Origin of the sequence: Streptomyces sp. NPDC024017, assembly GCF_040638895.1 — a bacterium.
Taxonomy (GTDB): Bacteria; Actinomycetota; Actinomycetes; order Streptomycetales; family Streptomycetaceae; genus Streptomyces.
The window spans coordinates 277,942-332,298 of sequence record NZ_JBEZYZ010000009.1 but is presented as its reverse complement, the minus strand read 5'-3'; the positions used below and the strand labels follow the sequence as shown (position 1 = coordinate 332,298).

The following is a 54,357-nucleotide window of genomic DNA, read 5'->3' as shown; positions in this document are numbered from 1 at the left end:
TCGAGCGGTGGCTGGCCTGGGACCCGATGCGCTTCCAGCGGGTCCAGGAGTACGGCATCCACTCCACGATGTCCGTACCGCTCCAGGCCCGGGGCACGACCCTCGGGGTGGCGGTCTTCACCCGTTTCAGGCGCCCCGAGGCGTTCACCGACGACGACGTGCTGCTGGCCGAGGAGGTCACGGCCCGGGCCGCCGTCTGCATCGACAACGCGCGCCGCTACTCCCGCGAGCGCGAGACGACCCTCACCCTGCAGCGCAGCCTGCTGCCCCGCACATTGCCGCTCACGGCGGCGGTCGAGGCGGCCTCCCGCTATCTGCCGGCCACCCGCTCCGGCGTGGGCGGCGACTGGTTCGACGTGATCCCGCTGTCCGGGATGCGGGTCGCCATGGTCGTCGGCGACGTCGTCGGCCACGGCATCCAGGCCTCGGCCACCATGGGCCGGCTGCGCACCGCCGTCCGCACCCTCGCCGACATCGACCTCGCCCCCGACGAACTGCTCACCCACCTCGACGACCTGGTCGTCCGGCTGTCCCAGGAGTCCGGCGGGGACAACGGCACCGGCGAGATGGGCGCGACCTGCCTGTACGCGGTGTACGACCCGGTGTCGCGGCGCTGCAACCTGGCCCGGGCCGGGCATCCGCTGCCCCTGCTGGTGCCGCCGGACGGCCCGGCACAGCAGCTCGACCTGCCCTCGGGCCCGCCGCTGGGCGTCGGGGGGCTGCCGTTCGAGAGCGCCGAGGTCGAGCTGCGGGAGGGCAGCGTCCTGGCGTTCCACACGGACGGGCTGCTCGTGAGCCGCGAGCGGGACGTCGACGCGAGCAGCCGGATGCTCCGCGAGGCCCTGTCGGCGCCCTCCGACTCCCTGGACGAGATCTGCGACCGCGTGCTGCACACCCTGCTCCCGCCCGCCGGTTCCAGTGACGACGTGGCCCTGCTGCTGGCCCGCACCCGCGGCCTGCCGTCCACCCAGGTCGCCACCTGGGACATCCCCGCCGACCCGGCACTGGTGGCCCCCATCCGCAAGCAGGTCGTCGACCAGCTCGAACGCTGGCAGCTGATCGAGGCCACGTTCACCGCCGAGCTGGTCGTGAGCGAGCTGGTCACCAACGCCATCCGCTACGGCGCCCAGCCCATCCGGCTGCGGCTGATCCATGACGCGGCCACCCTGATCTGCGAGGTCTCCGACACCAGCCACACGGCGCCGCACCTGCGCCGGGCCAAGACCTGGGACGAGGGCGGCCGCGGTCTGCTGCTGGTCGCCCAGCTCACCCAGCGGTGGGGCAGCAGGCACACCGCCGACGGCAAGACGATCTGGGCGGAGCTGGCCCTGCTCGACGACGAGATCTGAGGGCACCGGGCCGGGCCGGCGGCCGTGCGGCCGGCGCCGGGGCAGGAGCTCCTGACGGCGCTCGGCGCGGGCAGCGGTCCCCGAACCGTACCCAGCAGGGCCGTTGAGAGTCTCTTACCTGCGCCTGCTTTCATGGGCGGCCACGACCTGCCCGCGCTCCGGAGGACCCCGCCCTGAACACCCCGCTCGCCGAAGTCGTGTCCGTTGCGCTGCTGGCCGCCGTACTCGTGTGGGCCGTCGCCCGCCCGAAGGGCCTGCCCGAGGCCGTGCTGGCGGTGCCTGCCGCCGGGCTCGCCCTCGCCCTCGGAGTGATCTCACCGGACCACGCCTGGGAGGAGATCCAGCGGCTGGGGCCCGTGGTCGGCTTCCTCGCGGCCGTGCTGGTGCTCGCCCACTTCTGCGACGTCGAGGGGCTGTTCACGGCGTGCGGGGCGTGGATGGCCCGCTGGGCGGCGGGGCGCCCCGCGCGGCTGCTGACCGCGGTGTTCGCGCTGGCGTCCGTCATCACGGCCGTGCTCAGTCTGGACGCCACCGTCGTCCTGCTGACTCCGGTGGTGCTCGCCACCGCCACCCGCATGGGCGTGCAGGCCCGGCCGCACCTGTACGCGTGCGCCCATCTGTCGAACACCGCCTCGCTGCTGCTGCCGGTCTCCAACCTGACCAATCTGCTGGCCTTCACGGCGAGCGGGCTGAGCTTCACCCGCTTCGCCGCACTGATGGCGCTGCCGTGGCTGGTCGCCATCGCCGCCGAGTACTTGGTGTTCCGGCGCTTCTTCGACGACGAACTGGCGGCGCCTCTCCCCTCCCCCGAGCCCGTGCCGCGTCCCGAGCCGCTCCCGCTGTTCGCCCTCGTCACGGTCGGCTGCACGCTCGCCGGGTTCGTCGTGGCCTCCGCCGTGGGGATCGAGCCGGCGTGGGCCGCGCTGGCCGGTGCGCTGGTGCTGGCCGGGCGGGCGCTGGTGCGCCGGCGGGCCACGCCGCTGACCGTGGTGCGGTCGGCGGGCCCGGCCTTCCTGGCGTTCGTGCTCGCGCTCGGCGTCGTCGTGCGCGCGGTCGTCGACCATGGGCTCGCCGACGCGCTGCAGCGTGTCCTGCCCGACGGATCGGGCCTGCTCACGCTGCTGGGCGTGGCCGCGGTGGCCGCCGTTCTGGCCAACCTCATCAACAATCTGCCCGCGGTGCTGGTGCTGCTGCCCCTGACCGCCGGGGCCGGTCCCGGCGCCGTGCTGGCGGTGCTGCTCGGTGTGAACATCGGCCCCAACCTGACCTACGCCGGATCGCTGGCGACCCTGCTGTGGCGGCGGATCGTGCAGCAGCACGGGCACCGGGTGGGGCTCGGGGAGTTCACGCGGCTCGGGCTGCTCGCCGTGCCGGCGGCGCTGGTGCCGGCCGTGGCGGCCCTGTGGCTGTCGCTGACCGTCGTGGGGGCCTGAGCGCACGCCCGGGTCAGCGGCGGCCGCCTCCGCCGTGGCCATAGCCGCCGTAGCCGTAGCCGGGGTAGCCGTGTCCCGGGTTGCCGTACTGACCGTCCGCGTCGCAGTAGTAGCCGTAGCGGTAGCAGGACGAGTCGGTGGCGGCCGGGCTGCTCGGCGTCGGCTGCGGGGCCGAGGAGGTCGCGGACGGCGTCGGTGCGGGCCCCGGCGTCTTCGACGGTGTGGGAGTCGGGGTCGGCTCGGGCGTGGTACGCGGGGCCGGAGCGGCGGCGTTCCAGTTGACGGCCTCCATCTGGAGGTCGGCCTTGGAGGTGTCGATCACCCAGCGCTGGACCTTGTCGTCCGCCCGGGCCTTGACCACCAGGGCTCCCGAGCCGTCGGTCGCGGCCGGGGCCAGGGCGAGGTCCTGGTCCCAGCGGGGCACCAGGGCGCCCTGGAGGGTGAAGTCGTAGCGGATGTACTTCGGGTCCGGCCGGGACGCGCCCTCGCAGGGGGCCAGCCGCACCGAGTAGCCGAGCCGCGAGTCCAGGCACAGGTCGGGGGCGGCGCCGTTGCGCAGCAGTCCGTCGGTCTCGTACGTCCACTGCTGGGCGGCATCCGCGGAGCAGGTCGTGAGTTCGGCCTCCCCGCCCTCGACGGCCTTCTTGCCGTCGATGCCCACGCACAGGTCCGAGGCGACGTTGTGCAGCCGGCCGCTGAGGGCGCCCTTCTCGGCGTCGCCCGCCCCGGCCGAGGACGGGTCGCCGTTCGCCTCGCCCGCCTCGGAGTCGGGGGCCTCCTCGGCGGACCGGTCGGCGCCGGACGGGGCGCCGTCGCCGGAGTCGCCGATGGACCACAGGACCAGCGGCAGGACGACGAGGCCGCTGACGGTCAGGATGCCCGCGGTGAGGTTGCGCCGCCGGGCGGCACGGCGGGACGCCTTGTGGGCGGATCTACGGGCGGCGGTTCTCGGGCCTTCGGTCCGGGGACCCGGGGATGCGGTGGCGGTCGAGGCGGAGAGGCCCGCGGGGTTCGGAACCGAAGCCTCGGCGGTGTTCCTGGCCGCGTCCGCGCCCTCGGCCGCGGGAGCGGGCGGCACGGCGACCGGCCCGCCCGGATCGGTGAACGACTCCCCGACGGTGCCGGCCAGGGCAACCGGGTCCGGATAGGCCTCACGTCCCTGACCGGCCGGATCGGGAAACGCCTCACGCGCCGTGCCCACCGGGTCCGGGAAGACTTCACGCGCCGTCCCGCCCGGGCCGGGGAAGACCTCGCGCGCCCCACCAAGCGGATCCGGGAACACTTCACGCGCCACGTCCACCGGATCCGGGAAGGCCTCGCGCGCCATGGCGACCGGGTCCGGGAAGGCCTCGGGCGTCACACCGGCCGGGGTCCTGGCGGTGCCGGCCGCACCGGTCGCTCGCCGGGGCAGCCCGTGACCGCGCTCCGCGGCACCGGTCCCGCGGCCGCCTCCGCCGGGCTCCCCGGCGTCACTCACCCGGCTCTGGGCGTACCCCCGCCCGCCCCAGCCCAGCACCCCCTCCGACAGGGCGGCGCCGAGGCCGTGGTTGAACTGGTCGAGCTGGTCGGCGGCGGCGCTGCAGTGCCCGCAGCCCTCGATATGCGCGCGTAGATCCTGGTCGATGTCGACGCCCCCGCGTCGGTACGTCACGTCGAGCAGGCGCAGATAGCGGCGGCACTCCTCGTCGGGGGCGAGTTCGCGGTGCAGCTGGAGGCACTCCTCGCGCAGCCGGTCCCGGGCCCGGTCCAGCTCGACGCGCGCGCCCTCCTCGTCCAGGCCGAGCAACCCGGCCGGGGAGGTGAGCGGTTCGGCCTCGACCTCGACGTGCCACAGCAGGCACCGCGCGGACTGGGGCAGCCGCTGGAAGGCCCCGGACAGCAGGCGCCGACGCGGCGACGGCAGCAGTCGGGCGGCGGGCCGCTCCCCCTCGCCGGTCCCGGCGAGCAGCTCCGGGTGGAGCATGTCCCGTCTGTGGTCACCGGCCCACTCGGCCGCGATGCGCCGCACGGTGACGAGCAGATGGGGCCGCCATGCGGAGGTCGGGCCGTTCTGCCGGAGGGTTTCGCCGAAAAGCCGGGTGAAAGCCGCAGTGGTGAGCATTCCCGCGGAGCGCGGGCCGTCGGTGCACAGCCGGGCGTAGGCGAAGGCCGCCTCCCAGTGCCGGTCCAGCAGTTCACCGACGGGGTGAAGTGCGGGTGTCGCCCCGGTCCACTTCCTGAGCTCCGCGCTCAGTTGCTCGTCCGTCGCGCCGAACCTGCGGGCCGAGGCCGGAGAATTCGACGGGCCTGCGTCTTTCACGGCTGCATTCCTCTCAAGGACACGCGGAATATAGTCCATACCAAGGGGTATGCCGGCACGGCGGCCTCGCGCATACGAAGAAAGGCGTGATGTGGGCACGCCGCCACGGCACACCTTTGCACAGGTCAGGGACAGGGAACAAGGGATCCGGCGGTTTCGTGCATTGCGTGCGCTGCCAGCGCTTTTTGACAAAATGTCAATCAGCGGAACGAAAGGCATTTCCGTGCTGTCTGCCCCCTTTATCGGCTCACATTTACCCGCCTCCGGTAGCCGCCCGGAAACCATTGCCCCACCGCCTGCACAGCAGCTCACACCGTCGACGGCCTTCTCCGCGCCGGCCTTTCGGGGCCTCCCGCGGAACCAATAGCGGGGCTCAGCCCGGCGAACCGCCGTGCATCGTGCGGTACGCCCCGGGCGGCGCCCCGTAGCGCTCGCGAAAGGCGCGGTTGAAGTGGAACGGGCTGACGAATCCCGAGGCCGCGGCGACGCGTTCCACGGGCAGGTCGGTGCTATACAGCAGCCGCGCGGCATGGCGCAGCCGCGCCTCGCGCAGGGCACGCATGGGCGACTGACCGAGCTGCCGGCTGAACAGATGGGCGAAGCGGGACGGTGACAGCGCGACGCTCCCGGCGAGCGAGCGGACGGTGTGCGGGGCGCCCGGGTCGGCGTCGATCAGTTCCTGGGCACGGCGGATCCGTGCGTCGAGGCCGGGCCGGGGCGTCGCCGACCGGGCCCCGGCGGTGGTGAGGAGGACGATCTCCTCCAGTGCGCACAGGGCCAGTTCGCGGGCGGCGCTGCCGTGCGCCACGGCGACCTGCCCGTCCGGGGGTGACGCGTCGGGCGGTGCCTCGGTGCCGGTCCAGCGCGCGTCGGCGTGCATCCGCCGGAACGCCGTCCCGACGCGGCCGTGCACCCCGGCAGGGGCGGAGGTGACCACGTACATCCCGTCGCCCGCGTCGTACGGCCGAAGCCACGCGGCCCAGGACGGACGGGCCTGGCAGTGCGCCCACCAGAACCTCCAGTGCCGGGCGCCGGGCTCGACGGCGTAGCCGTGCGGGACGCCGGGGGCGAGCACGACCAGGTCGCCCGCACCGGCCGGGGTCTGCGCACCGCCCTGCCAGAGCCGTCCCCGGCCCGCGGTGGTCCAGGTGAAGAGCCAGCTCGCGGATCCGTGCGGCCGGTTGACGCCGTAGCCGGGCGGCTGGTCGAAGTGGCCGAGCACGACGAGCCCCGGCGGTGGAGCGGGATCCCCGGCGTTCCCGGCGTTCCCGGTGTTCCCGGTCTTCCCGGCCTCCCCGCGCTCAGCAGTGTCGGGCAATCCGTCAGCACGCACGGGCATCCTCCTCGACGACTGGGCGGCCTAGCGTTTTGGACCGAGGACACCTGACCGAGGAGTGCGTTCATGACAGTCACGGGCAAGGGCGCCGTCGGCGCTTCCATCCTGGACCCCGCCGGGCTCCGGCGGTACCGGGAGGGGTTCGAGGAGGACGGTTTCACGGTGGTGCGCGGGCTCTTCGGGGCCGACGAGATCGACCGGCTGTGCGGCGAGTTCGCGGCGCTGCGGGCGGCGGGTCCGGTACCCGGGCACTTCGAGCCGCGCGCGGCGGACGCGCCGGGCGCCGATCCGTTGCATGTCTGGCCCCGGGTGATGCACCCACACGAGATCAACGGCCTCGCGCGTGAGGTCCTGCTGGACGCCCGGTTGCGGACGGTTCTGGAGGTGCTCCTCGGGGAGGAGGTGCTGGCCGCGCAGAGCATGTTCTACTTCAAGCCGCCGGGGGCCCGGGGGCAGGCGCTGCACCAGGACAACTTCTATCTGCGGGTGGAGCCGGGCACGTGTGTGGCGGCGTGGGTGGCCTGCGATGTGATCGACCGGGAGAACGGCGGGCTGGAGGTCGTGCCGGGCACGCATCTCATGGACCTGTTCTGCCCGGAGCTCGCCGACTCGGACGTGTCCTTCGCCCGGGAGTACGTTCCGCCGCCGGCGGGGCTGACGCCGGTGCCGGTGGACATGGCGCCGGGGGACGTCCTGTTCTTCAACGGGAGCCTGGTGCACGGGTCGCAGCCGAACCGGGCGGCCGAGCGGTTCCGTCGGTCGTTCATCGGGCACTACGTGGGGCGGTCGGCGGAGCGGATCGGGCGGTACTACCGGACGCTGGCGATGAGCGGGGCGAGGGTGGAGCTGGCGGAGAGCGAGGGGGCGGGGCCCTGCGGAACGGAGTTCGCCCCGCAGGGGCCGCACTGAGCCGCGAGTGATGCGTTCAGTGCCCGGCGACGGGATGGGGACCGTACGGGCGCTGAAGTTCCTCCAGCTCCTTGTCGCTCAGCCGGATCTCCACGGCGGCCACCGCGTCCTCCAGGTGTCCGGGCTTGGACGCGCCGACGATCGGGGCGGTCACCGTGGGCTGGTGGAGGAGCCAGGCGAGGGCGACCTGCGCACGGGGGACGCCCCGCTCGCCGGCGATGCGGGTGACCGCCTCGACGATGGTGCGGTCGCCCTCCTGGTACAGGGTGCTGCCGAAGGTGTCGGTGGAGCTGCGCCCGGTCGTGGTGTCCCAGTCCCGGGTGAGCCGGCCGCGGGCGAGCGGGCTCCAGGGCAGGACGCCGACGCCCTGGTCCGCGCACAGGGGCAGCATCTCGCGCTCCTCCTCGCGGTAGATCAGGTTGTAGTGGTTCTGCATCGAGACGAAACGCGTCCAGCCGTTGAGCCGCGCGGTGTACTGCATCTTGGAGAACTGCCAGGCGTACATCGAACTGGCCCCGATGTAGCGGACCTTGCCCGCCTTGACGACGTCGTGCAGGGCCTCCATCGTCTCCTCGACCGGGGTGTGCGGGTCGAAGCGGTGGATCTGGTAGAGGTCGACGTAGTCGGTGCCGAGGCGGGCGAGGCTCTGGTCGAGCTCGGTCATGATCGCCTTGCGGGACAGTCCGCCGCCGTTCGGCCCGGGCCGCATCCGGCCGTGCACCTTCGTCGCGAGGACGATCTCGTCGCGGCGGGCGAAGTCGCGCAGGGCACGGCCGACGATCTCCTCACTGGTGCCGTCGGAGTAGACGTTCGCCGTGTCGAAGAAGTTGATCCCCGCCTCGACCGCCTGCCGGATCAGCGGGCGCGAGGCCTCCTCGTCGAGGGTCCACTCGTGCGCGCCGCGGTCGGGCAGACCGTAGGTCATGCACCCCAGACAGATCCGCGAGACGTCCAGGCCCGTCGAACCGAGCTTCACGTACTGCATCGTTGCTGCTCCTGCCTTCGGGAGGGTTTCCACGGCGAGCGTACGTGTTCGTGTGTGCTCGAAGACGCGGCCGGTCAGGGCGTCTGACGGGCCGTCATCGCTGCTGTCCCCTGGTGGGGCCGACGGCCGGCCGCGCCCGACCGTCAGCCGCGTGCGATCAGGTCCAGGGCCCGTTCCCACCCGAACTCCGGCCGCCCGCCGTCCTCCCCCGGCTCTCCCGTGTACGGCTCGCCGAACCGCACGCCCATCCCGCCGAGCCGTTCGAGGCTGTCCCGGTAGGCGGGGTGGGCGGCCAGCGCGTCGGCCACGCACGGCAGGACGGCGATCGGCACGCCGAGGCCCGCGACCTCGCACAGGGTGCCCAGGGCGAGGGTGTCGGCGATGCCGGCCGCCCACTTGTTGACGGTGTTGAAGGTGGCGGGCGCGACCACCACGGCGTCGGGCGCCGGGAACGGGCGCGGCGCGCCGGGGGTACGCCAGGCGGAGCGGATCGGGCGGCCCGTCTGGGCCTCGACGGCGGCGGTGTCGAAGAAGCCGGTCATGGCGACGGGTGTCGCGATGACGCCCACCTCCCAGTCCCGTTCCTGCGCGGCGGTGATCAGCTTGCTGACGTCGGCGGCGATGCCGGCGGCGCAGACGACGACGTAGAGGAAGGGCTTCCGGGCGGCGGCCTGTTCGGTCATCCCGGAAACCCTAAGCGACTCCCCCGGGTTCACCGGAGGGGGAACGTGTCTCCGCGTTCGGCCTCCGGCCGTGGACCGTGGATACGGCGCTCCTTCTCCTCGATCGGGACGTCGTTGATGCTCGCCTCGCGCCGGGTCATCAGGCCGTGCTCGTCGAACTCCCACAGTTCGTTGCCGTAGGAGCGCCACCACTGCCCCTCGAAGTCGCGGCACTCGTACTGGAAGCGGACGGCGATGCGGTTGCCGTCGAAGGCCCACAGGTCCTTGCGCAGCGCGTACTCCTGCTCGCGCTCCCATTTGCGGGTCAGGAGCTCGGCGATCTCGGCGCGGCCGGTGACGAAGGTGTCGCGGTTGCGCCAGACGGAATCCGGCGAGTAGGCGAGGGCGACCTTGTGCGGGTCGCGGGTGTTCCACGCGTCCTCGGCGGCCTGGACCTTCTGTGCGGCGGTCTCGCGGGTGAAGGGCGGCAGCGGCGGGCGGTCGGACATGGATCCTCCCTGTCAGCAAGGGAGAACGAGCGTTCTCCACAGGGCTGCTACCGTAGGAGAACGCTCGTTCTCGCGTCAAGGAGGGTCGTACATGGACAGCGCGGAGGCCCGGGAGCGGGCGCTGGACGCCGCCGAGGAGCTGTTCTACGGGCGGGGTGTGCAGTCCGTCGGCATGGACGACGTCCGCGGCACCTCCGGGGTCTCGCTCAAGCGGCTCTACCAGCTGTTCCCGGCGAAGGAGCAACTGGTGGAGGCGTATCTGGAGCGGCGCGACACGCGCTGGCGAGGGCAGCTGGCCGAGTACGTCGAGCGGCACGAGGAGCCGGAGCAGCGGCTCCTGGCCGTGTTCGACTGGCTGGGGATGTGGTTCGGCGAGCCGGGCTTCCGCGGCTGCGCGTGGCTCAACGCGTACGGCGAGCTGGGCGCCACCTCGGCGCGGGTGGCGGCCCAGGTGCGCGCGCACAAGCGGGCGTTCCGGGAATACCTCGGCGCGCTCGTGGCGGCGGCGGGGCTGCCCGGCGCGCTGGCCGGGCAACTGTTCCTGCTGGCCGAGGGTGCCATGGTCACGGCGGGCGTCACCAGGAGCACCGAGCCCGCGGCCGAGGCACGCGAGGCGGCCCGGCGGCTTCTGGACGCCGCGTGAGAGCCGGGGTCAGCTCACCGTCTCGGACACGGTGATGGCACTGACCGGGCAGGCGCGGGCCGCCTCCCGCAGCAGCGGGCCGCCGCTGTCCTCCCCGCCGGGCAGCAGGGTGCTGTAGCCGTCGTCGTCCTGGGTGAACACCCCCGGGGCGGTCAGGGCGCACTGGCCCGCCCCGATGCAGACGTCCTTGTCGATGCCGATGTGCATGTGCGGAAGCCTTTACCAGGTCACGGGGAGTTCCAGCATCCCCTGGATGGTGTCGCCCGGCTTGAAGGGGATCTCCTCGGCCGGAGCGGCCAGGCGCAGGGTGGGCAGCCGGTCGAAGAGGCTGTGCAGGGCGATCTCCAGCTCGGCGCGGGCGAGGTTCTGGCCGAGACACTGGTGGATGCCGAAGCCGAACGCGACGTGGTGACGGGCCGGGCGGCTCCAGTCGAGGGTGTCCGGCTCGGGGTAGACGCTCTCGTCGCGGTTGATGACGGAGGTCGCGAAGACCACCCCCTCACCCTTGCGGATCGTCGTCCCGGCCACCTCGATGTCCTCGACGGCGAGGCGCAGCATGCCGTCCGCGATCGACAGCATCCGCATCAGCTCCTCCACTGCGGCCGGCAGCAGTCGCGGGTCCGCGCGCAGCTCGGCGAGCCGCTCGGGGTGCTGGAGCAGGGTGAAGGTGCCGAGCGAGATCATGTTGGCGGTCGTCTCGTGGCCCGCGACCAGCAGGATGAGGGCCATGGCGATCAGGCCCTCGCGGTCGAGGTCGCCCTCGCGCAGCTGCCGCTGGACCAGGTCGTCCAGCAGTCCGGTGCCGGGGTCGCGCTGCTTGCGGTCGATCAGCTCACCGAAGTACGACTCCAGCCGGTCGCGGGCGTCGAGGACGTCGGCGGTCTCCGGGCCGCGCAGCAGCCTCCGCGACTGGGTCTCGAAGAAGTCGTGGTCGGCATAGGGGACGCCGAGCAGGGCGCAGATCACCATGGACGGCACGGGCAGCGCGAAGGCGCTCACCAGGTCCGCGGCAGGGCCGTGGGCGATCATCGCGTCGAGCCGTTCGTCCACGATCTGCTGGATCCGTGGCCGGAGTTCGACGGCCCGCTTGAGAGTGAAGTCCCCGACGACCATCCGCCGCTGGGCCCGGTGCTCGGGGTCGTCGACGCCGAGCAGGGCCGTTCTGCGGTTGCGGATCCCGGCGAAGCGCTTGGTGGGGGTGGGGAAGCCGGGCCGGTCGCGGTTGGACGACAGACGCGGGTCGGCCAGCAGGGCGCGGGCGGTGGCGTGCCCGCTGACCAGCCAGGCCTCACGGCCGTCGAAGAGGGTGATGCGGGTCAGGGGGCGTTCGGTGCGCAGCGCGTCGTAGGCGGCGGGCGGGTGGTAGGGGCAGGTCCGGCTCTGGGGGAAGACGACGGGTGCGGTCGTGTCCGTCATGAAGACCTCGCAGACGAGTAGAGCGTCGTGCCGATCTTCATTAGATGCCCCAGGCATCTATAGGGCGACGCGAAGTTCGGCCAGATCGCCGGTGGCGGCAACTTGGCCGGGGAATGCCGTCCTCCCGTTCGAACGCCGGGGGCGGTGGCCCGTGTTGCGGGCTCGGCGTCCTTGCCCGGGCGCGGGTGCGGCGACGCCGATGCGAAAACCGGTTGTCGGTACGGCGGGACAGCCTCCAGGATCCAGCCATGACTGCGTTCACCGTTCTCCTGCCGCTGTCCGTCGCCGCTTCTGCCGCGCGCCGCCAGCAGCGGTCCGGCCGCCGGGGAGGTCCGACGCCGCCGCGGTCATGACGGCCGCGCTCGTCGCGGGGCTGCTCGCCGGGTACGGCATCGCCGTCCCCGTGGGCGCCGTCGGGACCTACCTCGTCTCCCTCACCGCCCGCACCTCCCTGCGCACCGGTGTCAGCGCGGCGCTCGGCGTCGCCACCGCCGACGGGCTCTACGCCCTCGCGGCCACCCTCGGGGGCACGGCCCTGGCGTCCGCGCTGCGGCCGGTGCTCGGGCCGCTGCGGTGGGTCTGCGTGCTGGTGCTGCTCGCGTTGGCGGCATGGGGCGCGCTCGCCGCCGTGCGTGAGTACCGCGGCCACCGGCTCGCGACCCGGAGTGCCCCCGCTCCCCCGAACCCCGCCCGGGCCTACCTGGGCCTGCTGGGCATCACCCTGCTCAACCCGACGACCGTCATCTATTTCGCGGCCCTCGTGCTCGGTTCCCAGGCCACGGGCCCGGCCGGTCCGCTGGAGCAGGGCGTGTTCGTGGTGGCCGCCTTCGCCGCCTCCGCGAGCTGGCAGGTGCTGCTGGCCGGGAGCGGAGCGCTGCTGGGCCGGGCGCTGACCGGCCATCGAGGGCGGCTGGCGACGGCACTGGTGGCGAGCGGGGTGATGACGGATCTGGCCGTGCGGATGGCGCTCGCGCCGGGGTGAGTCCACGTCCGGCCGGATCCGGCCGGATGCGGATGATTCCCGGGGGCGCGGATGTTGCAATCAGGTGGCGATCAGCCGCGGACGCGACGATGGGACGGATGTCATGCCTCTCGAAGGCGAGTACGAACCCAGCCCGACGCAGTGGGTGCGCAAGCAAGTGGAACTGTACGAGAGCTCCGGCGGTACGGAGGGGACGACGCTGCAGGGCTCGAAGATGCCGGTCGTCATCCTGACTTCACGGGGTGCCAGGAGCGGGAAGCTGCGCAAGACACCGGTGATGCGGGTGGAGCACGAGGGGCGATACGCCGCGGTGGCTTCCCTCGGCGGGTCGCCGAAGCACCCAGTCTGGTACTTCAACCTCCTGGCGGACCCGCATGCGGAGCTCCAGGACGGTCCGGTGAAGCAGGACATGACCGCCCGTGAGGTCACGGGCGAGGAGAAGGCGGCGTGGTGGGAGCGAGCCGTCGCGGCCTACCCGGCGTACGCCGACTACCAGAAGAAGACGGACCGGGAGATTCCGGTGTTCGTACTGGAGCCCGCCGAGGGCGGCTGAGACAGGGGTCGGCTGCCCGGTGCGGGCAGCCGGCCGAAAAACTTCGTCCTCGTGTGTGTGAACCGGCCGCGAGGGGGCACGCGAGGTTCAGGCCCCGCCGCGTTCCCCCGTCGCGGCGGGGCTTTCTGCTGCCTCGCGGGCGGGGCGGTCGGTCACGTCGAGGAAGATCTGGTGGGCCTCGGGCACCGTCCGGGCGATGGATCGCTTGATGCGGACGGCGACCTCCTCGACCCGCTCGCTGTCCAGGCCGGGCACCAGGTCGACGCGGGCGGCCACCAGGGCCGTGTCCAGCCCGGTCTTCATCGTGAACAGCGCTTCCACACTGTCGATCTCGGGCTGGGCCCGCAGCAGCGCCTGGATCCGGCCGCTCGACTCCGGGTCGGCCGCCTCACCGATCAGCTGGTCGCGGGCGTCGCGGCCCAGCCGGAAAGCCACGTAGACCAGCAGCGCGCCGATCGCGAGCGAGGCGGACGCCTCCCACACCACCTGGCCGGTGACCATGTGCAGCGCCATGCCCACCATGGCCAGGGTGACGCCGAGCACCGCGGTGCCGTCCTCGGCGACGACCGTCCGCAGAGCCGGATCGCGCAGCCCGGCACCCGCGCCGCCCTGCCGGCGCACCTGGTACAGCGCCCGCAACAGCGAACCGCCCTCCGCGAGGAGGGCGATTCCGAGCACGATCAGGCCGGCCACATAGCCGCTGAGTTTCTCCTCCGAACCGCTCGCCAGGGCCTCGAAGCCCTGGAAGAACGAGAAGCAGCCGCCCATCACGAAGATCCCGACGGCCGCGAGGAGCGACCAGAAGAACCGCTCCTTGCCGTAGCCGAAGGGATGACGCCGGTCGGCGGGGCGACGGCTGCGGCGCAGTGCCGCGAGCAGGAACACCTCGTTCATACTGTCGGCCACCGAGTGGGCCGCCTCGGACAGCAGGGCGGGTGATCCCGCCGCCAGGCCGCCGATGGCCTTGGCCACCGCTATCACCAGATTGGCCGCGAGCGCCACCAGCACGGTGACGCGTGTCCTGCGATCACTTCCTTCATCACTCACCCACGCCGATTGCCCCGGTCGGCGGTGCTCACACCGTGCCGTCCGCGGAAAACGGGGAACGCGTTCACCAGGGCCCATGTACGGCAAGGAGGTCACCCCCATGAGCCGCGACGACGGCGACGACGGCAACACCGGCTACGGAAGGAGGGCGTTCAAACGGTCCAAGGCGCATTTCGCGGACCGGATCACCGCGGACGGCCGGGACGGCTGGCCGGTGGAGGCCGGCCGCTACCGTCTGGTCGTCAGCCGTGCCTGCCCGTGGGCGAGCCGGTCGCTGGTCTCCCGGCGGCTGCTCGGCCTGGAGGACGCCCTGTCCCTGGCCGTCGCCGACCCGATCCAGGACGACCGCAGCTGGCGCTTCACGCTGGACGAGGACGGCCGCGACCCGGTCCTCGGCATCCGCTTTCTCGGCGAGGCCTACGACCGCCGCGAGAGCGACTACCCCGGCGGTGTCAGCGTGCCGGCGATCGTGGACGTGCCCAGCGGGCAGCTGGTGACCAACGACTACCAGCAGCTCACCCTCGACCTCGCGACCGAGTGGACGGCCCTGCACCGGGACGGCGCGCCCGACCTGTACCCGGACGCACTGCGCGACGAGATCGACGAGGTGATGGCGGACGTCTACGAGGACGTCAACAACGGCGTCTACCGGGCGGGTTTCGCCACCGGGCAGGAGGAGTACGAGGCGGCCTGCGCGGGCGTGTTCCGGCGGCTGGAGCTGCTCGCGGGGCGGCTGGAGCGGCAGCGGTACCTGGTCGGCGACACGATCACCGAGGCGGACATCCGGCTGTTCACCACGCTGGTGCGTTTCGATGCGGTCTATCACGGCCACTTCAAGTGCAACCGCTGGAAGCTGACGGAGAACCAGGTGCTGTGGGCGTACGTCCGCGACCTGTTCCAGACGCCCGGGTTCGGCGACACCGTCGACTTCGACCACATCAAGCGCCACTACTACCAGGTGCACACCGGCATCAACCCGACCCGCGTCGTCCCCCTGGGCCCGGACCTGTCCGGCTGGCCGACCCCGCACCACCGCGAGGAGCTGGGCGGGCGGCCGTTCGGTGACGGCACACCGCCCGGGCCGGTCCGCGCCGAGGAGCGGATACCGGCGGCGCACACCAACTGACCACGTTTCCCCCCACAGCGATCAAGGAGTCCCCCGTGGCAAAGAAGAAGAAGATGTCCCTCGCGTACCAGCCCCTCGGGTTCGTGCTCGGCTGGTCGGGCGGCTGGCTGGCCGGGCTCGCCTTCCGCAAGACGTGGATGGCGATCCGGCACGAGGAGGACGCGCCCGACGCGCTGGACAAGGACCGCGGCTGGGGCGAAGTCCTGCTGGCCGCCGCGATCCAGGGCGCCATCTTCGCGGTGGTGCGCAGCGCCGTGGACCGCGCGGGCGCCAAGGCGATCGAGCGTTCGACCGGCACCTGGCCGGCCGGCGAGAAGGGCGGCCGGGACTGACAGCGACGCGGCCCCGCCCGGCATTGTGCCGGGCGGGGCCGCGCTGTGCGCTCAGCCGTCCCGCTGGATCGTCTTCGTGACGGGCGGGACTCGGGACGGCGGGCCGGCCGCGCTGGGCCCGCCGGACGCCGCGCTCAGCCCTGCTTGGGTGCCGTCGGCGCGGTGCGGCGCAGAGTGAAGGAGTGGCCCGCCGGATCGGCGTAGCCGCGCTCCTCCAGGGGGCCCGAGGGCTCCTTGGCCTCCAGGGGGCGGCCGCCGAGGCTGATGACGCGGCGCTCGACCGCGTCGAGGTCGTCCACCACGAACTCCAGGTGGGCCTGCAGGGAGTTCTCGGGTCGCGGCCAGCTGGGCGGGGTGGCGTTGACGTCCCGGCGCAGTGCGATCCGGAAGCCGTCGGCGCTCTTGATCTCCACCCGGTTGGCGGTGGCGTCCGACTCCTCCCCCTCCAGCAGTTCCTTGTAGAACACGGCGAGCTTCTCGGGCTCGGCGCAGTCGAGTACGAGGACCCCCGCTTTCACCAGTGCCATGTCTCCTCCGCAGGATTCCGGTCGCGGGGCGGTCGTGCCCCGGGGACCCGTACCTTGCGGATATCCCGGTCCGGCGGATTCAGTCGGTCTTCAACCACCGTCCGTCGCGCATGAGTTCGCGGCCGTCGAGTTCGTCGGCCTCCCGCCAGGCCTGCACCCGCCGCGGCACGACGCGGAAGTAGAGGTACGGCGTGGCGAGCCGGCGGGGGTCGAACCCGGTCTTGGCGGCGAAGAGTTCGGCGTCCTGCTCGGTCAGCTCGCCGGGCTGGACGGTCTCGACGGTGCCCTCGACGAGGACGACGTCACGCGTCGGCCCGATGCCCACCCGGGCCCGGCCGGACGCGGCCAGGTTCCGTCCGGTGGGGCTGGAGGCGGGCGTGGCGAACAGCAGGTACGAGCCGTTCCAGAGGAAGGACAGCGGGACGAGGTACGGCGTCCCGGACGCGCCGTCGGCCGTGGCGACCCAGGCGTCCACGTCGTGGTCCAGTCGGTGCAGGGTGTCCTTCTTGCGCTGCTCAGCGCTGCGTACGGGTGCGGACGTCATCTTGGTGCGCCTCCTGATGAGTCGTCGGACGGGACTCGGACCAGTGTGGCGTCCCGGGGCGTGGCAGGCCCGGCGGACGGGCCGGGCGGAGCCCGGCCGGACGTCCGGCCGGGCATCACGGTGGCGCTACACGGCGAACTCGACCGGCAGGCTGTCCAGCCGGGACTCCCACGTGGAGGCGGTCGAGGTGAGCTCATCCGGGGACACGGCCAGGGTCAGGCCCGGGAGGCGGTGCAGCAGGACGTCCACCGCGACCTCGATGATGGACTGGCCGATGCTCTGCCCGGGGCACTCGTGCGGACCCGAACTGAACGCCAGGTGGGCCTGGTTGCCCTGGACCGAGACACCCGTGTCCGGCCGGACGTCGGGGTCGGTGTTGCCCGCCGCGAGGCCCAGCACCAGCAGGTCGCCCTCCTGGATCTGGTGACCGCCGAGTTCGAGGTCGCCGGCGGCGAACCGGCCCGGCAGCACGGCCAGCGGCGGGCAGTTCCACATGACCTCCTCCACCACGGCGGAGATGTTCAGCTGGCCGCTGATCAGTCCGGAGAGCCGGGCGGTGTCGGTGAGGAGCATCTGGAGCACCCGGGCCAGCAGGTTGCTGGTCGTGGTGTGCGCGGCGATCAGCACCAGACGCAGGTGGCTGACCACCTCGTCCTCGTCGAGACCGGCCGCGTGACCCAGCAGGGCGGTGGTGAAGTCGCCGCCCGGCTCGGCGCGCTTGCGCTCGGCCAGTTCGGCGAGGATCCCCATGATGCGCTCGTTGTGCGCGAGGGCGTCCTCACCGCCCTTGAAGATCTGGGCGCAGGACTCGACCAGGTCGCGCCCCTCCGCCTCGGGGAGCCCGAGGATGCGGGAGAGCACGAGCATCGGCAGGTACTCGGCGTAGTCCGACACGAGGTCGGCGCGTCCGGTGTCGGCGAAGGCGTTGATCTGCTTGTTCGCGAAGTGGGTCGCGTGGCGCCGGATGCCGCGGCCCGCCGCCGCCTGGAGGCCGTCGGTCACGGCCGCGCGCAGCCTGCGGTGCGGTTCGCCGTCCTGGGAGACGCAGTCCGGCCGCCAGCCGATCATCGGGATCAGCGGCGAGGTCTCGTCGACGCGCCCGTCGGCCCAGTCCCGCCAGATCCTCGCGTCCCGGCTGAACTGGCGGGGGTTGTCGAGCACCCGCCGGTTGTCGCGGTAGCCGAGGACCAGCCAGGCGGGCACGTCGCCTTCGAGCAGGACCGGCGCGACCGAGCCGTGCTCCTTGCGCAGCCGCTCGTAGATGCCCATCGGGTCGGTCGCGGCGTCCGGGCCGTACAGCCGGGTCAGGTCGGCCCCGTGGTGGGCGACGGGGCAGCCCCGCATGGCCTGGAGGCTGGATTCGGTCGAGTCGTTCATCGGGGCTCCAGGGCCACGGCCGAGCGTTCCTTCAGATGGTGGATCAGGGCGACGAGGACGTCCCGGCTGGCGGCCCGGTCGCGGGCGTCGAAGGCCACGACCGGGGTGTGCTCGGGGATGTCCAGGGCGTCCCGGATCTCCTCGACCGGGTAGTTCCGGGAGTCGGGGAAGACGTTCAGCGCGACGACGAAGGGGACTTCCTGCCGCTCCATCTCCTCGATCGCCCGGAAGCTGGATTCCAGGCGGCGCGTGTCCACCAGGACGATCGCGCCGAGGGCCCCCTTGAACAGTCCGTTCCACAGGAACCAGAACCGCTCCTGCCCAGGTGTGCCGAACAGGTACAGCACCAGACTCTCGTTGATGCCGATCTTGCCGAAGTCCAGGCTGACGGTGGTCTGCGTCTTGTCGGCGACCCCGATGAGCCGGTCGACGTCGGCACTGGCCTGGGTGAGGGTCTCCTCGGTGGTGAGCGGCTTGATGTCGCTGACCGACCGGACCATGGTGGTCTTCCCCGTGCCGAACCCGCCGGCGATCATCACCTTCACCGAGCGGGTGTCCCCGGCCGAGCCTCCGGGTTGGTCAAAGCCTTTCAAGTCCACTGAGTACCTCCTCAAGGAGCGCGAGGTCGGGCCCGCGGCCGGCGTCGTGTGCCGGGATGGGGTTACGGGCTTCGACGCGACCTGCGTCCAGCAGGTCCGACAGCAGCACCGCGAGAATGTTGAAGGGGAGCCCGAGATGGGCGCCGAGCTCGGCGACCGACAGCGGGTCGCGGCAGCGGCGGAGGATGTCCTCGTGCTCGTGCTGCATGCCCGGTAACGGGGCGGCGCGGGCGACCACCAGGGTCGCCACGTCGAGGCTCGACGCCGAACCGCCCGGTCCGCTGCGCCCTCCGGTGAGGACGTAGTAGCGCTCGAGACCGGACGGGTCCGACGGCCTGCGGGGAGCACTCATCCAGAGTGCTCCTCCAGGCGCGGAGTGGTGCCGAGGAGCTCACCCATCCTGCGGGCCAGGTCTCTCATCTGGTGCCCGAGCAGGCCCTGGTCGAGGCCTTCCCTCGCGAGGACACCCAGGTACGTCTCCACACCCGCCCGGACGACGAAGAGGTGCCCGCCGTCCACCTCGATCATCGCGAGGCGCAGCTGCCCGGCGTATTTGGGGAACTGCTCGGCGACCGGCTGGGCCAGTGCCTGAAGGCCGGCCACCACGGCCGCGAAGCGGTCGACGTCGTCGGGGTCTTCGGCGCCGTAGGAGGTGATGGCCTTGCCGTCGCTGGAGGCCACGAGGGCGAAACGGATCTCCTGGATGCTCTCGACGAGATCGCGGAGCGCCCAGCTCACATCTGTTCCTTGCTGCGTCATGGGACTAGTCGCTCTCTTCGGTGCGGTGCTCGATGTACTCGCGTCCGGCGAGGGTGTCGCGGTCGCCGGCCGCCTCGGAGGCCTCCGCCGCGTCGCGTCCGGCGGTGGCGAAGGCGGCGAGACCCGAGAAGGACGCGTCCGGCGGGACGGCGGCGACGGTGTTCCGGTCGGTCCGCTCGGCCGGCCTGGGCGCCTCCGTCTCGTTGCGCTTGCTGCGGCGCCGGGGCAGTCCGCCGGGCGTGGTCTGCCCGGTCTCGGCCTGTCCGGCCTGTGGTCCGGGCGCGGTGACGGACTCGCCGGCCGGGGCGGCCGCGGCGGTGCGAACCTCCGGAGCGGGTGCGGCCGGTGCGGTCGCGGCCATGGGCAGCGGGCTGAAGTACTTGTGCGGGACCACGACCACCACGGAGGTGCCCAGCCACGGCGAGTCCGCGAAGGTGACGCGTATGCCGTAGCGGCGGGCGAGGGCGCCGACGACGCGCAGGCCGATGTTGGCGTCCTCGGTGATGCCGCCGAGGCCCGCGCCGGGCGCGGTGCCCGCGAGGGCGTGCTCGGCCTCGCGCTTCTTCTCCTCGCTCAGGCCCTTGCCGGAGTCCTGGATCTCGATGCCGACGCCGTTGGGGACCTCCTTGCCGGAGATGAGCACCGGCTCGGTGGGCGGCGAGTAGCGGGCCGCGTTGTCCAGGAGGTGGGCCAGGATCAGCGTGAGGTGGTCGACGAGGCCACCGTCGACGCCGAGTTCGGGCAGGTGGCGCACCTGGATCCGGTGGAAGTCCTTGATCCGGCCGATGCCGCCGCGCACCACGCTCAGCAGCCGCTGCGGCTCCTGCCACTGCCGGCCGGGCCGGTCCGAGCCGCCGAGCACGCCGATGCTCGCGGCGAGCGAGTCGGCGGGGCCGAGCTCCTGGTCGAGCTCCATCAGGCCCCGGGCGACGGCCGGGAGCCGGCCGTGTTCGCCCTGCATCTCGTGCAGACGGCCGCGGAGCTTGCTGGTCAGGACGTGGATGCGGTTGCCGATGCTGATCACGGCCTGCTCGGCGGAGGTGGAGCGGTCGAACTCCGCCTCCAGGCCGATCAGGGAGGTGCGCAGCAGCTTGCGCAGTTCGGCCTGGAGGTCCGAACTGACCTTGGCGCACTGGTTGACGGTGGGCAGCAGGTCGTCGATGGCGTCGCCGGCGCGCAGCTTCTCCATCGCGTCGGGCAGCTGCTCGTCGGCGAGCCGGGCGACCGCGGCGAGCTGGTGGGAGAGCTGCTCCTGCCAGACCGCGGCCTGGTCGGCGAGCTGGGCCTCGTAGGAGGTGGCCTGGTCGGTCAGCCGTTCCTCGTAGGCCCGGGACTGGTCGGCGAGCTGCGTCTCGTACGTGGCGCTCTGGTCGGCCAGGCGTCGCTCGTACGTCGCGTTCTGCTCGTTGAGCTGGGATTCCAGCGTGGCGCGTTCGGCGGCGAACTTGCGTTCCAGGCCCGCGACATGCTGCTGCCACTGCTGGTTGTGCTCGGCCTGCGTGGTGCGGAAGGAGCCCTCCGCCCGGTGCAGTTGTGCCCGGGTGCGCAGCAGCAGCCGTACGCACACGGCACCGGCCGCCGTCGCCGCTACTCCGGCAACGGCCACGGTTAGTCGCTCCGAGCTCATGAACGTGGCGGCAACGGTCCCGCCTCCCAAGCCCAGCGGCATCAACCACCAGCTGTACCAGGCGACAGGGGCCCGCGCCGCCGGTGGCGGAGTGGCGAGTTCCATCTGCATCCTTCGAGGCAACACGATCGAACGGGGGGGGTGTGGATCGCACTCATGAGTACGCACTGCGAATCGACTGGACGCGATCGCGTCAACTCGCAGCGCCGATCGGAACCTTATCGGGTTTGGACCCGAGAGGATCAACCGCGCCCCCCGCCGGACGTGAGGGTTCCGTCACGCTCCGAAAGAAGGCAACAGGTCGACAAATGTCTTTGCTGTCCTCGGAATTGGCCGTCCGTCAGGTCGCACGGCAGGTCGCGTCCCGGGCCGTCCGCGGAGGTCGCGGAGGTCAGCGCGCGGTCTGGAACGTGCGGCGGTAGGCCTGCGGGGAGACCCCGATCGCCGCGTGCAGATGCTGACGCAGGGACGCGCCGGTCGCGAAGCCGACCCGGCCGGCGATCTGATCCACCGTCAGGTCGCTGGACTCCAGCAGGTGCCGGGCCCGGACCACGCGCTGCTGGATCAGCCAGCGGCCGGGACTGAGACCCACCTCGTCGTGGAAGCGGCGGGCGAAGGTGCGCAGGCTCATCCGGGCGTGGCCGGCGAGGTCGGCGAGCGTGAGCGGTTCGCCGAGGCGCTCCAGGGCCCAGGCGCGGGTGGCCGCGGTGCTCGCGGCGCCCTGCTCGGGCACGGGCTGCTCGATGTACTGGGCCTGGCCGCCGTCCCGGAAGGGCGGGACGACGCAGCGGCGGGCGACGCTGTTGGCCAGGTGGCTTCCGTGGTCCTTGCGGACGAGGTGCAGACAGACGTCCACGCCCGAGGCGGCCCCGGCGGAGGTCAGGAACGGGTGGTCGTCGACGAACAGCACGTCCGGGTCGAGGTCGACGCGCGGGAACATGCGCCGGAAGTGGTCGGCGACCTGCCAGTGGGTGGTCGCCCGGCGCCCGTCGAGGAGACCGGCGGCGGCGAGGACGAAGGCGCCTGTACAGATGGAGACGATACGGGTGCCGGGGCGGATGAGCGCGAGGGCGGCCAGGACGTCGTCGGACACCTCGTCGGTCAGGTGGGAGGGCGCGACGGGCGCGATCACCACCGTGCCGGCCGTGGCCAGGGCCTCGGGGCCGTGCTCCACGGTGACGCCGAAGTCCGCGTTGGTGCGCACCGGGCCGCCGTCGACCGAGCAGGTGAGGACCTCGTAGCGGTCGTCGGCCGCGCCGAGGATCCGGCTGGGGATCCCCAGCTCGAAGGGGTACACCCCGTGCAGGGCCAGGACCACCACTCGCTCGCGTCGCATGGCACGATCCTATCGAAGGTTGGCAATCATGCCATTGGCGGGCGGTGTGCGGACCGGCACGCTGGTTGACCATGAGCACACAGAACACGATGCGAGCCATCGGCCAGGACGTCCTGGGCGGCCCCGAGGTCCTGAAGGAAGTGGAGATCGAGCGCCCCGTACCGAAGCCCAACGAGGTACTGGTCCGGGTGCGGGCCGCCGGGGTCAACCCGACCGACTGGAAGCACCGCGCGACCGGCGGATTCCTGGGCGAGCCGCCCTTCGTCCTCGGCTGGGACGTCTCCGGGGTGGTGGAGGCGGTCGGCATCGGCGTCGCGGCCTTCGCGCCCGGTGACGAGGTCTTCGGCATGCTGCCGTACCCCTACGGGCACGGCTCGCACGCCGAGTACGTCATCGCCCCCGTCCGCGCCCTCGCCCGCAAGCCGGCCGGCGTCGACCACACCCAGACGGGCGCGCTTCCGCTGGTCTCGCTCACCGCCTGGCAGGCGCTGACCGAGCACGCGGACCTCCAGCCCGGGCAGCGGGTGCTGATCCACGCCGCGGCGGGCGGGGTCGGGCATGTCGCGGTCCAGATCGCCAAGGCGCGCGGTGCGTACGTGATCGGCACCGCGAGCGCGGGCAAGCACGAGTTCCTGCGCGGGATCGGTGTGGACGAGGCGGTGGACTACCGGGAGACGGACTTCACCGAGGCCGTGAAGGACGCCGACGTCGTCCTGGACACGATCGGTGGCGACAACGCCCTGCGCTCACTGCGCGTGCTGCGCCCCGGCGGGGTCCTGGTCTCGATCCTCCCGGGTGGCTCGGACGACCTCTACGAGGAGGCCGAGCGGCTCGGTGTGCGGGCGCTGCGGATGCTGGTGGACGCCGACCGCAGCGGCATGGAGGCGATCGCGGAACTGGTCGAGGCGGGGAAGCTGCGCGCCACGATCGCCGGGACCTTCCCGCTGGCCGAGGCCGCCGAGGCGCACGCCCTCGGCGACACCGGGCGTACGACGGGGAAGCTGGTGCTGCTGAACGACTGAGCGTGACCCCGACCGTCTGCTGGCCGGGGCGGCGTACGCCCCGGGCCGCCCGCGGGCACGAGCACCGGTCTGTCGGCCGGGGCGTATGCCCCGGGCCGCCATCGGGCACGAGCACCCCGGCCGGCCGACGAGCAGGCGCCGAGCTGGCCGGTCCGGCTCGGCAGGGCGAACGCGATGGAGCCGGGAGGAAAACAGCAGCCGATAACCAGCAGGCCCCGCCCCGCCGAGCGAGCGCCGGCCGCACCCGAATGGTCCCGGCGGGTCCCGCCCCGCACAGCCCAGCCCAGCGAGCACCGGCCGCAGCCCGGCCATCCGGCGGCCACGCCGCCGTCGGCGGGACGTCGCGGCGCTCACCGCCCGCCCGAACGCCGCAGCTCCGCTCCCCCGCCGGCCCGGACGGTCGTGACCGTGCGGGCCGGTGGTGTCAGAACGTGAGGACCGGCTTGATCGTCTTGCCGGACTTCATGTCCTGGACCGCCCGGTCGATGTCCCCGAAGGGGTACGTGCTGATCAGGCGGTGCAGCGGGAGCCGGCCGTCCTTCACCAGGCGGACCAGGGCCGGGATCATGGTCTGGGTCTCGCTGTCGCCGAGGGTGAGGCCGACGATGCGCTTGCCGCCGAGGAGGCCGTTGACGTCCAGGGCGACCTCGGTGCCGAAGGGCGGGGCGCCGACGACGACCAGGGTGCCGCGGGCGGCGAGGGCGTCGACGCCCTGCCGCAGGACGCCGACATGGCCGGTGGTCTCCACGACACCGTCCGCGCCCTGACCGCCGGTGATCCCGGCGAGGGCCTCCGCCAGATCCGCCCGGCTCGTGTCGACGGTGTGCGTGGCGCCCAGCTCCGTCGCCAGGGCCAGGCGTTCGGCGACCCGGTCGACGGCGACGATCCTGGTGGCCGGGGTGAGGGCGGCCGCCATCACGGCCGACAGGCCGACCGCTCCGGCGCCCAGGACGACGACCGTGCCGCCGGTCTCCGGCTTCAGGACGTTCCACACCGCACCCACACCGGTCTGTACGCCGCAGCCCAGCGGGGCGATCGACTCCAGCGGCACGTCCGGGTCGACCTTGACGAGGCTGCGCTCGTCGGCCAGGGCCAGCTCGGCGAAGGAGGACTGGCCGAAGAAGTGGCCGCCCAGGGCCTCGCCGCCCCTGCTGATGGTGCTGGTCCCGTCGGCCCGGCGCCCGCCGATCAGGTTCAGCGGCAGCCAGGTCGCACAGTACGCGGGGTGCCCGCCGCGGCAGTTGCGGCAGTCGCCGCAGGAGGTGAAGGAGAGCAGGACGTGATCGCCCGGCGCGACTCCGGTGACGGCGGAGCCGACGGACTCGACGACGCCCGCGCCCTCGTGGCCCAGAACCCCGGGCAGTGGGAAGGGCAGTCCGCCGCTCGCCACCCCGAGGTCGGTGTGGCACAGGCCGGTGGCGGCCATGCGGACCAGCGCCTCGTGCGGGCCGGGTGCGTCGAGGTCGACGTCGGAGAGGGTGAAGGGCGCGCCGCCGGACTCGACGACCGCGGCAAGGGTGGTGGTGGGCATCGCGATGACTCCTTGACGGTGTCTCAGTCGAGCGAGACGACGACGGACTTGACCTTGCTGTAACCGGCGAGGGCCTCTGGCCCGTACTCGCGGCCGAAGCCGGAGTCCTTCACCCCGCCGAAGGGCACCGCGGGGTCGAGCATCGCCCAGTCGTTGATCCAGACGATGCCGGCCTGGAGCCTGCCGGCGACCCGGTGGGCGCGGGCGAGGTGGCTGGTCTGGATGCCCGAGGCCAGGCCGTAGGGGGTGGAGTTGGCGAGGGCGACGGCCTCGTCCTCGTCGTCGAAGGGCTGCACGGTGAGGACCGGGCCGAAGATCTCTTCCTGGATCACCCGGGAGTCGTTCGCCAGGTCGGCGATGACGGTGGGCTTGTAGTAGTAGCCGCCGTCCAGGTCGAGCCGCTCGCCGCCGCAGACGATGCGGGCGCCCTCCTTGCGGGCCAGGGCGACGTACTCCTCGACCTTCTTCAGGTGCTTCTCCGCCGCCATGGGGCCGATGACCGTGGCCGGGTCGCGGGGGTCGCCGATCGGCACGCCGGGCACGGCCTCGGCGAGGATGCCGAGCAGCGTCGGATACACCGAGCGGGCCACCAGCAGGCGCGGGCCGCCCATGCAGAACTGGCCGGTGTTGAAGACAAAGCCCTTGATGACCGCACCGACCGCCTTCTCCAGGTCGGCGTCCTCGAAGACGATGTGGGCGGCGTTCCCGCCGAGTTCCATGGTGACGGGCTTGAGCGCCTCGCCGGCGACGCTCGCCACGTGCCGGCCGATCGCGGTGGAACCGGTGAAGGCGACCTTGTCGACACCGCGGTGCCGCAGCAGCGCCTCGCCCGCCACCGGGCCGCTGCCGGTCACGACGTTGACCACGCCGTCGGGGACACCGGCCTCCTGGAGCAGCCGGGCCATGTACAGGGCGCTCAGCGGGGTCTCGTCGGCGGGCTTGTGGACGACCGTGTTGCCTGCCGCCAGCGCCGGTGCGAGCTTCGATCCGGCCAGGATGAGCGGGAAGTTGAACGGGGTGATCGCGGCGACCACGCCGAGGGGCTCGCGCTTGGTGTAGGCGAGGGCGTTGATCGGGATGTCGCGCAGCGCGCCGTCCTGGCTCTGGGCGAGCTGGGCGTAGTACTCGTAGTCGTTGGCCGCGTTGGTGACGTCGACCGCGCCGCACAGCGTGATCGGCTTTCCGACGTCGAGGCTCTCCAGTGCGGCGAGCTCGTCGGCGTTCTCCCGGATCAGCTGGGCGACGCGGTACAGCACCCGGCCGCGTTCGCGGCCGCTCAGGCCGGACCAGGCACCGTCGTCGAAGGCCTCGCGGGCGGCGTGTACGGCCGCGTCGACGTCGGCGGGGCCCGCCTCGGCGACGGTGGTGACGACCCTGCCCCGGGACGGGTCGATCACCTCGGTGCGCGCCCCGTCGGCGGCCTCGCGCCATCGGCCCCCGACGAACAGCTGCCCGGGTGTGCTCTCGAAGGTGGTCATCGCCGCTCCTCAGCGTCGTCGCCAAGATTTCAACAAACAGGATTCCTGTCTTTGCGCAGTCTCTTTACAGACAGGTTTCCTGTCAATGGTCTAGCCTGCCCTCATGCTCGACACACAGGTGGCCAAGGCACCCCCTTCCCTGCTTTACATGGTGAAGCAGGTGGAGCTCGTCGTGCGCTCCCATCTGGACGAGCTGGTCAGACCGTCCGGGATCACCGCTCTGCAGTACACGGCGCTGACCGTGCTGGAACGGCACGACGGACTGTCCGCGGCCCAGCTGGCGCGCGACTCCTTCGTCACCGCCCAGTCCATCGCGGACCTGGTCCGCTCCCTGGAGGGTCGCGGACTGCTGCGCCGGGAGCGCAACCCCCGCAACCGCCGGGAGCTGCTGATCCTGCTCACCGACTCCGGCCGCGAGCTGCTGGCCCGGCACGCCGGGCCCGTCCGGGAGCTGGAGGAGCGGATGGTGCGCGACCTCACCGCACACCAGACCGAGCAGTTCCGCCAGGCACTCACCAAGGCCTGGCACACCCTGTCGTAGCCCGCCGGGCCTTCGCGACGCGCCCCCGGAATGACACCCGCGCACGCCCCGGCGTGAACCTCGGCCAACTCGGCCGGAATTCAAAGACATATGTCAATCGAACATGCTCAAATTCACTCGTTGGGGGGTAACTTGCAGAGCGGGGAACGGCGTTGAGGCCGCGCCCCCTCCCCCACGCACGGAGCAGGCTGGAGGCGATCTCGTCGTGCGGCAGGAACCTGCACCGCTCACCCGGCATCTGCGCGTCCGCCAGGAACGGGGGCACACGGTGCTGGAGTTCCGCGGCGAGATCGACCTCGCCGCGGCCACGGAGATCGCCCCGCACCTGGACCGGGAGACGAACCGCCCCGCCGCCCGGATCGTGATCGACCTCAGCGGGGTCGACTTCTTCGACTGCTCCGGCCTGCGGCTGCTGTACCGGGCCCGCAGCCGGGTGCTCGACCGGCGGGGGTATGTGCTCCTCGTCTGCGCGCACCCGCTCACGCTGCGCGTCCTGCGGATCACCGGCCTGTCCCGGCTGCTGCCTCCGCAGCCGACGCTGGACGCCGCGCTGGAGCAGCCGGAGGCGACGTCCCGCCCGTGACGGGTTTGCGCCCTGCGTGCTTCCACCGCGGTCGTCCCATCCTCAACTCGGCGGTCTGTCAGGAGATGTGGCGGGCATCCGGACTGTAGGAAGGAGGGCCGTCGCATGACGACTCCCGTCAAGCGCCTCCCCAGGCGCATGCCCGGCTGGGCGAAGGTGGTGGCCGCGCTCGTGCTGGTGCTCGTCGTGTTCTTCGCCGGGCTCCGGCTGAGTGTGATCCCGGGCCTGAAGGACCTGTTCGGCACCGACACCCATGACCGGTCCGGGCCCGCACTGCTGAAGTCCATCCAGGACATCAGCCGTTACGACGCCGCCTCCGGCAACTTCCAGGTGGTCGTGGACCTGGAGAAGGACGCCAAGTTGCTGCCCGACGCGATCCGCGGCACCCGCACGCTGTACGTCGGCGCGGGCACGGTCGACGCCTATGTGGACCTGGGCAAGATCGGCGAGAACGACGTGAAGGTCAACGGCGACCGCACGTCCGCCACGCTCCGGCTGCCCCACGCGCAGCTGGGCAAGCCCGCCCTCGACCCCGACCGCTCCTACGCGGTCTCCAAGCAGCGCGGTCTCTTCGACCGCCTCGGCGACCTCTTCTCGGACAACCCCAACGGTGAACAGGCCGTGCAGAAGCTCGCGGTAAAGCACATCGGCGACGCGGCAAAGGAGAGCGAACTGACCGCACGCGCCGAGTCGAACACCACCGGCATGCTCGAAGGCCTGCTGCGCTCCCTGGGCTTCAAGGAGGTGCGCGTCTCGTACGGGAGCTGATCGGCTTCCGAGGCCCCCGGCAGGGCCAGTGCGCTCATGTGCCCGGGACCCGGCGCAGCCGCTGCCGGTCCCGGGCTCCTCACCGGGGTCGGTCGTCTCGTACGCCCCCGCCGAGGCCGGGGCCGCCGGCGGCGAACAGCGCGGCCTTCACCCCGGCGTGCCCCAGCATGTACAGCGCGATCCCGTCGTCGGCCTCCGGGGTGAGGGCGCCGGGAGTGTCCCGGCCGATCGGGGGCAAACCGAGGGTGGGAATGGTCCTCGCTGCGCCGCCGGGGACCGTGGCCGGGAACAACCCCCCACACGGCATCGTCGCCTTGCCCGGGGGTAACCGCCCTGTCACACAGGGAAGTTGAAGACTGGAGGATCCCCCGATGGCCAGTGCAGCCTCACGTTCCCGGACGGCCGGGTCCGGGAGCGAGCGACGCCCGCTTCCGTGGCCCGTCCGGCTGCTGGCGATGCTGTGCGCGTTCACGTTCATGGTCGCCTTCGCCGTGGTGCTGGCTCGGCTGACCCTGAATCCCTCACCCGCCTCGGAGTCGCTGACCCACAGCAATCTGCAGCCGGGCAGTTCCCTGAAGGCCTACCTCGACCAGCCCGAGCTGCGAGACGCCTTCAAGCAGATCGGCGGCAACATCCTGCTGGGCATTCCCTTCGGCGTCCTCGTGCCGGTGGTCGCCCCCCGCACCCGTGGCATCCTGCGTGTGCTGCTCCTGACCGCGACCGTGATGCTCCTGGTGGAGTTCGCCCAGGGCGCCCTGGTCACCGGCCGCGCCTTCGACATCGACGACGTCATCCTCAACACCACGGGCGCGCTCATCGGTTACCTGCTCCTGGGGCGCCGCCTCAGCAGGGCCGTCCACGCGCGCAAGCCCCGCCCGGGCCGGGCGGAAGAGAAGCCGGCGGCCGGCAAAGCCTAGGCCGCGACAGTCCCTAGTGCACGGTCCAGGTGTACTTGTCTCCCCCCACCCAGCGGACCACGTCCGGGTCGTCCATGTCGTGCACGGTGATACCGAACGCGGCCGCGGCCGTCAGCACGTCGGTGACGGCCCGGGCCTCCCCGATTACCTGGCCGTCGATCTGCACGATCCGGAACGGCGGTGTGCCCGGCTGTACCCCGAGCACCATGATCCGCGGGTGGGACATGTAGGGGCTCGCGCTTTCGGTCATGCATCGAGCGTAGAACGCAACCGGCGGTGGCGCGGGTCCAGGACACCCGCCGGATCGGCCGTGCCGCTCAAGGGCGGCGCCAGTCGTGGCCGGTCAGGTGGGAACCGGCCTGCGGGCCCATCCGGAGCATGCCGCCGTCGACGCTCCAGGAGGCGCCGGTGACGTACGTGGCGTCCGGGCCGGCGAGGAAGGCGATGACGGCGGCGACCTCGCGGGCGTCGCCGGGCCGGCCGAGCGGGATCCCCGGCCGGCTCTCGGTGTGCGGGTCGGTGTCCTCCTGCCCGGTCATGGGCGTGGAGATCTCGCCCGGGGCGACGGCGTTGACGGTGATGCGGTGCTCGGCCAGTTCGAGTGCCATGACCTGGGTGAGCAGGCCGAGACCGCCCTTGGCGGCGCAGTAGGGGGCGGCGCCCACCCGCGGCTGGTGCTCGTGGACGGACGTGACGTTGATGATCCGGCCGCCCTCGCCGTGTCCGATCATGTGCCGGGCCGCCTTCTGCCCGCACAGGAACGGCCCGACGAGATCGACGTCGAGGACCTCGCGCACGTCGGACAGCTCCAGGTCGAGGAAGGGCGTCATGGTGCCGGTGCCGGCGTTGTTGACCAGCACGTCGATGCGCCCGAGCCGCTCGCACAGCTCGTCGACGGTGTCGGCTGCGTCGGGCAGCCGGGTGAGGTCCATCCGGGCGACCTCGGCCCGCTGCCCGTGCGAGCGCACCTCGTCGGCCGTCTCCTCCGCGCCCTTGCGGTCGCTGTGATAGGTGATGCCGACGTCCATGCCCGCCTGCGCCAGGCGTACGGCGGTGGCGCGGCCGATACCGGAGTCGGCGCCGGTGATCACGGCGACCTTGCCGGGGGAAGCGGTGGGGGCGGACATGACAGGCCTCCTCGTCGAGGGGTCGGGACGAGGCATCGCAGTACCCGGGGGGATACCGGGCAAACCGCCCGCCCGTCGTGCGGCCCGCGGGGCGCTGGGGAACTCTTGAGGTGGAGGTGGCGATGGACCCCGTCGAGGCACTGGACCGGATCGCCTTCCTGCTGGAGCGGTCCCTGGCACCGACCTACCGCGTGCGCGCCTTCCGTACGGCGGCCCGGGTGCTGAAGGAGCTGGGCGGGGACGAGGTGCGCCGGCGGGCGGCGGACGGTTCGCTGGAGAAGCTCAAGGGGGTCGGCCCGAAGACCGCGCAGGTGGTGCGGGAGGCGCTCGCCGGCGAGGTCCCCGGCTATCTGGACAAGCTGGAGGGCGAGGCGGAGAAGGCGCAGCCGGCCGTGCGGGGCGGGGAGAAGCTGCGGGCGTTGCTGCGCGGGGACTGCCATCTGCACTCGGACTGGTCGGACGGCGGCAGCCCGATCGAGGAGATGGGCCGGGCCGCCGCGGAGCTGGGCCACGAGTGGGCCGCGCTGACCGACCACTCGCCGCGGCTGACGGTGGCCCGCGGGCTGTCCCCCGAGCGGCTGCGCGAGCAATTGGACGTGGTGGCGGAGCTGAACGAGACCTGGGCGCCGTTCCGGCTGCTGACCGGCATCGAGTGCGACATCCTCGAGGACGGCACGCTCGACCAGGAGCCGGAGCTGCTGGACCGCCTCGACGTCGTCGTGGTGTCGGTGCACTCCAAGCTGCGCATGGACGCCCGGTCGATGACCCGGCGCATGGTGGCCGCCGTACGCGATCCGCACGCGGACGTGCTCGGGCACTGCACGGGGCGGCTGGTGACCGGGCGGGGGCGGCCGGAGTCGGAGTTCGACGCGGACGAGGTGTTCGCGGCGCTCGCCGAGACGGGCACGGCCCTGGAGATCAACAGCAGGCCGGAGCGGCTGGACCCGCCGCGGCGGCTGCTGCGCCGGGCCGTGGACGCGGGGGTGCTGTTCTCCATCGACACCGACGCGCACGCGCCGGGGCAGCTGGACTGGCAGATCAACGGGTGCGCACGGGCGGAGGAGTGCGGGGTGCCGCCCGAGCGGGTGGTGACCACGTGGTCTCTCGACGAGCTGCTGGCGTGGACCCGAGAACGGCGAGTGCCGTCCCGCTGACGTGGTACTCGCGCGGCCGGAGAGGAAGGAACCACATCTATGGAACGCGCGGCCGTGTTCGACGTCGACGGCACGCTGGTCGACACCAATCATCTGCATGTCGTGGCCTGGTGGGAGGCTTTCCGGCAGGCGGGCCACCGGGTGCCGATGCACGCCGTCCACCGGGCCGTGGGCCTGCCGTCGACCGACCTGATCGCCCATCTGCTGGGCGACGACCGGGACACGGACCAGGACGCCGACATCAGCGCCGGTCACAAGGCCCTGTACGGGCAGTACTTCGACCGGCTGCCCGCACTGCCGGAGGCAGGGGCGCTGCTGCGGCGGCTGCACCGGGACGGCTGGACGGTGGTGCTGGCCACCTCGGCGGGCGGCGCGGAGCTGAGCGCACTGCGCCGGGCCATCGACGCGGACGAGGCCATCGCCGCCACGGCCAGCGCCGACGACGTCGACGAGGGCAAGCCCGCGCCCGAGCCGGTCGAGCACGCCCTGGAGCTGGCCGGGGTGCCGGCCGAGCGGGCGGTGTTCGTCGGCGACACCGTGTGGGACATGCAGGCGGGCAGCCGGGCCGGGGTGCGCTGTGTGGGCGTCCTGTGCGGCGGCATCCCGCGCGCCGATCTGGAGGAGTCCGGAGCGGACGCGGTCTACGCCGACCCCGCCCACCTCCTGTCCGCCCTCGGCGACGGTGCGCTGGCATGAGACGACGTGCATCCACGGTCACGGCGATACCCGCAGCGCAGGACGTGTGGGACGCGTGCGGTACGGAGGGCGGTGGGAGCCTTCCGCGGGCGAAGGGACAGGGGCTCGGACATGGGGACGGCCTCGGGTGGGCGGCCCCGGGGAGCTCCGACGGCTCAGGTGCAGATGCGCGAGCCTGAGCGGGGAACGCGCTCCGTACGGCCGGTGGATGCCGTGCGGCGCGAGGTGCGGGCCGCCTGGGACGCCGTGCGGGCGGCGTGGCGTGGGCCGGGGCGGGAGCGGGATCTGGTCGTCCAGTCGCTGAAGGCGGCCGGGGCGGCGGTGCTCGCCTGGCTGGTGGGCGGCGTCTGGATGGGCGACCCGCTGGCACTGATGGCGCCCTGGGTGGCGCTGGTGCTGGTGCAGGCCACCGTGTTCAGCTCCCTGGTGCAGGGCGCGCGGCAGTTCGGGGCGATCTGCGTCGGCACCTTGCTGGCTTCGGCGGCGCAGGCGATCACCGACGACACGACCGGCGCGCTCGCCCTGTCCATACCGGTGCTGATGCTGCTCGCGAACTGGCCCCGCTTCGGCGACCAGGGCATCTACGCGGCGACCACGGCCCTGTTCACCATCTCCTCCGGCATGGTCAGTCTGTCCGCCGTCGGGCACCGGGTGGGGCAGGCCGCGATCGGCGCGGTCATCGGCGTCGCCGTCAACGCGCTCGTCCTGCCGCCGGTCCACCTGCGGGACGTACGGGAGAACCTGGCGGCGCTCGCCCGGGAGGCGGGGGACGTGCTGCACACCGTCGCCGGCGATCTGCGCGAGGGCGAGTGGGACGCGCAGACCGCCTCCGGCTGGGTCGGTGCCTCGGCCCGGCTGGACCACCGGCTGAAAGGGCTGCGCTCGGCGCGCCGGTGGAGCCAGGAGAGCCTGCGCCTGGCCTACGGCCCGCTGCGCGCCCTGCACCGCGTACCGCACGGGACCGCCCTGCCGCCGGTGGAGGAGGACGAGCGGCTCGGCCGGGTCACCGGGCACGTCACCACGCTGACCCGGGCCCTCGCGGTGTCCGTGGACGACAACCGGACGCCCGCCCCGCCCGAGGGCCCGGTCCTGCGCTCGTACGCGCGTCTGCTGGAGCTGATCGGGGACGCGCTGCGCGCCGAGGCCGACAGTCTGCTCGACGGCAGTGTGACCGCCCGGCCGGACGACGAGACCGAGAAGGCCATGCGGGATCTGCACGAGGAGTTGCAGGACAGGCTGCGCCGGCACGCCGGGGAGAGGGCCGCCCCCACGGCGGTCCTGGGCACGCTGTTGCTGCAGGCGGAGAACCTCTGGGCCGAGACCGTCACGGGCGACCGGGAGCAGTGACGCACCTCACCGGGCAGGGGTTCCGGGCTCGGAACACCCAGAGGTGGTTGCCCGTTGAACGAGGTGCGGGTCCGGACAGGATCCGCCCCTGAGCCGCCCCGGCCGTGATTCCCCCGTCCGGCCGGGGCTTCTCTCTGCCCACGTGCAATCCGCGCCACCCGGGTACTCGGTCACCTCTTGCGAAACCAGGCGGCCGAGAGGAGCGCGAGGTGAGCAGCGGAACGGACATGAAGGTCGTCGTCACGGGTGCCACCGGCAACGTCGGCACCAGCGTGGTGCGCCTGCTGTCGGAGGACCCGGAGGTCGCCTCCGTGCTGGGCCTGGCCCGGCGGATCCCCGACTGGTCGCCGCCGAAGACGGACTGGGCCGCGGTCGATCTGGCCGCCGAGCGGTCCGATCTGGTGGAGCGGTTCACGGACGCCGACGCGGTGGTCCATCTGGCCTGGGCGTTCCAGCCGACGCACGACCCGGCGGCGACCTGGCGCACCAACGTGCTCGGCAGCATGCGGGTCTTCGAGGCGGTGGCCGCGGCGGGCGTGCCCGCACTGGTGCACTCCTCGTCGGTCGGCGCGTACTCGCCCGGCCCGAAGGACGAGGCGGTGGACGAGTCGTGGCCGACGCACGGCTGGCCGGATGCCGCGTATTGCCGGGAGAAGGCCTATCTGGAGCGGGCGCTGGACACGTTCGAACGCGACCACCCCGAGACGCGGGTGGTGCGGATGCGGCCCGCCTTCCTGTTCCGGCGGGAGTCCGCGAGCGAGCAGCGCCGCATCTTCGGCGGCCGCTTCCTGCCCGGCCCGCTGGCCCGCCCGGAGCTGCTGCCGTTCCTGCCGGACATCCCGGGGCTGCGGGTGCAGGCGCTGCACACGGACGACGCGGCGAACGCGTACCGGCTGGCCCTGCGCTCCGATGTCCGGGGCCCCTTCAACCTGGCGGCCGAGCCGCCGATCGACGCGCGGCTGCTGGGCGAGATGTTCGACGCGCGCCCGGTGCGGCTGCCGCGCACCGCGGCCCGGTCGGCGATCGCCGCCGCCTGGGGCCTGCATCTGCTGCCCGCCTCCCCGCACCTGTTCGACGCGGTGCTGCGGCTGCCGCTGATGGACTGCACGCGGGCGCGCGTGGAGCTCGGCTGGCGGCCGGAGCACACGGCTCCCGAGGTGCTGGAGGAGTTCCTGCTGGGCCTCCAGCAGGGCGCGGGAGAGCGCACGGAGCCGATGCGGGGTCGCAAGGTGGGCTGATCCGGGCGGGCCCCAGGCTGATACGGGGGGGACCTCAAGGGACCCGGGCTGATCCGGGGGATCCTCAAGGGGCCCGGACATGCCCGAGGGCCGCAGCCGACCCCCACAGCCGGCTGCGGCCCTCGGTGGTATGCCCTCCTCAGGCGGAGGGCTCGTCCGGCACCGGGTGCTCGGGGTGAACCGTTCCCGAGCGCGGTGCTCCCTGCCGGCCCGTCCCCGCTTCGTCCGTGTCGGGGACGTCACCGGCGGGCTCGTCGGTCTCGTCGTCGCTCTCGTGCTCGGCGTTCTCGCCGCTGCCCGTGAAGCGCGGGGCGACCTCCCACGGGTCCTCGCCGTCGTCGGCCTGCTGGTCCGGCATGTCCCGCGGAACGGGGTCACCGTTCTCGCCGGGTCCTTCGAGGCGGTGGTCGGTCACGGCGTGCTCCCTTCTGTGGTCCGGGCGCCAGGCGAGTACCTCCGCGGTGATCCGCGAAACCTCAGCGCGGTGCCCGCTCCTGAAGTGCCGTGCGCCAGGCGGGGAGCGGGTACTCCGGTGCCGGGTCGGGGCGGCGTCCGCCGCGTGCGAAGAAGTCGGCGAGCGGCAGGATCGCGGCGCCGACCGTGACCGCGTCGGGCCCGAGCCGGCCGAGGTCGACGGTCACTTTCCCGGCCGGGTGGCGCAGCGCGTACGACATGGCGTGGCGGCGTACGGCGGGCAGGAAGCGCGCGCCGAGTGCCAGGCCCGCCCAGCCGCCGATGAGGATGCGCTCGGGCTGGAAGAGGTTGATCAGGTCGGACAGGCCAGCCCCGAGGTACTCGGCGGTCTCCTCCAGGACGGCCAGCGCGACGGGGTCGGCCGTGCCGCCCTCGGGCGGGTAGGCGGCGGCGAGCATCGTGGTGAGGGCGCTCTCCTCGTCGGTGCCGTCCGGGACCCGGCCGCCCTCCTCCCGCCAGCGGGCCAGCAGCGACTCGGCGCCCGCGTAGGCCTCCAGGCAGCCGAGAGCCCCGCACCGGCAGCGGCGGCCCCGGACCCGCACGGTCAGATGCCCCCATTCGACCGCGCGGCCCTGCTCCACGTCCGGGGTGACGAGGCTCGCGCCGACGCCGGAGCCGAAGAGCACCACGACGGCGTTGCGGGCCCCGCGCCCGGCGCCGAACCACATCTCGGCCTGGCCCAGCGTCTTGGCGCCGTTGTCGATGAAGTACGGGACGGTGTCGGGCAGCGGGGAACCGGCGCGGAGCAGGGCCTCCAGCGCGACGGCGTCCCAGCCGATGGTCTGCCCGTGCACGAGCGCGCCGTGGTCCGCGGTGCGCTCCACGATGCCGGGGACGCCGATACCGACGCCGAGGAGCCGCTCGGGCGCGAGACCGGCGGCGTCCAGCACCTCGGCGATGCCGTGGCGGATGTGGTCGACGATGGCCTCGACCTCGTACCGCTGCGGCGAGAGCGGGCGCTCGGCGCGGGCGAGCTCGGTGAGGGTGAGGTCGAAGAGTTCGACACGGACCCGGGTCTCGCCGACGTCGACGCCGATCATGTGGCCGCTGCCGGGTGCGACGCGCAGCAGGGTGCGGGGGCGGCCGCCGTCGGAGTCGACGCTGCCCGCCTCCTCGACCAGCCCGTCGGCGACCAGGTCGGCGACGACGTTGCTGACGGAGCCGGAGCTCAGGCCGGTCGCCGGACCGAGTTCGAAGCGGCTGAGCGGGCCGTCGAAGTAGAGCCTCTGCAGCACGGCCGTGCGGTTGGCCCGCCTGAGATCGCGTACCGTGCGCCCGTTCCGCGCCGCCATGTGGTTCCCTTCGCATCCCCTGTCCGACCTGCAACATACCGTCGGGAGCAGGCGGGGCGCGACATTCCTCCACCCCTTATTTCACGATGTGAGCTAACCGGGGTCCGCTCAGGAGGGTCGGGACGCCTCCTCGATCTCGTCCAGGGCGGCGAGGAGTTCCGGGGCGACCGTCTCCTGCACCCACCGCTGCTGCTCCTCGCCGGCCTCGCGGGGAATCGTCTCGGTGAGCATGATCAGGTACAGGTAGGAGCGGTACAGCGCGAGGCGCAGGCGGGTCGGGGCGTCGAAGTGGGCCCGGCCGCCGGCCTCCCGGTAGCCCGCCAGGAAGTCCTCGTCCTTCCTGATGTCGCCGAGCAGCGCCAGGGAGACGAAGTCGGCCAGGGGATCGCCCCAGAACATGCGCTCCCCGTCGATGAGGCCGCCGATACGTGCCTTCCCGCCCGGGCGGTCGACGAGGATGTTGCCCCGCCACAGGTCGAAGTGGACGAGGCACGGGGCGGTGACCTCGTCGAGGGTGCCGTAGGCGGACGCGGCGGTACGGGCCACCGCGTCGACGGGGCGGGGCAGCCGGGCCCCGTAGCGCCGGGCGTCGTCGAGGACGGCGTCGAACATCGCCGTGAACGCGGCCCGCCAGTCGGGGGCGAGCGGGCCGAGGGCGCCGGAGGGGTAGCCGTAGCCGGGGCCGGTCACGCCGTGCAGGCGGGCCACCTGGCGTCCCAGTTCCGTGCGCAGGGCGGTCTGTTCCGTGTCGGTGAGCGTGCCGTCCCACGGGTCGCCCGGCACGGCCGTCATCAGCAGGAAGTCGTCCCCCGCGGACACCTGCCGCGGCGCGGTCACCCCGACGCGGGCGGCCGAGCGGTAGAACTCGGCCTCCGAGACGAGCAGCCGCTTCTCGTGCCGCAGACCGGGGACGGCCGCGGCGGGCGGGATCTTGAGCACGTAGCGGCTGCCGTCGGTGAGGCGGAGTTCCTCGACGGTGTTGTACGTGCCGCCGGTCAGCGGGGTGAGGTGGGCGAGGCGGCCGGGGTCCAGTCCCGCCGTCTCCAGGATGTTCCGGGCCCGTTGCCAGGAGTCCACCACCGTGTGCCCACCCCTCCCCTGCCGCTTCGGTCAGCCGGCCGCGTACACGTCCTCGACGTAACGCCCGTCCGCGATCAGCCCGTCGAGCCACTGCTCCGCGGCGGTCTCGTCCGCGCCGTCGACGGCCTGCGTGTGCTTGCGGAACAGCGTACGGAACGCCTCCCGCACTCCGGGCGCCATTCGGGAACCGTCTCCGCAGACGTACACCCGCGCTCCGGCTTCGAGCAGGGCCCAGACCTCCGCGGCCTCGGCGGCGATCCGGTGCTGCACGAACCGCACCTCGCCCTCGGGGGTCTCGCTGAAGGCGGGGCGGAGGGAGACGGCTCCGGCGGTCTCGGCGGCGCGCAGTTCCTCGGCGTGCAGGAAGTCCGCGTCGGGGGCGTCGCAGCCGAAGTAGCAGAGGGCCGGGGCGAGTGCGGTGCCGGCCGCGAGGGCCGCGGTGCGGTCGGCGATGGTGCCCCGGAAGGGGGCGAGGCCGGTGCCGGCCGCGACCATGACCACCGGTGCGGAGTCGCCGTCGACGTCGATGCGGAAGGCCTCCCGGCACGGCTGCACGCGCGCGTACACCGTGTCGCCGGGCTCGACGGTGGTGAGGTGGCCGGAGCCGGTGCCGCGGTAGACGCCCTTTCCGGAGCGGGCGGGTGCCTCCAGCAGCGAGACCATCAGCTCCACGTGGCCGGGATCGACGGCGGGCGAGGAGGAGATCGAGTAGTGGCGCGGGCGCAGCGGGGAGAGGAGGTCGAGGAGCTGCGGCCAGTCCAGGACGCCGCGCAGCGCCGGGTGATCCTCCAGGATCTCCACGAGGGTGCGCGGGTCGTCGGTGAGGGCGGCCAGGGCCATGCGCTCCGGGGGGCACGGGTTGGCGGCGGCGAGCGCGGCCAGCTGCCCGGCGCTCGGGCGCTCCTGCAGCTCCACGTGGTGGGTGAGGAGCTGCCGTACCGTCACGGGCCGGTCCACGGCGATGCCGTCGCGGCGCGGGCGGGTGGCGCGGATGTCCAGGACGGTGTCGAGGTCGACGCCGAGCGCGGTGGCGGCACGGGCGACGAGGCCGGGGGCGTTGGCGGGCAGCACGGTGAGGTGGTCGGCCGTGCGGTAGGTGACGCCGTCCGGGAGGGCGACGCGGAGGAACCGCTTGCGGCGCGGGTAGCCGGGCGCGGTGAGGTCGCGGGCCTCGGTGACGCGCATGGGGACGAGTTCGTGCCGTTCGGCGAGGGCGTCCAGCGGGCCGCCGGTCAGGGTGCGGACCTCGTAGGCGGTGGCGGGCTCGGGGTCCGGCGTCGTGGCGTCCGGGTCGCCGTAGCGCTCCAGCAGGGCGGTGCGCAGGGCCGCGGTGAAGGTGCGGACGGTGCCGGTGAGGTCGCCGGAGGCGTCGGCGGCGGCGCGCTCCAGCAGCCGGCCGGCGCCGGACTCGGCGAGCCGCTCGTCGATGCGGGTGGGGACGTGCTGGTAGGTGGCGGCCCAGTTGCGGTCGCCGACGCCGAGGACGGCGTACGTCACGCCGGACAGGTCGTGGGTCTCCTCCAGCCGGGCGGCGAAGGCGGTGGCGTCGTCGGTGGGGCGGCCGTTGTAGGAGGCGGCGGTGATGACGACGGGCCGGACGGTGGGCAGGCCGCCCGCGTAGGCGTCGAGAGGTGCCACCTCGGTGTCGCAGCCGATCGCTGCGGCCTCGTCGGCGAGCTGGGCCGCGAAGTCGCGGCAGGTGCCGTAGTTGCTGCCGTGCAGGAAGAGCGCGGCGGTGCCGGGGCGGACGCGGGCGGGCAGGCCCTGCGGCTCGGCCGACTCGGTGTCCTGGGCCCGGGCGGCTCCGGGCAGCGGCGTGTGGACCCGGTCGGCGGAGGTGCGCGGCGCCAGCGCGAGGGTGAAGCCCTCCGGCTTGAGGGTGAGGGTCTCCTTGACCGTCAGCCGGTAGTCGGCGTGGTCGCGCAGCCGGTAGCGGTGGACGAGCATGGCCAGCAGCATGGTCGCCTCGTGCAGCGCGAACTGGCGTCCGATGCAGGCGCGCTCGCCGGTGCCGAACGGCTTGAAGGCGTGCACCGGCCGCTCCGCCTCCGCCTCGGGCGTGAAGCGGGAGGGGTCGAACAGCTCGGGGTTGTCGCCCCACACGGGCTGCCGGTGCAGCATCGGCGTGAGGACCAGAGCGGACTGTCCGGCGCGCAGCGGGATGCGGCCGCCGAGCAGGGTGTCCTCGCGGGCCTGCCGGGAGAAGACGGCGGCCGTGGGCCACAGCCGGAGGGCCTCGTTGAGGACCTGGCGGGTGTAGGTCAGCCTGCCGACCTCGTCGTACGTCGGCTCGGGGTCGGCCCGGTCGCCCCACAGCTCGTCGACCTCGCGCTGCACCAGCTTCAGCGCGGTGGGGTGCTTGGCGAGGTAGTACAGCGCGAACGACATGGCGCCGGAGGTGGTCTCGTGGCCGGCGATCAGGAACGTGATGACCTGGTTGCGGATGTTCGCGGTGTCGAGTGTGGTGCCGTCGGCCGGGTGCTCGGCGGTGAGCATCAGGCCCAGCAGGTCGTCGGAGCCGCTCTGGTCGGTGCCGGTGCGCGCGGCGATGACGTCGTCGACGACCCGGGCCAGGTAGGCGGAGTCGTCCCGGAAGGCCGCGTCCTGCGCCGAGTAGTCCTGGCCCGGGACGCGCGCCAGGCGGGTCATGCTCCACTCCAGGCAGCGGACCATCGACTCGACGAAGGGGTGCGGCTCGGCCCGCTCGAAGGAGCCGAAGTCGTAGCCGAAGCCGGCGAGTCCGATGGTGTCGAGCGTCATGCGGGTCATGTCGTCGGGCACGTTCACCGGCTGTCCGGCGCGGGCGTCGCGGTCCCAGGACTCGATGAGCCGGCGGGCCACCTGCAGCATCACGGGGTGGTAGGTGCGCATCGAGCCCAGCGCGAAGGCGGGCATGAGGATGTCGTGCGCCTTCGCCCAGTTGGGCTCGTCGTTGTACGCGGTGAACAGGCCGTCGGCGGCGAACTCCCGGACGTTCTCCAGGCCGGGCCCGATGTGCTTGGCGAACCGCTGCTCGTCCGCGAGGTCGGCCACGAGGTCCAGGTCGCCCACGAACAGGGTGTCCCGCCCGTACAGTCGCCGCACGAACGCGGGCCCGTGCTCGCGCATCAGGTCCATGGCCTGCTGGATGGGCGCACCGCCGGGGCCGGTGGCGGAGATGTCGGCGACGGGGACGCCGGGGAGGGCGTCGGCGGTCAGGGGAGTCTGTCCGGTGGGGGGCATGACGCGGCAACTGCCTTTCGCGGTACGGAAGTACTGCGCTCCAGCGTGATCCACCGGGCCCGGGAGGCCGTGCCGTGGCCCTACATGATTGTGTAGTGCAAGCAGATGCGCCGCTCTTGCGCGAGGGCGGCCCGGCATGGCAGGAGAGGCTCGTGGACCTGGCCCGGCAGGAGGCCGTGACGTGGCGCAACCGCGCCCTGCTCCTGTTCGACCGGGTCGCGATGCCGGTCGCGGTGTGCGACGTGTACGGGGCGGTGCTGCTGGCCAATCCGGCGATGGCCGCGGAGTGCGGTACGACGCCCGGGCAGCTGCGCGGCCGTGACGTGCTGGACCTGTTCAGCCCGCGGGAGGCCATGCAGGTGGAGCGCATCGCCGAGGCCCTGCGCCTGCGCCACCGCTCGCGCTACCAGGTGTCGGTGCGCTGGCGGGCCCCCGGCGACGTGGAGCGCTCCGGCGAGCTCACGGCGGATCCGGTCAGCGACTCGGCGGAGGACACCCCGGCCCTGCTGGTGATGCTCCGGGTGGACGCCGAACGCGCCCCCTCCCCCGCCGCACCCGCCGGACCGGCCCGGGTCACACCGATGGAGGCCCGCATCCTGGCGCTTGTGGCCGCCGGCGCCACCACGGCCCGGGCGGCCCGCGAAACGGCCCTGACCACGGACGGCGTGACCTACCACCTGCGCCGGCTGTCGTCCCGCTGGGGCGCGTCCAACCGCGCGGAGCTGGTGGCCCGGGCCTATGCGCTGGGGGTGCTGACCCCCGGGGTGTGGCCGCCGGAGGTCTCGGGCCCCGAGTAGGCCGTGCCCGCACCCTCCGGGGCGCCGAAGCGGGCGAGGGTGTGCCAGACCATCTTGAGGTCCTGCAGTTCGTAACGGCGGGTGCGGGCGGCATCGCCGATGACCCGGGGGTCGATCAGGCCGTCCCGTGCGATCCGGGCACCCAGCTCGGCGCACTCGGGGCCGCGGTAGGACGCGCGGTGCCGCAGCTCGGCCACGGAGAGCCGGTAGCCGGGATGCCACTCGACGGCGCAGGGCAGCGACCGGGCCGCCGCCTCGACGGGCGTGCCGCGGTAGCAGGCGTCCAGCACGAGCGCCTCCACGTCCCGGGCGAGGTCGACGCCGCCGTGCACATGGGCCTCGACGTAATCGTTCAGGGCGTCCTGCTCGTCCGCCTCGGCCGACGCGATCAGTAGGCTCCGCCGAAGATCCGGCTCTCCCATCGCCACCGGTCGCCTCCGGGGTGGGCGGTGAGGCCGCCGTTCCCGGTGCAGGTGACGAACTGCGAGTGGTAGGCGCCGTCGCGGGCCGGCGCGGTGAGGATCGGCCGATCACGCGCCATGCGGTCCGGATGGAAGTTCAGCGTGATGTGCAGGCGCGGGTCGACGGCGGGTCCCGCCGAGCGCACCGCCACATGGCGCAGCGCCGCGCGAGCGCGCGAAGAGACGACCTCCCGGAAATCCTCTGGCTCCCCCTTGTCGCCGATGTCTACCCTGAACCCGAAACCTAGGACCCCTAGGTTTTGCCTCGACGACCAGGAGCCCTCCCATGAGATCACTCACCGAGCCCGACGTCCGCAACTCCTTTGTCAACTGCTCGAAGGGCGAGGCCAAGCGTCTGGCCGTGCCCCGGGACCTCGGCGAGCGGCCCTGGGACGATCTCGACTTTCTCGGGTGGCGGGATCCCGGGGCGCCGGACCGGAGCTATCTGGTGACCGAGCGGGCGGGGCGGCTCGTCGGCTTGGCGATGCGGTTCCAGGCCGCGCAGCGCGGGTTCCTGCACCGCAGCATGTGTTCGCTGTGCCTGACGACGCACCCGCGGGGCGGGGTCTCGCTGATGACCGCGCGGAAGGCGGGGGCGGCCGGGCGCGAGGGCAACTCCGTCGGGGCCTACATGTGCACCGACCTCGCCTGTTCCCTGTACCTGCGCGGGAAGAAGGCGCCGGAGGCCGGGTCCCGGTTCGAGGAGAGCCTCACCCTGGAGGAGCAGATCGAGCGGACCACGGTGCGCCTGGCCGCCTTCCTCGACAAGGTGTACGCCTGACCGCCCTCGGTCGCCCGCTGTTTCCCCCGGCACTAACGTCCTTCATGGACGCGTTCGACACGCCCGGGGAAGGGGAACAGCCCGAGGATGCGAGAGGTACGTGAGTGGACGGCGCACGCCGAGCGGATCGTGAGGAAGCGTCGTGATCCCGTGGTCGTCCAGACGCTGCGGTCCGCGACCGCGGCGACGATCGCGTACGTCATCGCGCTGCGGCTGAGCCCGGAGGCGGCGCCCCTCACCGCTCCCCTGACGGCGCTGCTGGTCGTCCAGGTGACGCTGTACGCCACGCTCACCAACGGCTTCCGGCGGGTGAACGCCGTGGTGACCGGCGTCCTGGTCGCCATCGCGTTCAGCCTGCTGGTGGGCCTGACCTGGTGGAGCCTGGCGCTGCTCCTGGTGGCCTCGCTGGTCGTGGGACGGCTGGTCCGGGTGGAGGAGTACGTACCCGAGGTAGCGATCAGCGCGATGCTGGTCCTCGGCGTCACCAGCGTCGGGGACACCGCCTGGGCCCGGGTGGTGGAGACCCTGATCGGCGCATCCGTCGGGCTCGCCTGCAATCTGCTGCTGTCTCCGCCGGTGTGGGTGGAGGAGGCGGGCGAGTCGATCGACGGTCTGGCGCGCCGGCTGCGGCAGCTGATGCTGCGCATGGGCGAGGAGGCCGCGGGCGGCACGCCCGTGGACCGCGCGGAGAAGCAGCTGCACGAGGCGCGTCGGCTGGACCACGACATCGTCGAGGTGGACGCGGCCCTGCGGCAGGCCGAGGACAGTCTGCGGCTCAACCCGCGCGTGCAGGACAGCGTGCTGCACCGGGTCGTGATGCGCACGGGCCTGGACACGCTGGAGATCTGCACGGTCGTCCTGCGCGTGCTCGCCCGTTCCCTCACCGACCTCGCGAAGAAGCGCGAACCCGAGCCGCTGTTCGAGGCCGAGACGGGCGCCGCCCTGGAGCAGCTGCTGTCCGAGATCGCCGACGCCGTGGTGAGCTTCGCCGTACTGGTCACCACCCACCTCAGCGCGAGCGCCGAGTCGGCGGAGGAACGCCTCGCCGCGGAACTGCGCACCGCGGCGGGCACCCGCGACAAGCTGGCGCTGCTGCTGCGCGAGGAGGCCGAGCGCGACCCGGGGCACTGGCAGCTTCCGGGAGCGGTCCTGACGGAGGTCGACCGCATCCTCGACGAACTCGACACCGAGCACCGCACCCGGCGCCTGTTCGAGGAACTGGACCGCGTGTCGCGCGAGCAGCGCGCCCGGATGCCGCGGTTGACGCGGCTGCGGGAGCGGCTGGGCGTCACGGAGCAGATGTGGCGGAACCGCGCGGGGTTCGACGGGCGTTCTCGCTGAGGGAGCGCCGGCAGGGGGCCGGCACCTGACGCGAGGAGCGGGCCGATGGCCGACACGACCGTGCGGATCGACGGGAACACACTGCGGCTGCCGGGCGGGGTGGCCGTGCGGTTCATCCGCACCCTGCGCCTGCCGGAGACCGGCACCCATCCGCTGCCGCCGGGCCTCGGCGAGTTCCCGGTGCGGCGGGTCGCCGACTACGGGGACAGGGTTCCCGAGGAGTGGCGGGCGCGCGGCGGTGTGATGCTGCCGGTCTATCTGCGCGAGGCGATGTGGCTGAGCTTCGCGGGCACCTCGGAGCCGGCCGCGCTCCAGGTCGGCGTCGGCAAGGTGTGCGCGGTCTCGGGCCGGCCCTGGAGCGGCCGCCTGGCACGCGGCCCGCAGAACTACGTGGTGCTTCCCCGCCAGCCCTGGCTGGACGGCATCAACTCCGGCACGGGCACGGTCCGGCAGTTCGTGGCCGTCCCGCTCGGCCTGGGCGCCACCGTCGAGGGGCAGGTCACGGGCGAGGAGGTGTGGGGCGGCGTACAGCTGCAGTCCTTCGCGCTGAACGACCGGGAGCTGGCGCGCTGGCGTGAGGAGGAGCGGCAGCGGGCGGAGCAGACGCGGTCGATGGCCCCGCCGAGTGGTTACGGCGCCGCGATGCCGGGCGGTCTTCCCGCCGCCGCGGGAGGCGGTTTCGGCGCCGCGATGCCCTTGTCGGCCCCGCCCGCGTCCGGCGGCTTCGGCGCCCCGATGCCCTTCGCGGCACCGCCCGCGCCCGGCTCTCCCCCGCCCGCCCCCGGGTCAGTTCCGGCACCGGCCGCTGCGGGTGCTCCTGCGAGCGCGCCCCGCGCGGCCGCCGCGATGGGCCTGGGCGTCGGCGGCTCCATGCGGCAGGAGGTCTACCAGGACGACCGGCCGCTGACGGACTGGTCGGAGCAGGCGGCGGGCCGGGTCTTCGTGCACCTGGTGACGCCGCCGGAGTGGCGCCGCATCACCGGCGAGGCCGCACCACCGTCGCCGGTGGACCGGGCGGCGTACACCCGCGCGGGCCTGCCCTGGTTCGACTACTACGACGAGGACGCGCAGGACCTGGCCCCCACGGACACGCTCGCGTCCGTGAAGCCGGTCGGCGACTGGCTCGGTGACGACCACGAGCCCTGGCAGCCGCCCGTGCCCGGGCAGACACAGCAGCTCAAGGACGCACCGGGCAAGCCGGTCGGGGACGGGGACTGGTAGCCGGCCCCGGGGCGCGTCGCGTCGCGCGCAACACCCGCTGTCGTTGTTGCACTTGAGCACCGGGAAACGCCAAGGTGGCTGTCACGACGGGGACGAGTGACGACCTGAGGGGCGACATGGACAGTGGTGGCTGGAGCAGGCGCCGGTTCGTCGGCGCACTGGCGGGCGGGGCCGCCGCGGCGGCGCTGCCGTCCTGCGACGACGCGCCCGCGCCCGCGACGAGTCCGGCCACGGCGCCCGAGGCGAGTGCGAGTCCGTCGCGCGAGGCCCGGCGCCCCTCCGGGCCCCGCCCGCTCTACCTCGGCACCTACACGTCCGTCGAGGGCGGCGGAAAGGGCATCGGCCTGGCCACGTACGACGCGGCGACGGGCCGGATCACCGGCACCGGCACGGTCACCGGCGTCGGCAACCCGTCGTATCTCGCGATCCACCCGGACCGCCGCACCCTGTACGCGGTGGACGAGCGCGAGGACGGCGCGGTGACCGCCGTGCGACTGGCCGACCGGAAGGTGCTGGGCAGCCGGAGCACCGGCGGCGCGGGCCCCTGCCATCTGTCGGTGCATCCGGGCGGGCGCTGGCTGCTCAGCGCGAACTACGGCTCGGGCAGCGTGGCCGTGCATCCCATCGACGCCTCGGGCGCCCTCGGCGAGCGCACCGACCTCGTCCGGCACTCCGGTCCGCCGCCCGGCCCCGGCCAGGAGGGCCCGCACGCCCACCAGTTCGTCACGAGCCCGGACGGGGGCCATGTCCTCGCCGTCGATCTGGGGACGGACACGGTCTACACGTACCGGCTGGACGAGAAGGCGGGCACGCTCACCGAGGTCGCGCAGGCGCAGACCCGGCCGGGCGCGGGCCCGCGCCATCTCACGTTCCACCCGGGCGGCCGGTACGCCTACCTCGCCAACGAGGTCGACAACACGGTGGCGGTCTGCTCGTACGCCCCGGCCTCCGGCCGGGTGACCGTCGGCGAGGCGCAGTCCACGGGCACGGGTTCGGGGACGAGCTACCCGGCGCAGATCCTGGTGACGTCCAACGGCCGGTACGCCTATCTCGCCAACCGCGGCCACAACAGCCTCACCCGCTACGCCGTCGAGGGGGACGGCGCCCGGCTCAGGCTGCTCGACACGGTGCCGGTGGGCGGGGACTTCCCCCGGCAGATCGCCTTCTCACCGGAGGGCACGCTGCTCTTCGCGGCGAACCAGAAGTCCTCCACCGTCACCGTCTTCCACGTGGACGAGGCCAACGGCGAACTGCGGCGTGCAGGCGAATCGTTCCCCTCACCCGTCGCCGTCTGTGCGCTGCCGCTGTAGGGCCCGCGGGCACGCCGCGGCGGTGGCCTGGCTGAGCAGGATGTGCATGCGCTCGGTGAGCTGCGCGACGTCGTCGGCGGGCGCGTGGAACGCGAGGCGTACGTCGCCGTGGGTGCGGGCGCGTTCGATGCGCAGCGTCAGTCCGTGCCGGTCGACGGCGAGCGGCTGGACGCGGACCGCGCCGTGCAGGCTGTCGGAGTCGACGAGCCGGGTGAGCCGTTCGACGGCGTCGGCGTGGCAGTCGGCCAGGTGGGTCAGCAGCCGGGCCTCGGCCGTGGTGAGCGGGTCGGGCGCGGCGGTGGCGAACTCGTCGAGGTCCACGACCACGGAGCCGGACGGCTGCCGCAGCACGACGCGCGTGGGTGTGAAGGCGAGCCGCTCCCCCTCGACGGCGAACCAGCCGGCGAGCCACAGCCGGGCGCGGATCCGGTTGCGGACCGGGACGGGCGCGGCGTCGGCGAACTCCAGTACCGCGGACGGCTCGCCGCGGGGCGCGCAGATCGCGGCCGCGAGCAGGGCGCTGTCCTCGGGCACGTCGACGAGCACCCGGCCGTCCTCGCCCACGGTGTGCGCGCCGACCAGTTCCTCCCGTGTGCCCTCCGCGGTCACGGAGCAGGACCACGCGGCGGCGAGCACCGAGCGCGCCCGCTCCGCCGCGGCGGGAGCCGCCGTCCAGCTGTGGCTGTCGTCACCCATCCCAGACCTCCTTAGGTAAGCCTCACCTAACTTACCGAAGATCGGGGTGCGCGCCAACCACGTCACGTGATCTTTGCGAGACCTTTCAGGGCGTGAGGACGCCCAGCAGGGCGCGGGCGCACAGCTCGCGCACCTGTTCCCGGCCCAACTCCGTGCCGCGCAGCCACTCCAGGCAGACGGCCGTGGTGAACGCCAGCCAGCCGCGCACGGCCAGCCGGACCTCCGGCCGCTCCTCGAAGGCCGGGCCGAATTCGGGGTCCGCGGCGAGCGCGGCGAGGATCTGCCGCTCCTGCGCGGCCAGGGCCCGCTGATAGACCCGCCGCACCGCCAGGTCCCCGGCCGCGTCGGCGCGGTGGAAGGCACGGTAGCCGTGCGCGTGCGCCTGGACGTACTCCAGGAACGTCTCGAGACCGGCCGCGAGTTGCTCGCGGACCGGGACGCCGGGCACCGCCGCCGTCATGCGCAGCATGCGCTCGCTCTCGCGCTCGACGACCGCCGCGAAGAAGTCCCGCTTGGTCGGGAAGTAGTGGTACAGCAGCCCGCGCGACACCCCGGCGATCTCGGCGACCTGCTCGATCCACACGTCGTCGTAGGGACTCTCCGAGAACAGCCGCGCCCCGACCGACAGGAGCTGCTCCCGGCGCTCCTCGGTGCTGAGCCGGCGGCGCGTGCGCCCGCCCTGGTTCGCGGCCATGCCCGCACTTTACTTGACGTCGGTTCAACAACGGGATCAGACTGAACCGCGCTATTGAACCCACGTACAACACGTGCGAACCCGCCGCCGGATCAAGGGAGATCGCGTCATGACGGAGGCGCCGACAGGGACCGGGGAGCCCAAGGGGTTCCGGAGTGCCGAGCTGGGCTGGCCGGAGCTGGACCGCATTCCGCACCCGCCGCGCCGTGTACCGCTGCTCGGTGACGTGGTGGGCGTGAACAGGCGCACCCCGCTGCAGGACTCGCTGCGCTACGCCCGCCAACTGGGGCCGGTCTTCCGGCGGAAGGCGTTCGGCAAGGAGTTCGTGTTCGTGTGGGGCGCCCGGCACGCGGCCGACCTCGCGGACGAGTCGCGGTTCGCCAAGCACGTGGGGCTCGGCGTCGCCAATCTGCGGCCGGTCGCCGGGGACGGCCTGTTCACGGCGTACAACCACGAGCCGAACTGGCAGCTGGCCCACGACGTGCTGGCGCCGGGGTTCAGCCGCGACGCCATGGCCGGCTACCACCCGATGATGCTGTCCGTCGCCCAGCGGCTGACGGAGCACTGGGACCGGGCGGCGGCGACGGGCCGGGCGGTGGACGTGCCCGGCGACATGACCAAGCTGACGCTGGAGACGATCGCGCGCACCGGCTTCGGGCACGACTTCGGTTCGTTCGAGCGCTCCAGGCCGCATCCCTTCGTGAGCGCGATGGTGGGCACACTGACCTACGCGCAGCGGCTCAACACCGTGCCCTTCCCGCTGGCTCCCCTGCTGCTGCGGAGCGCGAGCCGCCGCAACGCGGCCGACATCGCCCACCTCAACCACACGGTCGACGAACTGGTCCGGGCCCGGCGCGCCACCGGCGGCGGCGACGGGGACCTGCTCGACCGCATGCTGGAGACCGCCCACCCCGACACCGGCGAACGGCTGGCGCCGCAGAACGTCCGCCGCCAGGTCATCACGTTCCTCGTCGCCGGCCACGAGACGACCTCCGGCGCGCTCTCCTTCGCCCTGCACTACCTCGCCCGCCACCCCGAGATCGCGGCCCGCGCCCGCGCCGAGGTGGACCGGGTGTGGGCGGACACGGCGGAACCCGCCTACGAGCAGGTGGCCAGGCTGCGCTACGTCCGCCGGGTGCTGGACGAGTCGCTGCGGCTGTGGCCCACCGCGCCCGCGTTCTCCCGGGAGGCCCGGCAGGACACGGTGCTGGCCGGGGAGCACCCCATGCGGCGCGGGGCGTGGGCACTGGTGCTGACGCCGATGCTGCACCGGGACCCCGAGGTGTGGGGCGCGGACGCCGAGCGGTTCGACCCCGACCGCTTCGACGCCCGCGCCGTACGGTCCCGGCCGCCGCACACCTTCAAGCCGTTCGGGACGGGCGCGCGGGCGTGCATCGGCCGCCAGTTCGCGCTGCACGAGGCCACGCTGGTGCTCGGGCTGCTGCTGCGGCGCTACGAGCTGCGGGCCGACCCGGCCTACCGGCTGCGCGTGACGGAACGGCTGACGCTGATGCCGGAGGGCCTGCGGCTGCGCCCGGAGCGCCGCACGGCGGTGCGGGAGCCGGCCTCAGACCTGCGCTGTCCAGTGCCCGGGCCGGGTGACTGATCCCGGCAGCCGGGTCCCGGCGCTCCCCCGGGCCGCGTTCAGCTGCGGCTGGGTGAGGAAGAACGCCCCGGTCAGGTCGGCGTCGGTGAGGTCCGCGTCGCGCAGGTCGGCGCCGATCAGGTCGGCTCCCCTCAGGTCGGCGCCGGTCAGGTCGGCGGCGATGAGGTAGGCGCCGCGGAGGCTGGCACCGCGCAGGTCGGCACCCTTGAGACGGGCGCCCATGAGGTCCGCACCCCGGCGGTCCTTCTTGCGGCCCTTGGTGCCGGCCCTGGCCAGCTCGCTCGTCCTCAGCAGCAGGACGTTGACCTCCTGGCGGTGCGCCGCCACGTCCAGCCCGGCGAGCTCCTCGGGGGTCCCGCCGGTCAGCTCCTCGGTCTTCGCCAGCGCCTTGCGCAGCTCGGTGTGGACGGGACGGGCCGCCGGCAGGGCGAGCGCCTCGGTCAGGTACCAGAGCAGCTCGTGCAGCTGCCGGACGACCGGGAACACGTCGAACATGCGCCGGGCGCGCTCCGGCGGCCCGGTCCGCCAGTCCTGCCCGCCGAAGGTGATCTGCGAGACCTGCTGCCCGGCGCCGAAGCAGTCGTAGACCGTGCAGCCGGTGAACCCTTTCTGCCGGAGCCTGGCGTGGATGCCGCAGCGGTGGTCCTCCTGGAGGTTGCGGCAGGGCGTGCCGGCGGCCTTGTCGACCGCGAAGTCGGCCGAGGCGGCGAAGGGCAGGGCGACGCAGCACAGCCCGAAGCACCGCGCGCAGTCGCCTCGCAGTTCCGCCTGCTCAGCATGGTGATCTCGCATGCCGTTCAGCATACGAAACGAAAACTCACGGGTCGGTCCGTCACCCCGCCGGCCCGGGCGCCGCCAGGCGCTCCAGCCGCTCGGGGTCGGCCAGGATGTACATGCCGGTGATCCGGCCGTCGGCGATCGTGACGCCCATGACCGACAGGACGCGGCCTCCGGACACGTCGACCATCCCGACCGAGCCGTTGACCAGCACCAGCTCCGCGGACTGCGTGTACGGGGCGAACATGAGCGCCTGCTCCGCCACTGCCTTCGCACCCTGGACGACCTTGGACGCGGCCGCGCCCCGCACGAGCGCCCCGGAATCGGCCCGCAGCACCACGTCCGGGTGCAGCACCCCGAGCAGCGCCTCGAAGTCACCGCCGCGCGAGGCGGCCAGGAAGGCGTCGAGCACCTGCCGTTGTCGGCCGAGGTCCGGCTCGGCCGACGGGGTGGCGCCGCGCACCCGGCGCCGGGCGCGGCTCGCCAGCTGCCGGGTCGCGGCCGGGCTGCGCTCCACGATCGGCGCGATGTCGTCGAACGGCACGGCGAACATATCGTGCAGCACGAACGCGAGCCGCTCGTCCGGCGCCAGGTTCTCCAGCACGACGAGCAGGGCCAGGCCCACGGAGTCGGCCTGGAGCACCTCCTCCGCCGGGTCGAGCTGCGACAGGGGCCGGAGCACGGGGTCCGGGACGAAGGTCCGCACGGTGTCCCGGGTGTCGCCCATCGGCTCCTCGCGGCGCGCGGTGCGCGAGCGCAACAGGTCCAGGCAGACCCGGCCGGTCACCGTGGTGAGCCAGCCGCCGAGGTTCTGGATGTCGTCGGCGTCGGTGCGGCTGAGCTTCAGCCAGGCCTCCTGGACCGCGTCCTCCGCCTCGGAGAGCGATCCGAGCATGCGGTAGGCCACCGCTTTCAGATGACCGCGGTGTTCCTCGAACCGGTCGGCCAGTTCCTCGCTGCCCGTCATGATCTCCCCCATCGTCTTCCGGTCATCTGCTGAACAGTTCGAACGCCACCGCCGGCCTGCCCCCGAACCGCTCCCCCGTCGTCTCGGCGTGCCCCGTCAGGAAGCCGCGCACGTACGTCTCCGGGTCCTCACTGGTCAACACCTCGATGTACGTGCGGTGTTCCAGCAGGGAGCGCACCGCCCTCTCCAGCCCGGGCGTCGCGTCGACCGCGTGCGTGGGCGTGCTGGAACCCGCGACGGCGACCCACCGCACGCCGTCCCAGGGGTCGAGGCCGTGTTCGACGAGCTCGGGGAAGATCCACCGGTTGCCGGCGTCGCCGGCCGCGTCGAGCGTGGCCCGGCCGACGGCCACGTGGTCCGGGGTGTTCCAGGCGACGCCGCCCCAGGTGTCGCGGTGGTTGAGCGTGATGACCAGCTCGGGCTTGTGCCTGCGGATCGCGGCGGCGATGTCGCGGCGCAGGGCGGTGCCGTACTCGATGACGCCGTCCTTGTGGTCGAGGAACTCCACCTCCGAGACGCCGACCACCGCCGCACTGGCCCGCTGCTCCCGCTCGCGCAGCGGTCCGCACCGCTCGGGGTCCAGTGTGTCGATGCCCGCCTCGCCCCGGGTCGCGAGCACGTAGGCGACCTCGCGGCCCTCGTCGGTCCAGGCCGCGATCGCCGCCGAGCAGCCGTACTCGAGGTCGTCCGGGTGTGCCACGACCGCGAGGGCACGCCGCCAGTCGCCGGGCATGGGCTGCAGTTGAGTGATCGTCATGTCCGCAGACTAATCCGCGCCGCCGGCATCACCCGGCGTACGGCACGGCATCACGCCTCGCCCCGCACGAGCGCCAGCAGCCGGTCGAGGACGCGGGGGCCGCCGGTGCGGATGCCGTCGTGCTCGAACTCGTCCGTGATCCAGGTGCGCAGGCCCCGGATCGTGCGGGCGGTGCGCAGGGAGTGGGCCGTGTCGACGTACATGTCGTCGTGGTAGACGGCCGCCACGACCGGCACCGTGTTGGCGGCGAGGCGGGCCGGGTCGTACAGGGGCGTCCAGTCGGTGCGGGCGGCGAGCAGGTCGGCGGTCTCGCGCAGCGGCCGCAGGGCCGGGTCGCAGTCGAACATCCAGGGGTGAATCGATTCTCCGGTGAACAGCAGAGGCTCGTCACCGGCGAGGGCCTTGGCGGCGTCGAACCGCGGGAACTCGGCGCGGACCCGCTCGGCCGACCAGGCCGTGGGACGGGCGTCCTGACCGTAGATCGACTCGTGGATGAGCGCGTACAGGGGGTGGCGGGCGTAGGACAGCATGGCCTGCACCTGCTCCTGGAACGCGTCGGAGAGCGTGAAGCCTTGCGGGGTGCGGACGAAGGCGTTCTCGAGGAGGTAGTGCAGGCGGTGGGTGCCGTCGCCGGTGCCGAGGGCGATGCCGAGGGACTGGAAGGCCTCGACGGTGAGCCGGTAGCCGTTCGGCAGGACCACGTCGTGCGTCAGCAGGTGGTCGGCGATGCGGCGGGCGCGCTCGGCGTCCTGCGGGTAGCGGGCGTAGTGGGCGGTGACCTTGCGTTCGATGCGCGGGAATGCGGCCCGGTAGACGTCGTCGGCGTGGGCGTCGAGGGCGGGTAGCCCGCCGGTGATGACGGCGGTGGCCAGGCCCTCGGGGGCGAGGGAGAGGTAGCTGACCGCGCAGAAGCCGCCGAAGCTCTGGCCGAGGACGGTCCAGGGCTTGCCGCCGGTGAGCTCCGCGCGGATGGCCTCGCAGTCGCGGACGATCGAGTCGGCGCGGAAGTGCGTGAGGTAGTCGGCCTGCTCGGCCGGGCCGCCGCGCAACGGGAGCGACTGGCGGTTGGCGGGTGTGCTGTGGCCGGTGCCGCGCTGGTCGAGGAGCAGGACGCGGTACTCCTTCAGGGCCCTGCCGAGCCAGCCCGGCCGGCCGACGGACCGGTCCGCGCCGAAGCCGGGACCGCCCTGGAGGTAGAGCAGCCACGGGAGGAGGTCCTGGGATGTCTTGTCGCTCGCGACGACCTCGCGGGCGTACAGCTCGATCGTCTCGCCCTCGGGGCGGTCGTGGTCGAGGGGGACGGTGAAACGGCGGTCGGTGAGGACGACTCCGGGCTGGCGGTAGCTGACGGTCAACAGGGCTCCCGGGACGGACGGACTTTCGGACCGCGTCCCAGTTCATCACAGCAATCGTCCGCGGGTGAGCCCTTCGATCATGAAACCTTGCTGAACGGTCGTTCAGGCTCAGCGGGCGGACAGGCTGGAGCGGCGGACCACCAGCTCGGGCTGGAGGACCACCCTCCGGTGCTCGTGCGCTCGCGCCGCGCCCTCCACCTCCGTCTCCTCCAGGAGCAGGTCGGCGGCCATGGCGCCCATGGTGACGGCGGGCTGCCGCACGGAGGTCAGCGGGACGGCAGCGGCGGCGGCGAACTCGATGTCGTCGTACCCGACGATCGCGAGGTCGTCGGGGACGCCGACACCGGCCGCGTACATGGCCTGCAGGACGCCGAGGGCGAGCAGGTCGTTGGCGCAGAACACGGCGGTGGGCCGGTCGGCGAGGCCGAGCAGCCGGGCCCCGGCGTCACGGCCGGCGGCGACGTCCAGCCGCTCGGTGGGCAGCTCGCGCAGCGCGTCGGGGCCGAGCCCGGCCTCGGCGAGCGCTTCGAGGGCGCCGGTACGCCGGTCGCGGACCTGGTTCAGGCCGGGCGGGCCGCTGACGTAGGCGAGGGAGCGGTGCCCGGCGTCGACGAGGTGGCGTACGGCAAGGGCGCCGCCCGCCACGTCGTCGACGGAGACCGAGCACTCCGTGGTGCCCTCGGCGACCCGGTCGACCAGGACGAACGGGATGCCGTGCCGACGGAACGCCTCGATGTTGCGGCCGGTCGCGTCGGCGGGCGTGAGCAGCACACC

At 73.0% G+C, this 54,357-nt stretch carries 55 protein-coding genes and 1 pseudogene (2 of these 56 cut by a window edge); 23 read left to right on the top strand and 33 right to left on the bottom strand.

The genetic code is table 11. From position 1 onward, the window contains the following. Together AB0G20_RS25835 and AB0G20_RS25830 are read left to right on the top strand one after the other, a co-directional pair. Window positions 1–1,349: the 3' portion of a SpoIIE family protein phosphatase gene (locus AB0G20_RS25835; protein WP_361306430.1), read on the top strand. 1,039 nt of this gene lie to the left of the window's left edge; 1,349 of the gene's 2,388 nt are visible here — the last part of the coding sequence; its start codon lies beyond the left edge, outside the window; it ends in the stop codon at window positions 1,347–1,349. Between the two features lie 173 nt (window positions 1,350–1,522). Next, window positions 1,523–2,782 (top strand): arsenic transporter, encoded by a 1,260-nt coding sequence (locus tag AB0G20_RS25830; RefSeq protein ID WP_361306542.1) that lies wholly within the window; start codon window positions 1,523–1,525, stop codon window positions 2,780–2,782. A gap of 13 nt (window positions 2,783–2,795) precedes the next feature. Here the strand turns inward: AB0G20_RS25830 and AB0G20_RS25825 are convergent, their stop codons facing one another. Together AB0G20_RS25825 and AB0G20_RS25820 are read right to left on the bottom strand one after the other, a co-directional pair. After that, window positions 2,796–5,081 carry a ricin-type beta-trefoil lectin domain protein gene (locus AB0G20_RS25825; protein ID WP_361306428.1) on the bottom strand — a complete coding sequence of 762 codons (2,286 nt, stop codon included), beginning with the start codon at window positions 5,079–5,081 and terminating at the stop codon, window positions 2,796–2,798. 373 nt (window positions 5,082–5,454) lie between these two features. Further along, window positions 5,455–6,420: a helix-turn-helix domain-containing protein gene (locus AB0G20_RS25820; protein ID WP_361306426.1), complete on the bottom strand. Its 966-nt coding sequence runs from the start codon at window positions 6,418–6,420 to the stop codon at window positions 5,455–5,457. Between the two features lie 63 nt (window positions 6,421–6,483). On the opposite strand from AB0G20_RS25820, the gene AB0G20_RS25815 reads away from it, so the two are divergent. Continuing rightward, window positions 6,484–7,326, top strand: a complete 843-nt coding sequence (locus AB0G20_RS25815) for a phytanoyl-CoA dioxygenase family protein (RefSeq protein ID WP_361306424.1) — start codon at window positions 6,484–6,486, stop codon at window positions 7,324–7,326. Between the two features lie 16 nt (window positions 7,327–7,342). Here AB0G20_RS25815 and AB0G20_RS25810 read toward each other — a convergent pair whose 3' ends face one another. From AB0G20_RS25810 to AB0G20_RS25800, 3 genes are all read right to left on the bottom strand, one after another. Then, the gene (locus tag AB0G20_RS25810) at window positions 7,343–8,311 is read right to left on the bottom strand and encodes an aldo/keto reductase (protein WP_361306422.1); all 969 of its coding nucleotides are present in this window, start codon (window positions 8,309–8,311) and stop codon (window positions 7,343–7,345) included. Between the two features lie 143 nt (window positions 8,312–8,454). After that, window positions 8,455–8,994 carry a flavoprotein gene (locus AB0G20_RS25805; protein ID WP_361306420.1) on the bottom strand — a complete coding sequence of 180 codons (540 nt, stop codon included), beginning with the start codon at window positions 8,992–8,994 and terminating at the stop codon, window positions 8,455–8,457. 29 nt (window positions 8,995–9,023) lie between these two features. Beyond that, window positions 9,024–9,482 carry a nuclear transport factor 2 family protein gene (locus AB0G20_RS25800; RefSeq protein ID WP_361306418.1) on the bottom strand — a complete coding sequence of 153 codons (459 nt, stop codon included), beginning with the start codon at window positions 9,480–9,482 and terminating at the stop codon, window positions 9,024–9,026. Window positions 9,483–9,573: 91 nt separating this feature from the next. Between AB0G20_RS25800 and AB0G20_RS25795 the strand changes: the two genes are divergently transcribed. Further along, a complete protein-coding gene (locus AB0G20_RS25795) occupies window positions 9,574–10,125 on the top strand; it encodes a TetR/AcrR family transcriptional regulator (RefSeq protein ID WP_361306416.1) in 552 nt (183 codons plus the stop codon). Between the two features lie 9 nt (window positions 10,126–10,134). Here the strand turns inward: AB0G20_RS25795 and AB0G20_RS25790 are convergent, their stop codons facing one another. Next, window positions 10,135–10,332, bottom strand: a complete 198-nt coding sequence (locus tag AB0G20_RS25790; protein WP_361306414.1) for a ferredoxin — start codon at window positions 10,330–10,332, stop codon at window positions 10,135–10,137. A 12-nt stretch (window positions 10,333–10,344) separates the two neighbouring features. Further along, on the bottom strand, window positions 10,345–11,541 hold the full coding sequence (locus tag AB0G20_RS25785; protein ID WP_361306412.1) for a cytochrome P450: 1,197 nt from the start codon (window positions 11,539–11,541) through the stop codon (window positions 10,345–10,347). Window positions 11,542–11,890: 349 nt separating this feature from the next. Here AB0G20_RS25785 and AB0G20_RS25780 point away from each other — a divergent pair, with 349 nt between their 5' ends. Beyond that, a complete protein-coding gene (locus AB0G20_RS25780; RefSeq protein ID WP_361306410.1) occupies window positions 11,891–12,523 on the top strand; it encodes a LysE family transporter in 633 nt (210 codons plus the stop codon). A 103-nt stretch (window positions 12,524–12,626) separates the two neighbouring features. Beyond that, window positions 12,627–13,076 (top strand): nitroreductase family deazaflavin-dependent oxidoreductase, encoded by a 450-nt coding sequence (locus AB0G20_RS25775; protein ID WP_361306408.1) that lies wholly within the window; start codon window positions 12,627–12,629, stop codon window positions 13,074–13,076. Window positions 13,077–13,163: 87 nt separating this feature from the next. On the opposite strand, the gene AB0G20_RS25770 is transcribed toward AB0G20_RS25775, so the two are convergent. Beyond that, the gene (locus AB0G20_RS25770) at window positions 13,164–14,210 is read right to left on the bottom strand and encodes a cation diffusion facilitator family transporter (protein WP_361306540.1); all 1,047 of its coding nucleotides are present in this window, start codon (window positions 14,208–14,210) and stop codon (window positions 13,164–13,166) included. A gap of 13 nt (window positions 14,211–14,223) precedes the next feature. On the opposite strand from AB0G20_RS25770, the gene AB0G20_RS25765 reads away from it, so the two are divergent. Next, on the top strand, window positions 14,224–15,249 hold the full coding sequence (locus AB0G20_RS25765) for a glutathione S-transferase C-terminal domain-containing protein (protein WP_361306406.1): 1,026 nt from the start codon (window positions 14,224–14,226) through the stop codon (window positions 15,247–15,249). 35 nt (window positions 15,250–15,284) lie between these two features. Further along, window positions 15,285–15,581 (top strand): DUF4235 domain-containing protein, encoded by a 297-nt coding sequence (locus AB0G20_RS25760; RefSeq protein ID WP_030845173.1) that lies wholly within the window; start codon window positions 15,285–15,287, stop codon window positions 15,579–15,581. Window positions 15,582–15,715: 134 nt separating this feature from the next. On the opposite strand, the gene AB0G20_RS25755 is transcribed toward AB0G20_RS25760, so the two are convergent. The 8 genes from AB0G20_RS25755 to AB0G20_RS25720 form a co-directional block, all read right to left on the bottom strand. Next, entirely contained in the window at window positions 15,716–16,108 is a 393-nt protein-coding gene (locus AB0G20_RS25755; RefSeq protein ID WP_030845174.1) for a VOC family protein, read from the bottom strand. 79 nt (window positions 16,109–16,187) lie between these two features. Then, window positions 16,188–16,652 (bottom strand): pyridoxamine 5'-phosphate oxidase family protein, encoded by a 465-nt coding sequence (locus AB0G20_RS25750; protein WP_361306404.1) that lies wholly within the window; start codon window positions 16,650–16,652, stop codon window positions 16,188–16,190. A 126-nt stretch (window positions 16,653–16,778) separates the two neighbouring features. Continuing rightward, window positions 16,779–18,029 carry a cytochrome P450 gene (locus AB0G20_RS25745; RefSeq protein WP_361306402.1) on the bottom strand — a complete coding sequence of 417 codons (1,251 nt, stop codon included), beginning with the start codon at window positions 18,027–18,029 and terminating at the stop codon, window positions 16,779–16,781. Further along, a complete protein-coding gene (locus tag AB0G20_RS25740; RefSeq protein ID WP_248502228.1) occupies window positions 18,026–18,628 on the bottom strand; it encodes an ATP/GTP-binding protein in 603 nt (200 codons plus the stop codon). Before AB0G20_RS25740 ends, AB0G20_RS25745 begins: the two co-directional genes overlap by 4 nt. Then, window positions 18,609–18,980: a DUF742 domain-containing protein gene (locus AB0G20_RS25735; RefSeq protein WP_248502227.1), complete on the bottom strand. Its 372-nt coding sequence runs from the start codon at window positions 18,978–18,980 to the stop codon at window positions 18,609–18,611. The genes AB0G20_RS25740 and AB0G20_RS25735 overlap by 20 nt, the downstream gene beginning before the upstream one ends. Beyond that, a complete protein-coding gene (locus tag AB0G20_RS25730) occupies window positions 18,977–19,387 on the bottom strand; it encodes a roadblock/LC7 domain-containing protein (protein WP_003994857.1) in 411 nt (136 codons plus the stop codon). The genes AB0G20_RS25735 and AB0G20_RS25730 overlap by 4 nt, the downstream gene beginning before the upstream one ends. Before the next feature lie 4 nt (window positions 19,388–19,391). Beyond that, window positions 19,392–21,119 carry an ATP-binding protein gene (locus AB0G20_RS25725; RefSeq protein WP_361306538.1) on the bottom strand — a complete coding sequence of 576 codons (1,728 nt, stop codon included), beginning with the start codon at window positions 21,117–21,119 and terminating at the stop codon, window positions 19,392–19,394. Window positions 21,120–21,405: 286 nt separating this feature from the next. After that, window positions 21,406–22,350 carry a helix-turn-helix domain-containing protein gene (locus AB0G20_RS25720; RefSeq protein ID WP_361306399.1) on the bottom strand — a complete coding sequence of 315 codons (945 nt, stop codon included), beginning with the start codon at window positions 22,348–22,350 and terminating at the stop codon, window positions 21,406–21,408. Between the two features lie 71 nt (window positions 22,351–22,421). Between AB0G20_RS25720 and AB0G20_RS25715 the strand changes: the two genes are divergently transcribed. Beyond that, window positions 22,422–23,372: an NADP-dependent oxidoreductase gene (locus AB0G20_RS25715; RefSeq protein ID WP_361306397.1), complete on the top strand. Its 951-nt coding sequence runs from the start codon at window positions 22,422–22,424 to the stop codon at window positions 23,370–23,372. A 424-nt stretch (window positions 23,373–23,796) separates the two neighbouring features. On the opposite strand, the gene AB0G20_RS25710 is transcribed toward AB0G20_RS25715, so the two are convergent. After that, a complete protein-coding gene (locus tag AB0G20_RS25710) occupies window positions 23,797–24,903 on the bottom strand; it encodes an NAD(P)-dependent alcohol dehydrogenase (protein ID WP_361306395.1) in 1,107 nt (368 codons plus the stop codon). A 23-nt stretch (window positions 24,904–24,926) separates the two neighbouring features. Continuing rightward, on the bottom strand, window positions 24,927–26,381 hold the full coding sequence (locus AB0G20_RS25705; RefSeq protein ID WP_361306393.1) for an aldehyde dehydrogenase family protein: 1,455 nt from the start codon (window positions 26,379–26,381) through the stop codon (window positions 24,927–24,929). A 103-nt stretch (window positions 26,382–26,484) separates the two neighbouring features. Between AB0G20_RS25705 and AB0G20_RS25700 the strand changes: the two genes are divergently transcribed. The 3 genes from AB0G20_RS25700 to AB0G20_RS25690 all read left to right on the top strand — a co-directional run bounded on the left by AB0G20_RS25700 (window position 26,485) and on the right by AB0G20_RS25690 (window position 28,273). Next, the gene (locus tag AB0G20_RS25700; RefSeq protein WP_361306391.1) at window positions 26,485–26,922 is read left to right on the top strand and encodes a MarR family transcriptional regulator; all 438 of its coding nucleotides are present in this window, start codon (window positions 26,485–26,487) and stop codon (window positions 26,920–26,922) included. 205 nt (window positions 26,923–27,127) lie between these two features. After that, entirely contained in the window at window positions 27,128–27,505 is a 378-nt protein-coding gene (locus AB0G20_RS25695) for an anti-sigma factor antagonist (RefSeq protein WP_361306389.1), read from the top strand. A 105-nt stretch (window positions 27,506–27,610) separates the two neighbouring features. Next, complete coding sequence (locus tag AB0G20_RS25690; protein WP_361306387.1) at window positions 27,611–28,273, top strand: DUF4230 domain-containing protein; 663 nt, start codon at window positions 27,611–27,613, stop codon at window positions 28,271–28,273. Between the two features lie 79 nt (window positions 28,274–28,352). Here the strand turns inward: AB0G20_RS25690 and AB0G20_RS25685 are convergent, their stop codons facing one another. Then, on the bottom strand, window positions 28,353–28,511 hold the full coding sequence (locus tag AB0G20_RS25685; protein ID WP_361306550.1) for a hypothetical protein: 159 nt from the start codon (window positions 28,509–28,511) through the stop codon (window positions 28,353–28,355). A gap of 133 nt (window positions 28,512–28,644) precedes the next feature. Between AB0G20_RS25685 and AB0G20_RS25680 the strand changes: the two genes are divergently transcribed. Continuing rightward, complete coding sequence (locus AB0G20_RS25680; protein ID WP_361306385.1) at window positions 28,645–29,190, top strand: VanZ family protein; 546 nt, start codon at window positions 28,645–28,647, stop codon at window positions 29,188–29,190. Window positions 29,191–29,203: 13 nt separating this feature from the next. Here AB0G20_RS25680 and AB0G20_RS25675 read toward each other — a convergent pair whose 3' ends face one another. Both AB0G20_RS25675 and AB0G20_RS25670 read right to left on the bottom strand, forming a co-directional pair. After that, window positions 29,204–29,440: a hypothetical protein gene (locus AB0G20_RS25675; protein ID WP_361306383.1), complete on the bottom strand. Its 237-nt coding sequence runs from the start codon at window positions 29,438–29,440 to the stop codon at window positions 29,204–29,206. Window positions 29,441–29,507: 67 nt separating this feature from the next. Beyond that, window positions 29,508–30,317 carry an SDR family oxidoreductase gene (locus tag AB0G20_RS25670; RefSeq protein WP_361306381.1) on the bottom strand — a complete coding sequence of 270 codons (810 nt, stop codon included), beginning with the start codon at window positions 30,315–30,317 and terminating at the stop codon, window positions 29,508–29,510. A gap of 122 nt (window positions 30,318–30,439) precedes the next feature. On the opposite strand from AB0G20_RS25670, the gene AB0G20_RS25665 reads away from it, so the two are divergent. The 4 genes from AB0G20_RS25665 to AB0G20_RS25650 all read left to right on the top strand — a co-directional run bounded on the left by AB0G20_RS25665 (window position 30,440) and on the right by AB0G20_RS25650 (window position 34,752). After that, complete coding sequence (locus tag AB0G20_RS25665) at window positions 30,440–31,471, top strand: PHP domain-containing protein (RefSeq protein ID WP_361306379.1); 1,032 nt, start codon at window positions 30,440–30,442, stop codon at window positions 31,469–31,471. A gap of 39 nt (window positions 31,472–31,510) precedes the next feature. After that, complete coding sequence (locus AB0G20_RS25660) at window positions 31,511–32,167, top strand: HAD family hydrolase (protein WP_361306377.1); 657 nt, start codon at window positions 31,511–31,513, stop codon at window positions 32,165–32,167. Between the two features lie 165 nt (window positions 32,168–32,332). Then, window positions 32,333–33,514, top strand: coding sequence for an FUSC family protein (locus AB0G20_RS25655; protein WP_361306375.1), 1,182 nt, complete (start codon window positions 32,333–32,335; stop codon window positions 33,512–33,514). A 209-nt stretch (window positions 33,515–33,723) separates the two neighbouring features. Then, the gene (locus tag AB0G20_RS25650; protein ID WP_361306373.1) at window positions 33,724–34,752 is read left to right on the top strand and encodes an SDR family oxidoreductase; all 1,029 of its coding nucleotides are present in this window, start codon (window positions 33,724–33,726) and stop codon (window positions 34,750–34,752) included. A 139-nt stretch (window positions 34,753–34,891) separates the two neighbouring features. Here AB0G20_RS25650 and AB0G20_RS25645 read toward each other — a convergent pair whose 3' ends face one another. The 4 genes from AB0G20_RS25645 to AB0G20_RS25630 form a co-directional block, all read right to left on the bottom strand. Further along, window positions 34,892–35,167: a hypothetical protein gene (locus tag AB0G20_RS25645; protein WP_361306371.1), complete on the bottom strand. Its 276-nt coding sequence runs from the start codon at window positions 35,165–35,167 to the stop codon at window positions 34,892–34,894. A gap of 61 nt (window positions 35,168–35,228) precedes the next feature. Next, entirely contained in the window at window positions 35,229–36,518 is a 1,290-nt protein-coding gene (locus AB0G20_RS25640) for an ROK family transcriptional regulator (RefSeq protein ID WP_361306369.1), read from the bottom strand. Window positions 36,519–36,626: 108 nt separating this feature from the next. Next, complete coding sequence (locus AB0G20_RS25635; protein WP_361306367.1) at window positions 36,627–37,598, bottom strand: aminoglycoside phosphotransferase family protein; 972 nt, start codon at window positions 37,596–37,598, stop codon at window positions 36,627–36,629. Between the two features lie 30 nt (window positions 37,599–37,628). Next, window positions 37,629–40,820 carry a cytochrome P450 gene (locus AB0G20_RS25630; RefSeq protein ID WP_361306365.1) on the bottom strand — a complete coding sequence of 1,064 codons (3,192 nt, stop codon included), beginning with the start codon at window positions 40,818–40,820 and terminating at the stop codon, window positions 37,629–37,631. 152 nt (window positions 40,821–40,972) lie between these two features. Here AB0G20_RS25630 and AB0G20_RS25625 point away from each other — a divergent pair, with 152 nt between their 5' ends. Then, the gene (locus AB0G20_RS25625; protein ID WP_361306536.1) at window positions 40,973–41,617 is read left to right on the top strand and encodes a PAS domain S-box protein; all 645 of its coding nucleotides are present in this window, start codon (window positions 40,973–40,975) and stop codon (window positions 41,615–41,617) included. Here the strand turns inward: AB0G20_RS25625 and AB0G20_RS25620 are convergent. Beyond that, window positions 41,557–42,230 (bottom strand): annotated as a pseudogene (locus AB0G20_RS25620) (DUF3626 domain-containing protein). The gene AB0G20_RS25625 and the pseudogene AB0G20_RS25620 overlap by 61 nt on opposite strands. A gap of 134 nt (window positions 42,231–42,364) precedes the next feature. Here AB0G20_RS25620 and AB0G20_RS25615 point away from each other — a divergent pair. The 4 genes from AB0G20_RS25615 (at window position 42,365) to AB0G20_RS25600 (ending at window position 46,731) form a co-directional block, all read left to right on the top strand. Beyond that, a complete protein-coding gene (locus AB0G20_RS25615; RefSeq protein ID WP_361306363.1) occupies window positions 42,365–42,859 on the top strand; it encodes an FBP domain-containing protein in 495 nt (164 codons plus the stop codon). An 87-nt stretch (window positions 42,860–42,946) separates the two neighbouring features. Further along, on the top strand, window positions 42,947–44,200 hold the full coding sequence (locus tag AB0G20_RS25610; protein ID WP_361306361.1) for an FUSC family protein: 1,254 nt from the start codon (window positions 42,947–42,949) through the stop codon (window positions 44,198–44,200). Window positions 44,201–44,245: 45 nt separating this feature from the next. Continuing rightward, window positions 44,246–45,421, top strand: a complete 1,176-nt coding sequence (locus tag AB0G20_RS25605) for a hypothetical protein (protein WP_361306359.1) — start codon at window positions 44,246–44,248, stop codon at window positions 45,419–45,421. A gap of 116 nt (window positions 45,422–45,537) precedes the next feature. Beyond that, the gene (locus AB0G20_RS25600) at window positions 45,538–46,731 is read left to right on the top strand and encodes a lactonase family protein (protein ID WP_361306534.1); all 1,194 of its coding nucleotides are present in this window, start codon (window positions 45,538–45,540) and stop codon (window positions 46,729–46,731) included. Here the strand turns inward: AB0G20_RS25600 and AB0G20_RS25595 are convergent. Further along, a complete protein-coding gene (locus AB0G20_RS25595; RefSeq protein ID WP_361306357.1) occupies window positions 46,699–47,427 on the bottom strand; it encodes a DUF2470 domain-containing protein in 729 nt (242 codons plus the stop codon). The two genes, AB0G20_RS25600 and AB0G20_RS25595, sit on opposite strands and share 33 nt — an antisense overlap. A gap of 85 nt (window positions 47,428–47,512) precedes the next feature. After that, on the bottom strand, window positions 47,513–48,121 hold the full coding sequence (locus tag AB0G20_RS25590) for a TetR/AcrR family transcriptional regulator (RefSeq protein ID WP_361306355.1): 609 nt from the start codon (window positions 48,119–48,121) through the stop codon (window positions 47,513–47,515). A gap of 109 nt (window positions 48,122–48,230) precedes the next feature. Between AB0G20_RS25590 and AB0G20_RS25585 the strand changes: the two genes are divergently transcribed. Beyond that, window positions 48,231–49,727 (top strand): cytochrome P450, encoded by a 1,497-nt coding sequence (locus AB0G20_RS25585; RefSeq protein ID WP_361306353.1) that lies wholly within the window; start codon window positions 48,231–48,233, stop codon window positions 49,725–49,727. Here AB0G20_RS25585 and AB0G20_RS25580 read toward each other — a convergent pair. The 5 genes from AB0G20_RS25580 to AB0G20_RS25560 all read right to left on the bottom strand — a co-directional run. Beyond that, window positions 49,689–50,519: a pentapeptide repeat-containing protein gene (locus tag AB0G20_RS25580; protein ID WP_361306351.1), complete on the bottom strand. Its 831-nt coding sequence runs from the start codon at window positions 50,517–50,519 to the stop codon at window positions 49,689–49,691. The genes AB0G20_RS25585 and AB0G20_RS25580 overlap by 39 nt on opposite strands. Window positions 50,520–50,559: 40 nt before the next feature. Next, complete coding sequence (gene sigJ / locus AB0G20_RS25575; RefSeq protein ID WP_361306349.1) at window positions 50,560–51,471, bottom strand: RNA polymerase sigma factor SigJ; 912 nt, start codon at window positions 51,469–51,471, stop codon at window positions 50,560–50,562. A 22-nt stretch (window positions 51,472–51,493) separates the two neighbouring features. After that, window positions 51,494–52,228 (bottom strand): PIG-L deacetylase family protein, encoded by a 735-nt coding sequence (locus AB0G20_RS25570; protein WP_361306347.1) that lies wholly within the window; start codon window positions 52,226–52,228, stop codon window positions 51,494–51,496. A gap of 50 nt (window positions 52,229–52,278) precedes the next feature. Then, window positions 52,279–53,583 (bottom strand): alpha/beta fold hydrolase, encoded by a 1,305-nt coding sequence (locus AB0G20_RS25565; protein ID WP_361306345.1) that lies wholly within the window; start codon window positions 53,581–53,583, stop codon window positions 52,279–52,281. Between the two features lie 108 nt (window positions 53,584–53,691). Beyond that, on the bottom strand, window positions 53,692–54,357 hold the 3' portion of the coding sequence (locus AB0G20_RS25560; protein WP_361306343.1) for a LacI family DNA-binding transcriptional regulator. 360 nt of this gene lie beyond the right edge of the window; the window shows 666 of its 1,026 coding nt (coding positions 361–1,026); the start codon falls outside the window, past its right edge — the gene reads right to left on this strand; its stop codon occupies window positions 53,692–53,694.

Excerpts from the sequence above, each read along its gene's own strand:
- AB0G20_RS25820 (WP_361306426.1), bottom strand. The coding sequence starts at position 6,420 with ATGCCCGTGCGTGCTGACGGATTGCCCGACACTGCTGAGCGCGGGGAG.
- AB0G20_RS25815 (WP_361306424.1), top strand. The coding sequence starts at position 6,484 with ATGACAGTCACGGGCAAGGGCGCCGTCGGCGCTTCCATCCTGGACCCC.
- AB0G20_RS25810 (WP_361306422.1), bottom strand. The coding sequence starts at position 8,311 with ATGCAGTACGTGAAGCTCGGTTCGACGGGCCTGGACGTCTCGCGGATC.
- AB0G20_RS25805 (WP_361306420.1), bottom strand. The coding sequence starts at position 8,994 with ATGACCGAACAGGCCGCCGCCCGGAAGCCCTTCCTCTACGTCGTCGTC.
- AB0G20_RS25800 (WP_361306418.1), bottom strand. The coding sequence starts at position 9,482 with ATGTCCGACCGCCCGCCGCTGCCGCCCTTCACCCGCGAGACCGCCGCA.
- AB0G20_RS25795 (WP_361306416.1), top strand. The coding sequence starts at position 9,574 with ATGGACAGCGCGGAGGCCCGGGAGCGGGCGCTGGACGCCGCCGAGGAG.
- AB0G20_RS25790 (WP_361306414.1), bottom strand. The coding sequence starts at position 10,332 with ATGCACATCGGCATCGACAAGGACGTCTGCATCGGGGCGGGCCAGTGC.
- AB0G20_RS25785 (WP_361306412.1), bottom strand. The coding sequence starts at position 11,541 with ATGACGGACACGACCGCACCCGTCGTCTTCCCCCAGAGCCGGACCTGC.
- AB0G20_RS25780 (WP_361306410.1), top strand. The coding sequence starts at position 11,891 with ATGACGGCCGCGCTCGTCGCGGGGCTGCTCGCCGGGTACGGCATCGCC.
- AB0G20_RS25775 (WP_361306408.1), top strand. The coding sequence starts at position 12,627 with ATGCCTCTCGAAGGCGAGTACGAACCCAGCCCGACGCAGTGGGTGCGC.
- AB0G20_RS25765 (WP_361306406.1), top strand. The coding sequence starts at position 14,224 with ATGAGCCGCGACGACGGCGACGACGGCAACACCGGCTACGGAAGGAGG.
- AB0G20_RS25755 (WP_030845174.1), bottom strand. The coding sequence starts at position 16,108 with ATGGCACTGGTGAAAGCGGGGGTCCTCGTACTCGACTGCGCCGAGCCC.
- AB0G20_RS25750 (WP_361306404.1), bottom strand. The coding sequence starts at position 16,652 with ATGACGTCCGCACCCGTACGCAGCGCTGAGCAGCGCAAGAAGGACACC.
- AB0G20_RS25745 (WP_361306402.1), bottom strand. The coding sequence starts at position 18,029 with ATGAACGACTCGACCGAATCCAGCCTCCAGGCCATGCGGGGCTGCCCC.
- AB0G20_RS25735 (WP_248502227.1), bottom strand. The coding sequence starts at position 18,980 with ATGAGTGCTCCCCGCAGGCCGTCGGACCCGTCCGGTCTCGAGCGCTAC.
- AB0G20_RS25730 (WP_003994857.1), bottom strand. The coding sequence starts at position 19,387 with ATGACGCAGCAAGGAACAGATGTGAGCTGGGCGCTCCGCGATCTCGTC.
- AB0G20_RS25725 (WP_361306538.1), bottom strand. The coding sequence starts at position 21,119 with ATGGAACTCGCCACTCCGCCACCGGCGGCGCGGGCCCCTGTCGCCTGG.
- AB0G20_RS25720 (WP_361306399.1), bottom strand. The coding sequence starts at position 22,350 with ATGCGACGCGAGCGAGTGGTGGTCCTGGCCCTGCACGGGGTGTACCCC.
- AB0G20_RS25715 (WP_361306397.1), top strand. The coding sequence starts at position 22,422 with ATGAGCACACAGAACACGATGCGAGCCATCGGCCAGGACGTCCTGGGC.
- AB0G20_RS25710 (WP_361306395.1), bottom strand. The coding sequence starts at position 24,903 with ATGCCCACCACCACCCTTGCCGCGGTCGTCGAGTCCGGCGGCGCGCCC.
- AB0G20_RS25705 (WP_361306393.1), bottom strand. The coding sequence starts at position 26,381 with ATGACCACCTTCGAGAGCACACCCGGGCAGCTGTTCGTCGGGGGCCGA.
- AB0G20_RS25700 (WP_361306391.1), top strand. The coding sequence starts at position 26,485 with ATGCTCGACACACAGGTGGCCAAGGCACCCCCTTCCCTGCTTTACATG.
- AB0G20_RS25690 (WP_361306387.1), top strand. The coding sequence starts at position 27,611 with ATGACGACTCCCGTCAAGCGCCTCCCCAGGCGCATGCCCGGCTGGGCG.
- AB0G20_RS25680 (WP_361306385.1), top strand. The coding sequence starts at position 28,645 with ATGGCCAGTGCAGCCTCACGTTCCCGGACGGCCGGGTCCGGGAGCGAG.
- AB0G20_RS25675 (WP_361306383.1), bottom strand. The coding sequence starts at position 29,440 with ATGACCGAAAGCGCGAGCCCCTACATGTCCCACCCGCGGATCATGGTG.
- AB0G20_RS25670 (WP_361306381.1), bottom strand. The coding sequence starts at position 30,317 with ATGTCCGCCCCCACCGCTTCCCCCGGCAAGGTCGCCGTGATCACCGGC.
- AB0G20_RS25665 (WP_361306379.1), top strand. The coding sequence starts at position 30,440 with ATGGACCCCGTCGAGGCACTGGACCGGATCGCCTTCCTGCTGGAGCGG.
- AB0G20_RS25660 (WP_361306377.1), top strand. The coding sequence starts at position 31,511 with ATGGAACGCGCGGCCGTGTTCGACGTCGACGGCACGCTGGTCGACACC.
- AB0G20_RS25655 (WP_361306375.1), top strand. The coding sequence starts at position 32,333 with ATGCGCGAGCCTGAGCGGGGAACGCGCTCCGTACGGCCGGTGGATGCC.
- AB0G20_RS25640 (WP_361306369.1), bottom strand. The coding sequence starts at position 36,518 with ATGGCGGCGCGGAACGGGCGCACGGTACGCGATCTCAGGCGGGCCAAC.
- AB0G20_RS25630 (WP_361306365.1), bottom strand. The coding sequence starts at position 40,820 with ATGCCCCCCACCGGACAGACTCCCCTGACCGCCGACGCCCTCCCCGGC.
- AB0G20_RS25615 (WP_361306363.1), top strand. The coding sequence starts at position 42,365 with ATGAGATCACTCACCGAGCCCGACGTCCGCAACTCCTTTGTCAACTGC.
- AB0G20_RS25610 (WP_361306361.1), top strand. The coding sequence starts at position 42,947 with ATGCGAGAGGTACGTGAGTGGACGGCGCACGCCGAGCGGATCGTGAGG.
- AB0G20_RS25605 (WP_361306359.1), top strand. The coding sequence starts at position 44,246 with ATGGCCGACACGACCGTGCGGATCGACGGGAACACACTGCGGCTGCCG.
- AB0G20_RS25600 (WP_361306534.1), top strand. The coding sequence starts at position 45,538 with ATGGACAGTGGTGGCTGGAGCAGGCGCCGGTTCGTCGGCGCACTGGCG.
- AB0G20_RS25595 (WP_361306357.1), bottom strand. The coding sequence starts at position 47,427 with ATGGGTGACGACAGCCACAGCTGGACGGCGGCTCCCGCCGCGGCGGAG.
- AB0G20_RS25590 (WP_361306355.1), bottom strand. The coding sequence starts at position 48,121 with ATGGCCGCGAACCAGGGCGGGCGCACGCGCCGCCGGCTCAGCACCGAG.
- AB0G20_RS25585 (WP_361306353.1), top strand. The coding sequence starts at position 48,231 with ATGACGGAGGCGCCGACAGGGACCGGGGAGCCCAAGGGGTTCCGGAGT.
- AB0G20_RS25580 (WP_361306351.1), bottom strand. The coding sequence starts at position 50,519 with ATGCGAGATCACCATGCTGAGCAGGCGGAACTGCGAGGCGACTGCGCG.
- sigJ (WP_361306349.1), bottom strand. The coding sequence starts at position 51,471 with ATGACGGGCAGCGAGGAACTGGCCGACCGGTTCGAGGAACACCGCGGT.
- AB0G20_RS25570 (WP_361306347.1), bottom strand. The coding sequence starts at position 52,228 with ATGACGATCACTCAACTGCAGCCCATGCCCGGCGACTGGCGGCGTGCC.